This is a genomic window from Enterobacter sichuanensis (assembly GCF_002939185.1).
Classification (GTDB): Bacteria; Pseudomonadota; Gammaproteobacteria; order Enterobacterales; family Enterobacteriaceae; genus Enterobacter; species Enterobacter sichuanensis.
Window position 1 is genome coordinate 1 of record NZ_POVL01000019.1, and the last position, 57,091, is coordinate 57,091.

At 54.9% G+C, this 57,091-nt stretch carries 57 protein-coding genes and 1 other annotated feature (1 of these 58 cut by a window edge); of the genes, 26 read left to right on the top strand and 31 right to left on the bottom strand.

Annotation, left to right across the window (positions count from 1 at the left end):
* The 14 genes from C5687_RS10470 to pspA form a co-directional block, all read right to left on the bottom strand.
* A partial coding sequence (locus C5687_RS10470; RefSeq protein ID WP_104556903.1) for an ABC transporter ATP-binding protein occupies positions 1-1,074 on the bottom strand: 1,074 nt, incomplete at its 3' end.
* A 13-nt stretch (positions 1,075-1,087) separates the two neighbouring features.
* Positions 1,088-1,753, bottom strand: a complete 666-nt coding sequence (gene pgmB / locus C5687_RS10475) for a beta-phosphoglucomutase (protein ID WP_095440506.1) — start codon at positions 1,751-1,753, stop codon at positions 1,088-1,090.
* The gene (locus tag C5687_RS10480; protein ID WP_104556904.1) at positions 1,743-4,022 is read right to left on the bottom strand and encodes a glycoside hydrolase family 65 protein; all 2,280 of its coding nucleotides are present in this window, start codon (positions 4,020-4,022) and stop codon (positions 1,743-1,745) included. Before C5687_RS10480 ends, pgmB begins: the two co-directional genes overlap by 11 nt.
* A complete protein-coding gene (locus C5687_RS10485; protein WP_373467659.1) occupies positions 4,016-5,071 on the bottom strand; it encodes a D-glucoside 3-dehydrogenase in 1,056 nt (351 codons plus the stop codon). Before C5687_RS10485 ends, C5687_RS10480 begins: the two co-directional genes overlap by 7 nt.
* Positions 5,072-5,085: 14 nt before the next feature.
* On the bottom strand, positions 5,086-5,874 hold the full coding sequence (locus C5687_RS10490) for a 3-dehydro-D-guloside 4-epimerase (protein WP_104556905.1): 789 nt from the start codon (positions 5,872-5,874) through the stop codon (positions 5,086-5,088).
* A gap of 16 nt (positions 5,875-5,890) precedes the next feature.
* Positions 5,891-6,943 carry a D-guloside 3-dehydrogenase gene (locus C5687_RS10495; RefSeq protein ID WP_094917003.1) on the bottom strand — a complete coding sequence of 351 codons (1,053 nt, stop codon included), beginning with the start codon at positions 6,941-6,943 and terminating at the stop codon, positions 5,891-5,893.
* Positions 6,944-6,974: 31 nt separating this feature from the next.
* Positions 6,975-7,817 carry a carbohydrate ABC transporter permease gene (locus C5687_RS10500; RefSeq protein ID WP_104556906.1) on the bottom strand — a complete coding sequence of 281 codons (843 nt, stop codon included), beginning with the start codon at positions 7,815-7,817 and terminating at the stop codon, positions 6,975-6,977.
* A complete protein-coding gene (locus C5687_RS10505; protein ID WP_047958807.1) occupies positions 7,804-8,685 on the bottom strand; it encodes a carbohydrate ABC transporter permease in 882 nt (293 codons plus the stop codon). The genes C5687_RS10500 and C5687_RS10505 overlap by 14 nt, the downstream gene beginning before the upstream one ends.
* Before the next feature lie 22 nt (positions 8,686-8,707).
* Positions 8,708-10,000: an ABC transporter substrate-binding protein gene (locus C5687_RS10510; protein WP_104556907.1), complete on the bottom strand. Its 1,293-nt coding sequence runs from the start codon at positions 9,998-10,000 to the stop codon at positions 8,708-8,710.
* A gap of 15 nt (positions 10,001-10,015) precedes the next feature.
* The gene (locus C5687_RS10515; RefSeq protein WP_104556908.1) at positions 10,016-11,713 is read right to left on the bottom strand and encodes a sugar phosphorylase; all 1,698 of its coding nucleotides are present in this window, start codon (positions 11,711-11,713) and stop codon (positions 10,016-10,018) included.
* A gap of 194 nt (positions 11,714-11,907) precedes the next feature.
* Positions 11,908-12,132, bottom strand: coding sequence for a phage shock protein PspD (pspD, locus tag C5687_RS10520; RefSeq protein ID WP_047958810.1), 225 nt, complete (start codon positions 12,130-12,132; stop codon positions 11,908-11,910).
* A 12-nt stretch (positions 12,133-12,144) separates the two neighbouring features.
* On the bottom strand, positions 12,145-12,504 hold the full coding sequence (pspC, locus tag C5687_RS10525; RefSeq protein WP_059387029.1) for an envelope stress response membrane protein PspC: 360 nt from the start codon (positions 12,502-12,504) through the stop codon (positions 12,145-12,147).
* Positions 12,504-12,728: an envelope stress response membrane protein PspB gene (gene pspB, locus C5687_RS10530; RefSeq protein ID WP_025756611.1), complete on the bottom strand. Its 225-nt coding sequence runs from the start codon at positions 12,726-12,728 to the stop codon at positions 12,504-12,506. Before pspB ends, pspC begins: the two co-directional genes overlap by 1 nt.
* Positions 12,729-12,777: 49 nt before the next feature.
* Positions 12,778-13,446, bottom strand: coding sequence for a phage shock protein PspA (gene pspA, locus C5687_RS10535; RefSeq protein ID WP_104556909.1), 669 nt, complete (start codon positions 13,444-13,446; stop codon positions 12,778-12,780).
* 166 nt (positions 13,447-13,612) lie between these two features.
* Between pspA and pspF the strand changes: the two genes are divergently transcribed.
* From pspF to pdeR, 10 genes are all read left to right on the top strand, one after another.
* Complete coding sequence (gene pspF, locus C5687_RS10540; protein ID WP_047958812.1) at positions 13,613-14,590, top strand: phage shock protein operon transcriptional activator; 978 nt, start codon at positions 13,613-13,615, stop codon at positions 14,588-14,590.
* 88 nt (positions 14,591-14,678) lie between these two features.
* Positions 14,679-16,319 carry an ABC transporter substrate-binding protein SapA gene (sapA, locus tag C5687_RS10545; RefSeq protein ID WP_104556910.1) on the top strand — a complete coding sequence of 547 codons (1,641 nt, stop codon included), beginning with the start codon at positions 14,679-14,681 and terminating at the stop codon, positions 16,317-16,319.
* Positions 16,316-17,281, top strand: a complete 966-nt coding sequence (sapB, locus tag C5687_RS10550; protein WP_045285954.1) for a putrescine export ABC transporter permease SapB — start codon at positions 16,316-16,318, stop codon at positions 17,279-17,281. The genes sapA and sapB overlap by 4 nt, the downstream gene beginning before the upstream one ends.
* On the top strand, positions 17,268-18,158 hold the full coding sequence (gene sapC / locus C5687_RS10555; RefSeq protein ID WP_104556911.1) for a putrescine export ABC transporter permease SapC: 891 nt from the start codon (positions 17,268-17,270) through the stop codon (positions 18,156-18,158). The genes sapB and sapC overlap by 14 nt, the downstream gene beginning before the upstream one ends.
* The gene (gene sapD, locus C5687_RS10560; protein ID WP_047958816.1) at positions 18,158-19,150 is read left to right on the top strand and encodes a putrescine export ABC transporter ATP-binding protein SapD; all 993 of its coding nucleotides are present in this window, start codon (positions 18,158-18,160) and stop codon (positions 19,148-19,150) included. Before sapC ends, sapD begins: the two co-directional genes overlap by 1 nt.
* 1 nt (position 19,151) lies before the next feature.
* Complete coding sequence (sapF, locus tag C5687_RS10565) at positions 19,152-19,958, top strand: putrescine export ABC transporter ATP-binding protein SapF (RefSeq protein ID WP_104556912.1); 807 nt, start codon at positions 19,152-19,154, stop codon at positions 19,956-19,958.
* Positions 19,959-20,082: 124 nt separating this feature from the next.
* Entirely contained in the window at positions 20,083-20,871 is a 789-nt protein-coding gene (fabI, locus tag C5687_RS10570) for an enoyl-ACP reductase FabI (protein ID WP_003856831.1), read from the top strand.
* A 154-nt stretch (positions 20,872-21,025) separates the two neighbouring features.
* Positions 21,026-22,012 (top strand): CMD domain-containing protein, encoded by a 987-nt coding sequence (locus tag C5687_RS10575; protein ID WP_104556913.1) that lies wholly within the window; start codon positions 21,026-21,028, stop codon positions 22,010-22,012.
* A gap of 88 nt (positions 22,013-22,100) precedes the next feature.
* A complete protein-coding gene (locus C5687_RS10580) occupies positions 22,101-24,035 on the top strand; it encodes an exoribonuclease II (RefSeq protein WP_104556914.1) in 1,935 nt (644 codons plus the stop codon).
* Positions 24,036-24,358: 323 nt separating this feature from the next.
* Complete coding sequence (gene pdeR, locus C5687_RS10585) at positions 24,359-26,350, top strand: cyclic di-GMP phosphodiesterase (protein ID WP_104556915.1); 1,992 nt, start codon at positions 24,359-24,361, stop codon at positions 26,348-26,350.
* Here pdeR and C5687_RS10590 read toward each other — a convergent pair.
* A complete protein-coding gene (locus C5687_RS10590; RefSeq protein WP_104556916.1) occupies positions 26,347-27,216 on the bottom strand; it encodes a crotonase/enoyl-CoA hydratase family protein in 870 nt (289 codons plus the stop codon). The two genes, pdeR and C5687_RS10590, sit on opposite strands and share 4 nt — an antisense overlap.
* A gap of 193 nt (positions 27,217-27,409) precedes the next feature.
* Between C5687_RS10590 and C5687_RS10595 the strand changes: the two genes are divergently transcribed.
* The 3 genes from C5687_RS10595 to osmB all read left to right on the top strand — a co-directional run bounded on the left by C5687_RS10595 (position 27,410) and on the right by osmB (position 28,870).
* On the top strand, positions 27,410-27,592 hold the full coding sequence (locus C5687_RS10595) for a YciZ family protein (protein ID WP_025756592.1): 183 nt from the start codon (positions 27,410-27,412) through the stop codon (positions 27,590-27,592).
* A 43-nt stretch (positions 27,593-27,635) separates the two neighbouring features.
* Entirely contained in the window at positions 27,636-28,388 is a 753-nt protein-coding gene (yciT, locus tag C5687_RS10600) for a DNA-binding transcriptional regulator YciT (RefSeq protein ID WP_104556917.1), read from the top strand.
* A 263-nt stretch (positions 28,389-28,651) separates the two neighbouring features.
* A complete protein-coding gene (gene osmB, locus C5687_RS10610) occupies positions 28,652-28,870 on the top strand; it encodes an osmotically-inducible lipoprotein OsmB (protein WP_008501216.1) in 219 nt (72 codons plus the stop codon).
* A gap of 105 nt (positions 28,871-28,975) precedes the next feature.
* Here the strand turns inward: osmB and yciH are convergent, their stop codons facing one another.
* The 5 genes from yciH to pgpB all read right to left on the bottom strand — a co-directional run bounded on the left by yciH (position 28,976) and on the right by pgpB (position 32,626).
* Positions 28,976-29,302, bottom strand: coding sequence for a stress response translation initiation inhibitor YciH (gene yciH, locus C5687_RS10615; RefSeq protein WP_047958821.1), 327 nt, complete (start codon positions 29,300-29,302; stop codon positions 28,976-28,978).
* Complete coding sequence (gene pyrF / locus C5687_RS10620; RefSeq protein ID WP_104556929.1) at positions 29,299-30,039, bottom strand: orotidine-5'-phosphate decarboxylase; 741 nt, start codon at positions 30,037-30,039, stop codon at positions 29,299-29,301. The genes yciH and pyrF overlap by 4 nt, the downstream gene beginning before the upstream one ends.
* Before the next feature lie 186 nt (positions 30,040-30,225).
* Positions 30,226-31,395, bottom strand: coding sequence for a lipopolysaccharide assembly protein LapB (gene lapB, locus C5687_RS10625; RefSeq protein WP_025756588.1), 1,170 nt, complete (start codon positions 31,393-31,395; stop codon positions 30,226-30,228).
* A gap of 6 nt (positions 31,396-31,401) precedes the next feature.
* Positions 31,402-31,710, bottom strand: coding sequence for a LapA family protein (locus C5687_RS10630; RefSeq protein ID WP_025756587.1), 309 nt, complete (start codon positions 31,708-31,710; stop codon positions 31,402-31,404).
* Between the two features lie 148 nt (positions 31,711-31,858).
* Positions 31,859-32,626, bottom strand: coding sequence for a phosphatidylglycerophosphatase B (pgpB, locus tag C5687_RS10635; protein ID WP_047958822.1), 768 nt, complete (start codon positions 32,624-32,626; stop codon positions 31,859-31,861).
* Between the two features lie 197 nt (positions 32,627-32,823).
* On the opposite strand from pgpB, the gene ribA reads away from it, so the two are divergent.
* Positions 32,824-33,414: a GTP cyclohydrolase II gene (gene ribA / locus C5687_RS10640; RefSeq protein ID WP_008501210.1), complete on the top strand. Its 591-nt coding sequence runs from the start codon at positions 32,824-32,826 to the stop codon at positions 33,412-33,414.
* Between the two features lie 35 nt (positions 33,415-33,449).
* Here ribA and acnA read toward each other — a convergent pair whose 3' ends face one another.
* The 6 genes from acnA to topA all read right to left on the bottom strand — a co-directional run bounded on the left by acnA (position 33,450) and on the right by topA (position 40,933).
* Positions 33,450-36,125 (bottom strand): aconitate hydratase AcnA, encoded by a 2,676-nt coding sequence (gene acnA, locus C5687_RS10645; RefSeq protein ID WP_047958823.1) that lies wholly within the window; start codon positions 36,123-36,125, stop codon positions 33,450-33,452.
* A gap of 162 nt (positions 36,126-36,287) precedes the next feature.
* On the bottom strand, positions 36,288-36,386 hold the full coding sequence (gene ymiC / locus C5687_RS25055; protein WP_032672427.1) for a small membrane protein YmiC: 99 nt from the start codon (positions 36,384-36,386) through the stop codon (positions 36,288-36,290).
* A gap of 137 nt (positions 36,387-36,523) precedes the next feature.
* Positions 36,524-36,694 (bottom strand): hypothetical protein, encoded by a 171-nt coding sequence (locus tag C5687_RS24895; RefSeq protein ID WP_053060153.1) that lies wholly within the window; start codon positions 36,692-36,694, stop codon positions 36,524-36,526.
* Positions 36,695-36,696: 2 nt separating this feature from the next.
* Positions 36,697-36,837, bottom strand: coding sequence for a YmiA family putative membrane protein (locus tag C5687_RS10650; protein ID WP_216689425.1), 141 nt, complete (start codon positions 36,835-36,837; stop codon positions 36,697-36,699).
* Positions 36,838-37,173: 336 nt separating this feature from the next.
* The gene (gene cysB / locus C5687_RS10655) at positions 37,174-38,148 is read right to left on the bottom strand and encodes an HTH-type transcriptional regulator CysB (protein WP_006175683.1); all 975 of its coding nucleotides are present in this window, start codon (positions 38,146-38,148) and stop codon (positions 37,174-37,176) included.
* A 187-nt stretch (positions 38,149-38,335) separates the two neighbouring features.
* A complete protein-coding gene (gene topA, locus C5687_RS10660) occupies positions 38,336-40,933 on the bottom strand; it encodes a type I DNA topoisomerase (protein ID WP_094916983.1) in 2,598 nt (865 codons plus the stop codon).
* Between the two features lie 399 nt (positions 40,934-41,332).
* Between topA and C5687_RS10665 the strand changes: the two genes are divergently transcribed.
* The gene (locus tag C5687_RS10665; protein WP_003856804.1) at positions 41,333-41,584 is read left to right on the top strand and encodes a YciN family protein; all 252 of its coding nucleotides are present in this window, start codon (positions 41,333-41,335) and stop codon (positions 41,582-41,584) included.
* 34 nt (positions 41,585-41,618) lie between these two features.
* Here C5687_RS10665 and sohB read toward each other — a convergent pair whose 3' ends face one another.
* Positions 41,619-42,665, bottom strand: coding sequence for a protease SohB (sohB, locus tag C5687_RS10670; RefSeq protein WP_104556919.1), 1,047 nt, complete (start codon positions 42,663-42,665; stop codon positions 41,619-41,621).
* 251 nt (positions 42,666-42,916) lie between these two features.
* On the opposite strand from sohB, the gene C5687_RS10675 reads away from it, so the two are divergent.
* Complete coding sequence (locus tag C5687_RS10675) at positions 42,917-43,678, top strand: YciK family oxidoreductase (RefSeq protein WP_045285942.1); 762 nt, start codon at positions 42,917-42,919, stop codon at positions 43,676-43,678.
* A complete protein-coding gene (gene cobO, locus C5687_RS10680; RefSeq protein ID WP_059387019.1) occupies positions 43,675-44,265 on the top strand; it encodes a cob(I)yrinic acid a,c-diamide adenosyltransferase in 591 nt (196 codons plus the stop codon). The genes C5687_RS10675 and cobO overlap by 4 nt, the downstream gene beginning before the upstream one ends.
* 35 nt (positions 44,266-44,300) lie before the next feature.
* Here the strand turns inward: cobO and rluB are convergent, their stop codons facing one another.
* The 3 genes from rluB to rnm form a co-directional block, all read right to left on the bottom strand.
* Entirely contained in the window at positions 44,301-45,176 is an 876-nt protein-coding gene (gene rluB, locus C5687_RS10685; RefSeq protein WP_025756579.1) for a 23S rRNA pseudouridine(2605) synthase RluB, read from the bottom strand.
* 96 nt (positions 45,177-45,272) lie between these two features.
* Positions 45,273-45,893, bottom strand: a complete 621-nt coding sequence (locus tag C5687_RS10690) for an L-threonylcarbamoyladenylate synthase (RefSeq protein WP_104556920.1) — start codon at positions 45,891-45,893, stop codon at positions 45,273-45,275.
* Entirely contained in the window at positions 45,890-46,783 is an 894-nt protein-coding gene (rnm, locus tag C5687_RS10695; protein WP_071994025.1) for an RNase RNM, read from the bottom strand. The genes C5687_RS10690 and rnm overlap by 4 nt, the downstream gene beginning before the upstream one ends.
* Before the next feature lie 148 nt (positions 46,784-46,931).
* Positions 46,932-47,026: a sequence feature (Trp leader region), on the top strand.
* A gap of 23 nt (positions 47,027-47,049) precedes the next feature.
* On the opposite strand from rnm, the gene C5687_RS10700 reads away from it, so the two are divergent.
* From C5687_RS10700 to yedF, 7 genes are all read left to right on the top strand, one after another.
* Positions 47,050-48,612: an anthranilate synthase component 1 gene (locus C5687_RS10700; RefSeq protein WP_025756576.1), complete on the top strand. Its 1,563-nt coding sequence runs from the start codon at positions 47,050-47,052 to the stop codon at positions 48,610-48,612.
* On the top strand, positions 48,612-50,207 hold the full coding sequence (trpD, locus tag C5687_RS10705) for a bifunctional anthranilate synthase glutamate amidotransferase component TrpG/anthranilate phosphoribosyltransferase TrpD (RefSeq protein ID WP_104556921.1): 1,596 nt from the start codon (positions 48,612-48,614) through the stop codon (positions 50,205-50,207). The genes C5687_RS10700 and trpD overlap by 1 nt, the downstream gene beginning before the upstream one ends.
* Before the next feature lie 3 nt (positions 50,208-50,210).
* Positions 50,211-51,569, top strand: coding sequence for a bifunctional indole-3-glycerol-phosphate synthase TrpC/phosphoribosylanthranilate isomerase TrpF (trpCF, locus tag C5687_RS10710; protein WP_104556922.1), 1,359 nt, complete (start codon positions 50,211-50,213; stop codon positions 51,567-51,569).
* Positions 51,570-51,579: 10 nt separating this feature from the next.
* Positions 51,580-52,773: a tryptophan synthase subunit beta gene (trpB, locus tag C5687_RS10715; RefSeq protein ID WP_104556923.1), complete on the top strand. Its 1,194-nt coding sequence runs from the start codon at positions 51,580-51,582 to the stop codon at positions 52,771-52,773.
* Entirely contained in the window at positions 52,773-53,582 is an 810-nt protein-coding gene (gene trpA, locus C5687_RS10720) for a tryptophan synthase subunit alpha (RefSeq protein WP_095440490.1), read from the top strand. Before trpB ends, trpA begins: the two co-directional genes overlap by 1 nt.
* Before the next feature lie 181 nt (positions 53,583-53,763).
* Positions 53,764-54,975 carry a selenium metabolism membrane protein YedE/FdhT gene (gene yedE, locus C5687_RS10725; RefSeq protein ID WP_045285934.1) on the top strand — a complete coding sequence of 404 codons (1,212 nt, stop codon included), beginning with the start codon at positions 53,764-53,766 and terminating at the stop codon, positions 54,973-54,975.
* On the top strand, positions 54,972-55,205 hold the full coding sequence (gene yedF / locus C5687_RS10730; protein WP_025756570.1) for a sulfurtransferase-like selenium metabolism protein YedF: 234 nt from the start codon (positions 54,972-54,974) through the stop codon (positions 55,203-55,205). Before yedE ends, yedF begins: the two co-directional genes overlap by 4 nt.
* A 43-nt stretch (positions 55,206-55,248) precedes the next feature.
* Here the strand turns inward: yedF and ompW are convergent, their stop codons facing one another.
* Positions 55,249-55,881 (bottom strand): outer membrane protein OmpW, encoded by a 633-nt coding sequence (gene ompW / locus C5687_RS10735; protein WP_104556924.1) that lies wholly within the window; start codon positions 55,879-55,881, stop codon positions 55,249-55,251.
* A gap of 282 nt (positions 55,882-56,163) precedes the next feature.
* Between ompW and C5687_RS10740 the strand changes: the two genes are divergently transcribed.
* Together C5687_RS10740 and C5687_RS10745 are read left to right on the top strand one after the other, a co-directional pair.
* Positions 56,164-56,568 carry a YkgJ family cysteine cluster protein gene (locus C5687_RS10740; RefSeq protein WP_047958832.1) on the top strand — a complete coding sequence of 135 codons (405 nt, stop codon included), beginning with the start codon at positions 56,164-56,166 and terminating at the stop codon, positions 56,566-56,568.
* A gap of 25 nt (positions 56,569-56,593) precedes the next feature.
* A protein-coding gene (locus tag C5687_RS10745; RefSeq protein ID WP_025756567.1) for a YciC family protein crosses the window boundary here: on the top strand, positions 56,594-57,091 show its 5' portion. The gene runs 246 nt beyond the window's last position; the window shows 498 of its 744 coding nt (coding positions 1-498); its start codon is at positions 56,594-56,596; its stop codon lies beyond the right edge, outside the window.

A 57,091-nucleotide genomic window follows, 5' to 3' on the forward strand; every position in this document is an offset into this window, starting at 1 on the left:
AGCCGCTTCGGTTTCCGCGTCGAAGAAATGGCACTTATTCATATCGAACTGAATACCGATATTATCCCCTGCGGCATAATCATTCGCGGCTCCTGCGCGGACAACCAGCTCATGTCCGCCGACGGTGGCATAGAGCATAAATTCCGCGCCAGTGAGTTCAGCCACGCTGACTTTCGCCGCTATGTCGTCATCACGGTTCTGCAGGGTCAGGATATCTTCCGGGCGGATGCCAAACACCACCGCTTTACGCTGATACCCCGCGTGATTCAGAGCCGCAAGCATCTCCTGCGGGATTTCCAGGCGCAGGGTTTCCGTGACGAAATAACGATCGTCTAACGCGCCGCGAATAAAATTCATGGCAGGCGAGCCAATGAAACCTGCAACAAACATATTCGCCGGTTCGTTATAAACCTGCTTTGGTGCCCCCACCTGCTGAATAATGCCGTCCTTCAGGATGACGATGCGGGTGGCCATCGTCATCGCTTCCGTCTGATCGTGGGTCACGTAAATCATCGTGGTGTTGAGCTTCTGATGCAGCTTGCTGATTTCCGCTCGCATCTGCACGCGAAGCTTGGCATCGAGGTTGGATAACGGCTCATCCATCAGGAAGACACCCGCTTCACGCACAATCGCCCTGCCTAACGCCACGCGCTGGCGCTGTCCCCCCGACAATGCGCCTGGTTTACGCTTCAGGTATTCACGCAACCCCAATATTTGAGCCGCCCAGTTAACCCGTTCCTCAATGATCGCCGGGGCGATTTTTTGCATTTTCAGGCCAAACGCCATGTTGTCGTAGACGGTCATATGCGGATACAGCGCATAGTTCTGGAAAACCATGGCAATATCGCGGGATTTGGCCGGCACGTCGTTCATGCAAACGCCATCAATTACCAGTTCCCCGGCGGAGATCTCTTCCAGTCCCGCAATCATGCGCAGCGTCGTCGACTTGCCACAACCTGACGGACCGACGAAAACGATAAACTCTTTGTCCTCTATGTCGAGATTGAAATCCTTTACCACATGAACCTGGTTATCATAGATTTTCTGGATATGTTTCAGAGACAATTGCGCCATTGTTAATTCCTTATCAATACGTCCGGGATGCCCAGAAATCGGTCAGGCATTTCCAGGTCAGTTCCCGCGTTGAATGAAGTTGTAATCCCGCATGGTGCAGGCCCGATCCAATCCCAACCGATAGCATTCCCGCGGCGTTGATCGCCTCAACGCCTGCGGGGGCATCTTCAATACCGATGGCCGATTCAGGACGAACCCCCAGACCAGCGCAGGCGGCGAGGAAGATCTCCGGGTCAGGTTTCGAACAGACAATGAGGGAGGCATCGGCACAAAAATCAAAGGCGTCCTCAATGCCGAGCGCCGCCAGTATGCGGGGCGCATTCAGGGAAACGGAGGCGAGCCCAATTTTGACCTTCGCCGCACGTATCTCCTCCAGCACCTCGCGGATGCCCGGCAGCAGCGACGCCTCGGTCAACGACGCCAGAGACGCGACGTAGAGCGCATTTTTCTTACCCGCCAGCGCCAGGCACTGTTTGTCGTCGAATGCCCCCTCTTTTGAACCGTGTCGCAGGATCCGCTGCAGGGATTCCATGCGGCTAATTCCCTTCAACTCCTCGTTAAACACCTCGTCGATGGCAATGCCAATCTCCTGCGCTACCGCGCGCCAGGCGAGGAAGTGCAGATGCGCGGTATCGGTGATGACGCCGTCAAGATCGAAAACAACAGCTTCAGGCTTCATGGCTGGCCTCCGTGGTAGCGGTCCCATTATCAGGCGTAAGAAAATCCCTTAAGGAGAGTGCCTGCCGCTCCGTGACGCACACCGTTTTTCCCCAGAGGGTTAACGTGACGGGTGCGGTGGTATCGATTGTTAGCACGTCTTTTTCAAAGGCGAAGCGCATGCGCGCGTTCCGCCAGCGCAGCGGAAAAGCAAGTTTGCGCCAGTGAGCGGGCAGCTTCGGAGCAAGATGCAGTTCCCCTTCTACAATCTGCATACCGGCAAATCCCTGAATCACGCCGGACCAGATTGCGCCGGTGGCGGCAGCGTGAATGCCGTCGTCGCTGCTGTGGGGATCGTCTCCCAGGTCAATGGCGACACCAGCACGCCAGAAAGCATAGGCTCCTTCCGTATCGCCGCAACGGGCCGTCACAATGCCGTGAATGGCCTTGCTCAGCGAAGAGTCATGGATCGTACGAGGCTCGTAGAACGCCAGGTTGGCGGCACATTGCTGCGGCGTAAACCGTTCGGGCAACAGGTAGTTAAGCATCACAACATCGGCCTGCTTAAGGATCTGCATCTCATTCACTTCCGCGCGGGAGTAATCGAGCAGAATGGTCTGCTTCCCCGCTTTCGCTTTATAACGGCTCAAATCGATAGCCGGTTTCGCCATGAAGGTGTCATCCTGTGGGATCACTCCGTCTGCATCGGCTTCCGGTAGCCATAATCTCGCCAGAAACCGGGTGGCATTCTCCGTAAAACGCGTATCTTCACGCCCAAACATGGTCATAAACCGGCATGCACTGGCGACATTGTGCCAGGCCAGATAGTTGGTGTAGGCGTTATTGTTCACGTGTTCCGTGTATTCGTCCGGTCCGATCACGTCATGGATTTCCAGACGCCCCTTCACTTCCGTTGCACGCCCCATCCAGAACGCGGCGGTTTCCATCAGCAACGTCAGCCCTTCTTTGCGCATGAAGGCATCGTCCTGCGTTGCCTGCCAGTAGGCGACCACGGCCCAGGCAATGTCCGCCACGATATGGTGTTCAGCCAGCGCGGAGGCCACCTTCTGGCGCGTGCCCGTTCGGATGTTGATGGCGGCAAACTCCGGCGTCTCTTCCTGACCACTTGCCGCACTCTCCCAGGGGAACAGCGCGCCCGGCCAGCCGTTGCGACGGGCTTTTTCCCGGGCGCCGGCCAGGTTAAGCCATCGATAGCGCAGCAGGCTCCGGGCGATCTGCGGACGGGTAAAAAGATGGAAAGGCAGCAGGAAAATTTCCGTATCCCAGAAGACGTGGCCTTTATACCCCTCTCCCGTCAACCCTTTTGCGGCAATGCTGCTTCGCTCATTATGAGCGGGAGTCATGGCGGTCAGATGCCAGACGGCATAGTCCAGCGCCATCTGATCCTCACTTTCCGTCGAGTCCACCTCTACCCGGGCGTCGCGCCAGACCTCTTCCCAGACACACGCAGAGCTTTCCAGCAGCGCGGCATAGCCCCTCGCCGCACACACTTTGATATCCGCCAGCGCGCTGCGTGCAAACGACGCCTGCGGCAGGGCTTTATCGCTGCGGTGAGCAACCCAGACAAGTTTATCCAGCGTGACAGTGTCACCCTGAGCAACCATCAGTGAATAGTGCGCCAGCAACCGACGATTTTTGGCGGTGAAGCAGCTATCGCTGTTTGCTGACAGCTGACAAAACGCCGAGATGACAACCTCAGAGCCCCGATCCTGCGTTTCATAGATACCCTGCAGGTAATGCTGGTCAAACACCCTGACCGACATTTCATCCAGATGCTGTCTTCCGCTGTTGGTTTGCGTCGCATCAATGCCGGTGTTCAGCACGACCTGCGAGTCGGCATCAAGCGGCGTAATCGAGAATTGCATCGCCGCTAACGGCAACTGATCCAGCGAGACGAAACGGCGGCTCTCCAGACGGTAGCGTTTTCCGTTGGGCGAGCGCCAGACGACGCTGCGCCGGAGTTCGCCATTGGCAAACGCCAGCTCGCGTTGCCACGCGAGGATCTCGCCTGAAAGCAGCGTAAAATTCACCCCATCCAGTTCAATATCCATACCGGTGATATCTGGCAGGTTGATCAGTTCCGTGGTCTCGTGACGACCCGCCTGATGATAAAGTCCGGCAAGATACATGCCTCTGGTTTGCAGGGTGTACTCTTCTTCATGCGTCGCGCGGATCCCCATGTAGCCATTACCGCAGGCCATGATGGAGGCGTATTTATTCAGGCTGTGGGGACAAAAGCCCGGATCGGTTAACACAGAGACGTTTAGCATAATGAGACGCTTTCCCCTGTTTCTGCCGACTCATACAGCGCGGCGACAAGCTGCTGGATAACCAGCCCCTGTTCTGCATCTGCGATCGTTACGGGTTCCCCTAACACATGACGGACAAAGGCATCCATACTGCGTAAATGGCGCCGATCGTCCGCCTCTTCACGCTGTGTGAGGGTGTGTAAAACACCGGCGTCGTCGTGATAAATGTGGGCCGGGAAAAGCGTGGCACCCGCCTTCTCACCGCAGAATGTGACGTTCATGATCGACTGCTCACGGATATTCAGCGCAAACGAGGTGTCGAGACGCAGAATGCCGCCGTTGCAAAACTCAATGGTGCCGAACAGGGCATCTTCAACGGTAAACTGAGCGGGATCCCACGTGCCAAACTGGCCGCTGCTTTTGCGGTTTCCCAGCCTCTGGAAGCTGTGCGCTGTCACCCGTTTAACCGCCGGGAACCCCAGCACGTACATCGCGGCATCCAGCATATGGATACCAATATCAATCAGCGGTCCACCGCCCTGTAGCGATTTGTTGGTAAAGACGCCCCAGCCCGGCACCCCACAGCGCCGCAGCGCCTGCGCCGTGGTGAAATAAATTTCACCCAATGCGCCGTTCATCACGGCCTCACGCACCTGTTGCGTATCCAGCGCGAAACGATGGTGAAAATCATACGCCAGAACTTTTCCCGCCTTACGCGCGGCGATGCGCATCTGGTCGGCCTCTTGTGGCGTCATGGCTGGCGGTTTTTCGCACATCACATGGCAGCCGGCTTCCAGCGCTGCCATCACGTGCTCAAAGTGAAACCGGTTAGGCGAACAGACGCTCACCACATCCGGCTTAACCGCTTCGAGCATCTCCCGCACATCCTGCCAGGCAGAGGGGATGGCATGACGTTCCGCAAACGCCTGTGCCTGTTCAGGGTGATTATCCATCACAGCCACCATCTGAACATCACTGCGTGTGGCGTAATACGAGGCATGCACTTTTTCCGCGACCTGCCCGGCGCCAATAATGGCGACGCGCAGGCACGAAGGTGTAGAGGGACTCATCACGCTCGTCATCCTTAGCATTCACGCAAATAAGTGAGTGAGTCCTGGTACGCCTGAACCGGGTCGTCGGCACGAACACGGCATTCATACACCACATAGCCCTGATAATTATCCGCACGCAGCTGATCGAACAGGCTGGCAAAATCGAGGCTACCGCTTCCCGGCTGATAACGATGATTATCGGCAATATGGACGTGACCAAGCAGATCGCGGTTGCGATGCAGCGCCTCCGTCAGCGAATCTTCTTCGATATTCATATGGTAGAAATCGCCGATGATCTGTACGTGCTTCAGCGCGTTCTCTTCGATATAACGACGCGCGTCCGCCAGGGTATTGATCATGTGATCCTGATAGCGGTTCAGGGGTTCCAGGTAGACTGTTGTTCCGGTACGCCCCGCTACCTCATCCAGCCAGCGCAGCGAAGCACTCACCGTTTTGCGGTCGCCTTCGAGGCTGCGTGGGGAGGTCATCGGTGGCAGGCGGAAGGTAAACATTCCCCAGGCTGCAGGCACGATAATGCCCTTGCCTCCTACCTCTGCCAGGGCCTCCAGAATACGTTCAATCTGTGTTAACCCGTTCAGCCGACGCTCTTCGATGAAGTCGCCAATCCAGCCATCGTATCCCCCACATGCTGTCGTCACCGGCAGGCCAGTGGCGTTGATCGCGGCTTTTACCTCATCAAGGTTTTCTACCAGCAGTTTGCCGTCAATTTCATAGCCATCAAAACCCATCGCTTTGATGTACTTGAACTTCTCCAGAATCGGGGTTGGGAAAAAGGCCTGGTTTTGGGTTGCGATTTTCATTGGTGCTCTCCTTTGCTTAAAAAGTGACGCCCATTTTGATGCTCAGTTCAGGGTGCTGATCGACATACTGCATGTAGCTTTCAGCGCTGGTGGTAAAGGTGACAACCGGGTCGATCAGGTCCTCGCAGTTGAGATAACCGTTCATCAGCAGCTCCCAGCAGGTTTCCTCAATGCGTTTGCGGTTCCAGCGCGGGTAATCCGGATTGGGTTCGCTGCAGGCGCGCGAAAAGACGATCTTCGCGTTATTGAAATGTGCTTCGCGACCGAGGTTGAAGCCTTCTGCGAACGGTTTCGCGAAGGCGACGTAGGAGATAGTGCCGCCGTAGGCGAGTCCGCGTAGCGCAGACTGCAGTGCATCAGCAAAGCCGCTGGTTTCGATGATCACATCCGCACCCTGCTTCCCGGTCAGCTTTTTGATCTCCAGGCCGACGTCCGTACCGACTGGATTAAGGCAGTGGTCTGCCCCATGACGGCGGGCAATCTCGCAACGGTGGGCGATAGGATCGACACCGATGACGATTGACGCGCCGGCTTTTTTCGCCAGCTGGATCGCAATCTGGCCAATGGCCCCAAGCCCGACCACGACCACAAAATCCCCGACCCGTACGTTGGCATCGCGTACGCCGCTCATGGCGAACTGTGCCGGATCGTAGCAAACGGCGTTTTTCCAGGACGCGCCCTGCGGCATTTTACGCAGCTTGTAGTTATTGACCGCGTTAACAATGACCGTCTCCTGCAGCGGCCCATAGCAGCATACGCTGTCGCCTGGCTGGTATTCCGTCACGTCAGCACCACATTCAATAATGTCGCCAACAATCATATTGCCCAGCTGGAACTTACCGAATTCGATCCCGCGGGCTGCACCGGCTTCACGCGGTGTGAACATCTGCCACTCCGCGTTGAACTCTTCATCAATAAACGGGCTTGCCGCGCGGAAATCCACAACTTCGGTTCCGTGTTTCGGTGCGCCAAAGCGGGCACGAATTTTCACTTCATGGACAGCAACCGGACGATCTTCATACTCCACCAGCGCCGCCACACGAGGCGCCATTGCAACTAACTTTTTCATGACTTGCTCCTGGGAAAAAATACTAGCCGCCTCAGCCCTTAACGCCGCCGGCGGTCAAACCACTTTTAATAAAACGCTCTGACAATGCGTACATGATGACCACCGGAAGTGCCGTCACCAGCGATGCCGCCATCATGCGACCCCAGATATAATCTGGCGTGCTAAAGAGGGTGTTCAGCCCGACCGGCAGAGTGAAATTGCTGGCACTCGAGAGGAAAATGGAGGCAAACAGGTAGTCGTTCCACGCCACCATGAAGCAGTAGACAAAGACCGACACGAGACCGGAAATCGCCAGCGGCACGGTGATGCGAAAGATGATCTGCAGGCGATTCAGACCGTCCATCATCGCGGCCTCTTCTATTTCGTCCGGAATGGTGTCGAAATAGCTGCGCAGCATGAAGACGGCAGTGGGCAACGTCTGGGTCACCATGGTGACGATCAGCGCCAGGTCTGTGTCATAAATGCCGAGCGCGGTGATGATTTTGAACAACGGTACGACCAGCAAAATCCCGGAGAACATGTAGACGGTGTAGAAGCTCGCATTGATCGTCGCGCGTCCTTTAAAACGCAGTTTGGACAAAGCGTAAGCCCCGAGCGTACCGAGAAATACGGCAATCACCGATGAGATCAATGACACCACCATGCTGTTTCTGAAGTAGTCCACAAACGGGAAAATCAGCGGGTTGAAAATGTCGACGTAATGCTGCAACGTCCACTCCTGCGGCAATATGGTCGGGTGCAGGGATATCGCCTCTTTTGCGCTTTTGAACGACGTCATCAACATCACGAAAAACGGGAACAGTGTGATGACAAGAAACAGCAGCAGCCCCAGATAAAAACCAATACGGCCCAGTACGCGTTTATTTGTTGCCATTGAGGTTTACCCTTTTTCTGGTCAGCAGGATCACCGCGAAGATGATCACGAACAGCACGACAGAGATCGCGGCTGCTTTACCCAAATCATTGAAAGCGAAAGCCGTTTTGTAGAGATAGACGCCCAAAATATCGACCTTGGTCGTCAGCAGGTAGACATCCGCGAACATGTAGAACATCCAGATAGTGCGGAGCGTGACCACCGTCGCCAGCACCGGCATAATCGCGGGCAGCGTGACGATACGAAAACGCTGCCAGGCATTGGCACCGTCCATTTCCGCTGCTTCATACAGCGATTTATCAATGGTCTGTAAAATCGCGAGAAACGAAATGAACGCGTACGGGAAGTAACGCCAGATGGCGAACAACACTACCAGCACAAAACTGCTGCCTGGATTGTCGAACCACAGCGGCGCCTGGTCATACAGATGCAGCAGATCAACACCCAGATAGTTCACAATCCCGTAGCCATTGTTGAACATGTATTTCCAGGCAAACACCAGCGATATGGACGGGGTGACATAGGACAAAATCACCAGCGAACGGGCTGTTTTGCGCAAGCGAAACTCGCGGTTAAAGAAAAGGGCAACGGCCAGCCCCAGCACCGTACTCCCCATCACAACCAGTGCGGTGTACCAGAACGTCATCCACAGCGAATGCCAGAAAGCGGCATCACTGAGAATGCGAATGTAATTGTCCAGTCCGACAAACACGGCGCTGATGCGCGGGTTAAGCGGCAAACGTAAAAAGCTGATTTCAATGTTGGAAATCATCGGCCAGGCCACCAGGCCCCCCAGCAAAATCAGGCTGGGGGCCAACAGCAGCATGGCGAAAGGCATATCTGAACGACCAGAAAACAACGTCTTCATAATTTCCTTCCGCAAAGCGCTCCTATCGTTGTGACATCAGGTCAGTCAGTTGCTTCTGGCTGCTGCTCAACGTCGCGCGGAGATCGTGTTGCCCCACCGTGACGTTATGCACCATGGAACTGATAATCCCGGACCCCGTCACATCCCCCATGCGAGTGAAGTTTTTGTCCCCCACTGCGCCAAACACCTGGACATTCGGGAACTGCGCGATCAGTTCGTAAGGCAGTTGCCCAAAGGCTTTGATCACATCATTGTTTTTCCAGGTATCGGTGCCGACGACCAGTTTGTTCACCGGCAATGCCGCGCCGGGCGACATCATTACCCAGTCCGTTGCCTGTTGAGCCTGTTCCATCCAGGTGACAAACTTCTCTGCGGCTTTCGTTTCGTCTTCAGTCTGACCGGCGGTGATCGTCAGGGAGGTGACCATGCCGTAGACGGCAGACGATTTTTCTGTTGGCACAACAAAGCCGAGGTTGGCCGGGTTTCCGTCTTTAAAGACCGCCGGCAGGATGTAGGTGGAGTAAACGGCCATGGGGGCAGAACCGTTCATGAAGGCATCTTTGATCTCCATGACATCGTTTGAGCCAGGCATGGTGTTCGCGGCCAGCGCTTTATAAAACGCCAGAGCGCCCGCCATTTCAGGGGTATCGATATTAATATTCCCTTTTGCATCAAAAACGTTCGCGCCACCGGAAAGTGCAAACTGAGAGAATGCCTGCTCGGTCATCACGCTTTCTGCGGTTGGCAGCGCAATGCCGTAATGTTTCCTGGCCGGGTCGTTCAGGCGCTGGCTGGCGTTAAGCAGCTGTTTCCAGTTATGCGGCTCGTCAATACCCGCCGCGGCAAGCACATCTTTGTGGTACCAGACACCGGACAACCAGGCGCTGATCGGCACCCCCGTCCATGCAGAACCGTCTTCCGTACGAACAACGCGCAAGATGCCGTCATAGAAGGTGTTTTCACCGACCGCCTTGATGGCATCGCCGATCGCCTTGCGATCCAGCAGTTGTTCCTTGTCCATCACCTTCGCGTAGTCGTGGCTGACTTCAATCACCTCAGGCAGTGCGCCGGTTCTGGCCAGCGTAATCACTTTGGTGTTATAGGCATCTTCTTCTACCGGCACCTGTTTTACGGTAATGCCAGGGTTCTCTTGCTCGAATTTTTCGATCAGTTTCGTAATAACCGCCTGACGCTCCTGCTCAACCGACGAGTGCATAAACTCGATGGTGACAGCAGACGGTTTGTCATCCTTGCACCCTGATAACAAGGCGCACGAAACCAGTGCTGAGATCAGCACAATTCGGGGCATTTTCATGTTTAAGGTCCTTTTTTAGTTTTCTTTAATCCACAACACCTGCCATGGAGTAAGGGTTAGCGTTGTATCGGTAATAGCATTTCCGGCGATCAAATCCCTGCCAACTGAAATATCGGATTGCACCGTTTGGGTACGTTCGCTGAAATTAAATATTGCGGTTATCTTTTCACCCGACACCGCAACGCGAGTGATTTTTAAAATTGCGCTTCCTGATGTACTAAAATACGCTTCACTGTCAGGATGAAATGCTTTTTCCATCCGTCGCAGCGCAATTAACCGGCTTAACGCGGAATAGACCTGATATCGCAAACTGTTTTTATTTTCCAACGCGCCATCAATTTGTCCTGCAACATATTTCTCTCGATTAATCGCACGGTTGTATCCCAGGCGCTTAACCCCTTCATAATCATTACGCGAACCCAGAATACTCTGAATATAAACCGCAGGCACACCCGGGAAACTTAACAGCACGGCATGTGCCAGAATAAAACGGGCCACACGTTGATTATCATCACAATCACGCGTACTTAATGCATCCAGATAGGTTACGTTAATTTCATAAGGGCTTCGGGTACCATCCGGGTTATTTTTCCAGTTAACCAGCGCCCCTTCGTGCTGAAGTTTTTCAACCAGGGAGAGGATCTCTGATTCGGGTAAAATTCCCCGTAACGGATTAAGGCCAATCCCGTCATGCGAGGCCAGGAAGTTGAACCAGGTGGTGTTCGTTGAGGGCAGCGTGAGCGACGCAGCCCACTCACTGAGAACACGAACATCCTGACTATGCACCGCATGCAGTACCAGCGGAGGCAGCGAGAACTGGTAAACCATCTGCGCTTCATTTTCACCGTTGCCAAAGTAAGAGATGTTGTCTTGATGCGGAACGTTGGTCTCCGTGATGATCACCGTGCCAGGTGCAACGACGTCGGTAATGGCGCGGAAGAGCTGAATGAGGAGATGCGTTTGTTCAAGGTGGATGCAGCATGTTCCGGGCGTTTTCCACATAAACCCAACGGCATCCAGACGGATGTAACGCGCCCCTTCAATCAGGTAATGCAGCAGCACGTCAACCATCGCAATCAGCACCTGTGGCGAGGCGAAATTGAGATCGACCTGGTCGTCACTGAAGGTGGTCCACAGGTGGCGTACGCTGCCATCATGAAGCGTGAAAGGTGTAAGAAGCGGTAATGCGCGCGGACGCGTTACGGCGGAGAGGTCAGTTTGAGGATCGACAGCAATAAAGAAATCGTCGTACCCTGGGGTTTGTTTAAGATAATTAGCAAACCATTTGCTTTTGGCTGACATGTGGTTACAGACAAAATCAAACATCAAACTGGTTGACTGTTTTAATTCGGCAACGTCTCGCCATGTTCCTGTTTCAGGTGCAACTTCATGATAATCAATGACAGAAAAACCGTCGTCCGAAGACCATGGGTAAAAAGGTAAGAGATGGACGTGAGAAAAAGAAGCAGAAAGCCATTTATTATAAAAACGTGTAAAAACAGGAAGTGCCTTCTCCCCTTCTGCCGAAAACTGATCGGCATAGGTAATCAGAACAACATCATTTTCACCCCAATCCGTTTTACGCGTTTCCGTAATAACAGAAGCGGCCTTTCCGATATTTTCCAGTAGCGCATTGAGCTGGGCATCAGAAAACATTTCCCCGTAAATACGATTAATAAGTTCTTTAATTTTTGCGTTCACTTTATTTTCCATGGTAGCGGTCCCACGGATGGCAATCTACTCCCATGGAAAATATCTGTCAACGGACCGGGAGGCAGAAAAAGGCATTGCAAAGCAGCTCAACGCAGTATTGTGAGCTGCCGCAAAGAAAGAATGGGGAAAAGCGAAAATAGCGTTAACTGTCGCCAGCCCTGCTCACGAAAGAGAAAGGCCAACGCGAGGGGGCATTACCGGGTGAAATAACGGCGTGAAAGCCGTTTTGCAACGTTTTGCAACAGCGGTTCGAGTGCCACGGCCAGCACCATTCTGACCGGCTTGCGGGCAACCGATTTAATCGCCCACCCCGCTACCCCAGCCGGACCGTAACGTAACGCGGTCATCAGGACCAGCTTACCTGCGATTTTCAAGCCGGGTTTTACCTTCTGACCGGCCTGTTGCCAGTGTTGTTTCATCTCTTTTCTCTCTTAAAGCTGACGGAAACGACTTCTCAGCGTAAAGGTATCGGATGTGACATAACGTTCCATTTCCCGTAACCGCCTCTCACCGGCGGCGAGTTGCTCATCCACAGCATTGAGGAGATCGCTGCTGGTGGGAGCCCCTTCCGCAGCCAGTTCCCCTTCCGGCATCGGGTCAAGGACAAACGACAGAATGATGTACGCCACCAGGGTAATAAATGCCAGACCGAAGAAGATCGACAGCACGGTGACCACGCGGACCAGTTTTACCGGGACATCAAGATAATGGGCCAGCCCGGCACAAACGCCTCGCACCATGCCCTGCTGCGGAATACGCCACAACTTTTTGTTCAGATTCAGTCCAGACATTAACGATCCCTCCAGTTTGGGTGTTCGGCATCGAGAATGGCTTCCAGCGCCTGAATGCGTTCGCGCATTCTGTTCGCCTCCTCGGAGAGTTGTGCCAGACGCTGTTGTTCACTCTGGGAAAGTTCGCCCCGTGAAGAACGGTTGCTGTAGTGCAGCCAGAGCCATATCGGCAATACGAACAGCACGAAAATAGTCAGGGGAATGGCCAGAAAAAGCGCGCTCATGTGTACTCCTTGTCTTACGAGGCGGCACACTCAGGTGCCGCAGGCATTATTATTGGTTATCTTGCTTCACTTTGGCTTTCAGTGCCGCCAGTTGCTCGCTGATTTCATCATCGGCTTTCAGATCGGCGAACTGTTGATCCAGCGACTTCTGCTTGCCGATGCTATGGCTTTCGGCTTCCGCTTCCATCTGGTCGATACGACGTTCAAACGATTCAAAACGCGCCATCGCCTCATCCAGTTTGCCGCTGTCCAGCTGACGACGCACGTCACGGGAAGAGCTCGCCGCCTGGTGACGCAAAGTCAGCGCCTGCTGACGCGCTCGCGTTTCGCTCAGTTTGTTTTCAAGCTCACCGATCTCTTTCTTCATTCGGCTGAGCGTGTCATCCACCAGCGTCACTTCATGCTCAAGAGTCGCCACCAGCTCTGCGAGCTTCTGTTTTTCAATCAACGCCGCACGGGCCAGATCTTCTTTGTCCTTACGCAGCGCGAGCTCCGCTTTCTCCTGCCATTCGTTCATCTGAGCGGTAGCCTGCTCAATACGACGCGTAAGCTGTTTTTTCTCCGCCAGCGCACGGGCGGAGGTAGAACGCACTTCAACCAGCGTGTCTTCCATCTCCTGAATCATCAGGCGTACCAGTTTCTGCGGATCTTCCGCTTTCTCAAGCAGCGAGTTGATGTTGGCGTTCACGATGTCGGCAAAACGAGAAAAAATACCCATAATCGAATCCTCATAGTTCTGTTATCGGGCGATGCCCTGCTGTACAGATAATACAAAACCCGTGCCAACTTTTTATCTCATTGATTTTTATGAGGCTGATTGCTTTTCGGGCAACGCGCAACTATGCTTACCTGGTGAATATCGCTAAGGAGTGGTTAATTTCATCATGCCTGGATACAAAGACAATTTACTCGGTGAAGCCAACAGTTTTCTGGAAGTGCTGGAACAGGTCTCCCGCCTTGCGCCGCTCAATAAACCGGTGCTCATCATCGGTGAACGCGGAACCGGAAAGGAGCTGATAGCCAACCGTCTGCATTATTTGTCCGGGCGCTGGGATGGCCCCTTCATTTCCCTTAACTGCGCGGCGCTCAATGAAAATTTGCTCGACAGCGAGCTCTTCGGCCATGAAGCGGGCGCGTTTACCGGCGCCCAGAAGCGCCATCCCGGACGCTTTGAACGCGCCGACGGTGGCACACTGTTTCTCGACGAACTGGCCACCGCGCCGATGCTGGTGCAGGAAAAACTGCTGCGCGTGATTGAGTACGGCGAGCTGGAGCGTGTCGGCGGCAGCCAGCCGCTGCAGGTCAATGTGCGCCTGGTCTGCGCCACCAACGCCAACCTGCCGGAAAGGGTCGCGGAGGAAAAATTCCGTGCCGATCTGCTTGACCGGCTGGCTTTTGACGTCGTTCAGCTTCCCCCGTTGCGCGAGCGGCGAAGCGACATCATGCTGCTGGCAGAACAGTTTGCTATCCAGATGTGCCGTGAACTGGGTCTGCCGCTCTTCCCCGGCTTTAGCGACTATGCCCGGGAGACGCTGCTTGCTTATCACTGGCCGGGAAATATCCGCGAGCTGAAAAACGTCGTCGAGCGTTCCGTCTATCGCCACGCCAGCAGCGAGACGGAGCTGGACAACATTATTATCGATCCTTTTCAGCGTAGCGCCCCCCCGATATCCGCTCCGTCGTTGTCGGCCGATGCGCCCACCCTTCCCCTGGATTTACGTCAGTTCCAGCACGACCAAGAGCAACAGCTGCTGGAACAAAGCCTGAAGGCAGCAAAATATAACCAGAAACGGGCAGCTGAACTGCTGGGTCTGACCTACCATCAGTTAAGGGCATTGCTCAAAAAGCATCAAATGCGCTGACAATATCAGCACTTACCCGCAGACATTTTTACGAAGCAGGCGTAAGTGCGATACACTTTGCAGATCGAACCTAAAAACCTTAAAAATTATGCGTCTGGTTTTATCGTCCTTTTTTGCACTCGGTCTGTTCAGCAGCCTGGCCTTTGCTGCGCCCGGGCAAACGCCGCAGCCTGACATTCGAGACAGCGGCTTCGTCTATTGCGTCAGCGGCCAGGTGGACACCTTCAACCCGCAAAAAGCGGGCAGCGGCCTGATTGTCGATACCCTCGCCGCCCAGCTTTACGATCGGCTGCTTGATGTCGATCCTTACACCTACCGTCTGGTCCCCGAACTGGCGGAGAGCTGGGAAGTATTGGATAACGGCGCAACCTACCGTTTTCATCTTCGTGATGATGTGGCGTTTCAGCGCACGACGTGGTTTACCCCCACGCGCAAGCTGAACGCGGACGATGTGGTCTTTACGTTCCAGCGTATCTTTAACCGCAATCACCCGTGGCATAACGTCAACGGCAGCAACTTCCCCTATTTCGACAGCCTGCAGTTTGCCGACACTGTTAAGAGCGTGCGCAAGCTGGATAACCGAACGGTGGAATTTACGCTGACCCGACCGGATGCCTCTTTCCTCTGGCACCTGGCGACTCACTATGCGTCCGTTATGTCGGCCGAATACGCGGCGAAGCTGACGAAAAAAGATCGTCAGGAGCTGCTCGATCGCCAGCCGGTCGGCACCGGTCCGTTCCAGCTGGCCGAATACCGCGCCGGGCAATACATTCGTCTGCAGCGCCACGAACATTTCTGGCGCGGCACGCCGCTGATGCCGCAGGTGGTGGTCGATCTGGGTTCCGGCGGGACGGGGCGTCTGTCAAAACTGCTCACCGGTGAGTGTGATGTGCTCGCCTGGCCTGCTGCCAGCCAGCTCACCATTTTGCGCGACGACCCGCGCCTGCGTCTGACGTTACGTCCCGGCATGAACATCGCTTATCTGGCCTTTAACACCGATAAGCCGCCGTTGAATAACCCTGCCGTTCGTCATGCGCTGGCGCTGGCGATCAACAACCAGCGCCTGATGCAGTCGATCTACTACGGCACAGCGGAAACCGCCGCCTCAATTTTACCGCGCGCCTCGTGGGCCTACGACGGTGAGGCTAAAATTACGGAATACAATCCGGCAAAAGCGCGCGAACAACTGAAGGCGCTGGGCGCGGAAAACCTCACGCTGCAACTTTGGGTACCCACCAGTTCCCAGGCGTGGAACCCGAGCCCGCTCAAGACCGCCGAGCTGCTGCAGGCGGATATGGCGCAGGTCGGCGTGAAGGTGATCATCGTACCGGTAGAGGGCCGTTTCCAGGAGGCGCGCCTGATGGACATGAATCATGATTTAACCCTGACCGGCTGGGCCACCGACAGTAACGATCCGGACAGCTTCTTCCGTCCGTTGCTTAGCTGCGCGGCGATAAACTCGCAGACTAACTACGCCCACTGGTGTCACCGGGAGTTTGACGCCGTGCTGCAAAAAGCGCTGGCTTCCCAACAGCTGGCTTCCCGCATCGACGCCTATGATGAAGCACAGAAGATCCTCGCTCAGGAGCTGCCGGTGTTGCCGCTGGCCTCCTCCCTGCGTCTGCAGGCCTATCGTTATGATATTAAAGGCCTGGTGCTGAGTCCTTTCGGCAACGCCTCGTTCGCCGGTGTGTCGCGTGAAAAAGAACAAGAGGTGAAAAAACCATGATTATTTTTACCTTACGTCGGCTCCTGTTGCTGCTGGTGACGCTCTTTTTCCTGAACTTTGTCGGCTTCAGCCTGAGCTATTTTACGCCGCATGCCCCGCTCCAGGGCTCTTCCCTGTGGGATGCCTGGCTCTTCTGGTTTAACGGGCTGCTGCACTGGGATTTTGGCGTGTCCAGCATTAACGGACAGCTGATTTCCGAGCAGTTAAAAGAGGTCTTCCCGGCCACGATGGAACTGTGCATTCTGGCCTTCGGCTTTGCCCTGATGGTTGGCATTCCCGTGGGGATGTTGGCCGGCATTTATCGCAACAAATGGCAGGATAAGTTTATCAGTGCGCTGGCCCTGCTCGGCTTCTCCATCCCGGTCTTTTGGCTGGCGCTGCTGCTGACCCTTTTCTTCTCGCTGACAATGGGCTGGTTGCCGGTCTCAGGCCGTTTTGACCTGCTTTACACGGTGAAAACGGTGACGGGCTTTGCGATCGTTGACGCATGGCTCTCCGATTCCGTGTGGCGCGATGAGATGATCGTGAGCGCCCTGCGCCATATGGTATTGCCGGTGCTGACCCTGGCGGTGGCACCGACGACCGAAGTGATCCGTCTGATGCGTCTGAGTACCATCGAGGTGTTTGACCAGAACTATGTTAAAGCCGCCGCGACGCGCGGGTTGTCGCGCCTGACCATCCTGCGTCGCAACGTCCTGCATAACGCCCTGCCGCCGGTAATCCCACGTCTGGGATTACAGTTTTCCACCATGCTCACGCTGGCCATGATCACCGAGATGGTCTTTAGCTGGCCCGGGCTGGGACGGTGGCTGATTAACGCTATCCGCCAGCAGGACTACGCGGCGATTTCGGCAGGGGTGATGGTGATTGGTTCGCTGGTGATCATTGTGAACGTGTTGTCCGATATTCTGGGTGCCATGGCCAACCCATTGAAGCATAAGGAATGGTATGCCTTACGATAGCGTATACAGTGAAAAGCGCACACCCGGTGTGCTGCGTACCGTGTGGCGTAAATTCTACGGCGACACCACGGCGATGATCGGCCTTTATGGCTGCGCCGGTCTGTTAGTGCTTTGCATTTTTGGTTCGTGGTTTGCGCCTTATGGTATCGATCAGCAGTTCCTTGGCTATCAGCTGCTGCCGCCTTCCTGGTCGCGCTACGGTGAAGTTTCCTTCTTCCTGGGAACGGACGATCTCGGACGTGACGTGCTAAGCCGCCTGCTGAGCGGTGCTGCCCCTACCGTGGGCGGTGCGTTTGTGGTGACATTTGCGGCAACGATCTGTGGGCTGGCGCTGGGTATTTTTGCGGGCTCCACCCATGGTCTGCGTTCGGCGGTGCTTAACCACATTCTCGATACGCTGCTCTCGATTCCCTCTCTGCTGCTGGCGATCATTGTGGTTGCCTTTGCCGGTCCGCACCTGTCTCATGCCATGTTCGCCGTCTGGCTGGCGATTCTGCCCCGCATCGTGCGTTCAGTTTACAGCATGGTGCATGATGAGCTGGAAAAAGAGTATGTCGTCGCTGCGCGTCTGGACGGCGCGACGACCTTCAATATTCTCTGGTTTGCCGTTTTGCCTAACATTGCCGCCGGGCTGGTCACCGAGATCACCCGCGCCCTGTCGATGGCGATTCTGGACATCGCTGCGCTTGGCTTCCTCGACCTCGGCGCGCAGTTGCCCTCCCCTGAATGGGGCGCGATGCTCGGGGACGCGCTGGAATTAATCTACGTTGCGCCGTGGACGGTGATGCTGCCGGGTGCTGCCATTATGGTGAGCGTGTTGCTGATCAACCTGCTGGGCGACGGTATTCGCCGTGCAATTAACGCGGGGGTGCAATAATGCCGCTTCTTGATATTCGCAACCTCACCATCGAATTCAAAACCGGTGAAGGCTGGGTTAAAGCCGTCGATCGTATCAGTATTACCCTTGCTGAGGGTGAGATTCGCGGGCTGGTGGGTGAATCCGGCTCGGGGAAAAGCCTGATTGCCAAAGCCATTTGCGGCGTGGCAAAAGACAACTGGCGCGTGACCGCAGACCGTATGCGCTTTGATGATATCGACCTGCTGCGCCTCTCCCCGCGAGAGCGGCGTAAGCTGGTCGGGCATAACGTCTCGATGATTTTCCAGGAGCCGCAGTCCTGTCTCGACCCGTCCGAACGCGTGGGCAAACAGCTGATGCAGAACATTCCCGGCTGGACCTATAAAGGCCGCTGGTGGCAGCGTTTCGGCTGGCGAAAACGCCGCGCCATTGAGCTGCTGCACCGCGTCGGGATCAAAGATCATAAAGATGCGATGCGCAGCTTCCCCTATGAACTGACCGACGGTGAATGCCAGAAAGTGATGATTGCCATCGCGCTGGCTAATCAGCCGCGCCTGTTGATTGCGGATGAACCCACCAACGCGATGGAGCCCACCACGCAGGCGCAAATTTTCCGCCTGCTGTCGCGCCTCAACCAGAATAACAACACCACCATTTTGCTGATCAGCCATGACCTGCAAATGCTCAGCAAATGGGCGGATAAAATTGATGTCATGTACTGCGGGCAAACGGTCGAAACTGCGCCAAGTGAAGATCTGATCACCGCGCCGCATCATCCGTATACGCAGGCGCTTATCCGCGCGATTCCGGATTTTGGCAGCGCGATGCCGCACAAGAGCCGCCTGAATACCCTGCCGGGGGCGATTCCGCTGCTGGAATCCTTGCCGATAGGCTGCCGTCTGGGGCCGCGATGTCCCTACGCGCAGCGCAAGTGCATTGAAACGCCGCGTCTGACGGGGGCTAAAAACCATCTTTATGCCTGTCATTTCCCGCTGAACATGGAGAGAGAGTGAAATGGTCGAAACCTTGCTGGAAGTCCGCAACCTGAGTAAGACCTTTCGCTATCGTACGGGGCTGTTTCATCGCCAGACGGTCGAAGCGGTAAAACCCCTGAGCTTTACCCTGCGTGAAAAACAGACCCTGGCGATCATCGGTGAGAACGGTTCCGGCAAATCCACGCTGGCAAAAATGCTGGCGGGAATGGTCGAACCGACCGACGGTGAAGTGCTGATAGACGATCATCCGCTGGTGTTCGGCGATTACTCTTTCCGCAGCCAGCGCATCCGCATGATTTTCCAGGATCCGTCGACCTCGCTCAATCCACGCCAGCGCATTTCGCAGATCCTCGATTTTCCGCTGCGTCTGAACACTGACCTGGAGCCTGAGGCCCGCCGCAAGCGCATCGTTGAAACCCTGCGTATGGTTGGGCTGTTACCGGATCACGAAAGTTACTATCCCCATATGCTGGCTCCCGGCCAGAAACAGCGTCTGGGTCTGGCGCGTGCGCTGATTTTGCGACCGAAAGTGATCATTGCCGACGAAGCGCTTGCCTCGCTGGATATGTCGATGCGCTCGCAGTTGATTAACCTGATGCTGGAATTGCAGGAAAAACAGGGTATCTCTTATATCTACGTGACCCAGCATCTGGGGATGATGAAACACATCAGCGATCAGGTACTGGTCATGCACGAGGGGGAAGTTGTCGAGCGCGGCAGCACGGCGGATGTGATGGCCTCCCCACTCCATGAACTGACAAAACGACTGATTGCCGGTCATTTCGGTGAAGCATTGACAGCCGATGCGTGGCGAAAAGACCGATAAGCGCGCATTGAAAGAGTGGTCGGATTAACTAAGCACGCGACACGTGATATTATCGCCGCGTTTTAACGACGATTGTCCCGATATGATGACAATCGGCACAACAATGAATATAAGGATTAAAGCTATGGGTTTTCTTTCCGGTAAGCGCATTCTGGTGACTGGCGTTGCCAGCAAACTGTCCATCGCATACGGCATCGCACAGGCAATGCATCGCGAAGGCGCTGAGCTGGCGTTCACCTACCAGAACGACAAGCTGAAAGGCCGTGTTGAAGAGTTTGCCGCGCAGCTGGGTTCCAGCATTGTTCTGGAATGTGACGTTGCACAAGACGAAAGCATCGACGGCATGTTTGCTGAACTGGCAAAAGCATGGCCGAAATTCGACGGTTTCGTTCACTCCATCGGCTTCGCTCCTGGCGACCAGCTGGACGGCGACTACGTGAACGCGGTTACCCGTGATGGCTTCAAAATCGCGCACGACATCAGCTCCTACAGCTTCGTTGCGATGGCGAAATCCTGCCGCGCGATGCTGAACCCGGGCGCAGCCCTGCTGACCCTGTCCTACCTGGGCGCTGAACGTGCTATCCCTAACTACAACGTGATGGGTCTGGCTAAAGCGTCTCTGGAAGCCAACGTACGCTACATGGCGAATGCAATGGGTCCTGAAGGCGTGCGCGTTAACGCCATCTCTGCAGGTCCTATCCGCACCCTGGCCGCTTCCGGTATTAAAGATTTCCGTAAAATGCTGGCACACTGCGAAGCGGTTACCCCGATTCGTCGTACCGTTACCATTGAAGATGTGGGTAACTCTGCAGCATTCCTGTGCTCTGACCTTTCCGCTGGTATCTCCGGCGAAGTGGTTCACGTTGACGGCGGCTTCAACATCGCCGCAATGAACGAGCTGGAAATTAAATAAGCTATGACTCTCTTCCCGCCCGGGAAGAGAGTATTTCTCCCCGCGTCTCCCCTTCGTTATTCCGTTCTGCTATTTGTTATCACCTAACAATATTTTTCCCTTTATCAGCCTTACGCCAGGATATTGATCGCCATTTTGAGATCAAGGAACGCACATGGAACAACGCCGTTTTTCCGGCAAAGGCCACTGGTACCACGAAACCCAGTCAAACCACGCGCAGACGGATGTTTTGCCCCTGGTGCCCGAAGCCGCTAACGTCGACGATCGTTTTTTGCTCGATTTAGCCTTGCCTGATGAGATTGTCGCCGCCTGTTCTGGCTGGCTTACCCCTGCCAGAGCCTTATGTCACCTGCTGTTTCCGCTATCGATTCCCGTGAACCGCCTGCACACGCTCAGCGCCTACGACAGGCTCAGCACCGCGCTGACGGTCGCACAGGCCTGTGGCGTCCAGCGGCTTTGTAACCACTACGCCGCCCTCCTCGCCCCGCTTCCCGGCCCGGACTCCTCTCGCGAAAGCAACCGACGCCTGGCGCAAATCACGCAGTATGCCCGCCAGCTCGCCAGTTCCCCTGATGTCATTGATGATAAAGCGCAAAACCAGCTGGATGAGGTGGGCCTGTCAATATATGACATTGTGGTGATTAACCAGATTATTGGCTTTATCGGTTTTCAGGCGCGTGTAGTCGCGGTGTTTCAGGCGCTGTTGGGACACCCTGTTCGCTGGTTGCCGGGTCATCATATTCAGCCGCACACCCTGCCCGCGATCCACAGCGCGTGGGTGCCGCTGTTACCGGTCGTCGAACTGCGCTATGCGAGTGCGCATCAGCTTGAGTCGTTGTCCCGCTGGCAGGCAGAGCCCGCGCTTGAAGCGCTGACCCCGGTCCTTTGCCATGAGCCGTCGTTGCTCGACCTGACGGGAGAAATCCTGATACATAGCCGGGAAACGATTGCCCTGACCTCTCCTGCGCTATCCGCCGCGGTTGAGTTGCTGACACGTTCACCGGACCGCTTCAGTGCCGCACAGTTTACCCCGCTCACGGATCAAGGACTTTCAGCCGAACACGCCATCGCGCTGCTGACTCAAAGTGCGTTTGAGGGCTGGCTTACGCGTCTGAAAGTCGCGTTGGGTAAAGAGGAATAACCATACTAATTACCCAAAGACCGCTTGCTGAGACAGTGAGAATCGCGTAAAACTGTCAGCCGCTCAATGGCTACGAAAATAGAACATTATGTTTCAGGACAACCCGCTGCTAGCGCAGCTTAAACAGCAACTGCATTCCCAGACGCCGCGTGCAGAAGGGGTCGTAAAAGCCACGGAAAAGGGCTTTGGCTTCCTTGAAGTTGACGCGCAGAAAAGCTACTTCATTCCGCCTCCGCAGATGAAGAAAGTGATGCATGGCGATCGCGTCATGGCCGTCATTCATACCGAGAAGGAACGTGAGTCCGCCGAGCCGGAAGAACTGATTGAACCGTTCCTGACCCGTTTTGTGGGCAAGGTGCAGAGAAAAGACGATCGTCTCTCTGTCGTACCGGATCATCCCCTGCTGAAAGATGCCATTCCGTGCCGTGCTGCCCGTGGTGTTGAGCATGATTTTAAAGACGGTGACTGGGCCGTGGCCGAAATGCGCCGTCATCCGCTGAAAGGCGATCGCGGTTTCTATGCCGAGTTAACCCAGTTCATCACCTTTGGCGCTGACCATTTCGTGCCATGGTGGGTCACCCTCGCGCGCCACAATCTTGAAAAAGAAGCGCCAAATGGCGTGGCGACCGAGATGCAGGACGAAGGTTTGACGCGTCGCGATCTCACCGCCCTGACGTTTGTCACCATCGACAGCGCCAGCACAGAAGATATGGATGACGCGCTCTACGCTGAAGAGAGCGATGACGGCAAACTGCATTTGACGGTTGCCATTGCCGATCCGACAGCCTGGATTGCCGAAGGCAGCAAGCTGGATGACGCGGCGAAGATCCGTGCCTTCACCAACTACCTGCCAGGCTTCAATATTCCGATGCTGCCGCGCGAATTGTCAGACGATCTCTGCTCGCTGCGTCCGGATGAAGTACGTCCGGTCCTTGCCTGCCGCATGACCATCGCAGCGGATGGTACCATTGAAGACGATATTGAGTTCTTTGCCGCCACCATCGAATCGAAAGCCAAGCTGGTCTACGATAACGTCTCCGACTGGCTTGAAAATACGGGCACCTGGAAACCGGAATCCGCCGCGATTGCCGAGCAGATCCGTCTGCTGCATCGTATCTGCCTGAACCGCGGCGAGTGGCGTCAAACCCATGCGCTGGTGTTCAAAGATCGCCCGGATTATCGCTTTGTGCTGGGTGAAAAAGGTGAAGTGCTGGATATCGTGGCTGAGCCGCGTCGCATTGCCAACCGTATCGTAGAAGAAGCGATGATTGCCGCTAACATTTGCGCCGCACGCGTGCTGCGCGACAAACTGGGCTTTGGTATTTACAACGTCCATACCGGGTTTGACCCGGCGAATACCGAAGCGCTGGCGGCCCTGCTGAAAAATCACGATGTGCATGTGGATCCGGAAGAGGTACTCACGCTGCCGGGGTTCTGCAAGCTTCGTCGCGAGCTGGATGCACAGCCATCCGGTTTCCTGGACAGCCGTATTCGTCGCTTCCAGTCCTTCGCAGAAATCAGCACAGAGCCAGGCCCGCACTTTGGCCTCGGCCTGGAAGCGTACGCCACCTGGACGTCGCCCATCCGTAAATACGGCGATATGGTGAACCACCGTCTGCTGAAAGCCATCATCAAAGGCGAAACGATTGCCCGTCCTCAGGAGGAGACCACGCTGCAGATGGCCGAACGTCGCCGCCTGAACCGCATGGCGGAGCGTGACGTGGGAGACTGGCTGTACGCGCGCTTCCTGCAGGATAAAGCCGGCACGGATACCCGTTTTGCGGCAGAGATCATTGATATCAGCCGCGGGGGTATGCGCGTACGTCTGGTCGATAACGGCGCGGTGGCCTTTATTCCTGCTCCGTTCCTGCACGCTGTCCGTGACGAAATGGTCTGCAGCCAGGAAAACGGAACGGTGCAAATTAAAGGTGAAACAGTTTACAAAGTCACCGACGTGATCGACGTAACTATCGCCGAAGTCCGCATGGAAACCCGCAGCATTATCGCACGCCCTGTCGCCTGATAAGCTGTTCAATTGTCGGTCATTTCCTCTCAGGAGTGGCCGACAATCTCTCTTTTTACCCTCGCCACAAAATCATCACGTTTTCTCACAAATTCCCCTCTCCCTTCGCCCAAAATCGCCATAATTATCTACAGTAAAAGGGGGTTGTTATATTCGGTTACCTGAATTTTTATACGCTCGGTATTTTTTTCTGCCTGACTCGTTTTATTATAAGAAAACAGGGAAAAACAATAAGTTCACTTCGGTTTTGCCGCTGTTTCAAAACGGAAAAGTCGACTGCAAATGAATAATTTGTGCGCTAATGAACAGCTGCGGGAGAAAACATGATGGACGATCTGGAGCAGAATTTGCTGTTTCGTTACATGGGGACGCACAGCCCCTGGTGGCGCTTGTCAGCTGACAGCAATGCTCTGCACCTGGCCACCAGCGAAAATGCCGACGTTACGCAGGTGGTGGCGCTGGACGACGAGCAGGCCGATCTTATCCGTCAGTTAACCGTGATTACCTCCAGTATTTCCATGTCGCTCTCTCTGTACGGGGAAGAGGTGCCGGTCCATCTGGTGGGGCGCAAAATCACCCGCAACGAGTGGGCAGGCACCGCGTCGGCCTGGAACGATACCCCTTCCGTGGCCCGCGATCTGGCTCAGGGACTCTCTTTTGCGGAACAGGTTGTTTCAGAGGCCAACTCCGTCATCGTTATTCTCGATCAGAACGGCAATATTCAGCGTTTTAACCGGCTGAGCGAAGAGTACACCGGGCTCAAAGAACATGAAGTGATTGGCCAGAACGTGTTTAAGTTGTTTATGAGCCGCAGCGAAGCGGCAGCCTCAAAACGGAATATTACCGGTTTCTTTCGCAACGGCAGCTCCTACGAAGTGGAACGCTGGATCAAAACGCGTAAGGGGCAACGGTTGTTTCTGTTCAGAAACAAATTTGTTCATAGCGGCAGCGGTAAAAATGAAATTTTCCTCATCTGTTCCGGTACCGACATTACCGAGGAACGCCGCGCGCAGGAGCGGCTGCGCGTGCTGGCCAATACCGATACCATCACCGGTTTGCCAAACCGCAATGCCATTCACGAACTGATTTCTGACGCCATCGCCACCCGCGGCGATACGCAGGTTGGCGTGGTGTATCTCGATCTGGATAACTTTAAAAAGGTCAACGATGCCTACGGGCATATGTTTGGCGATCAGCTGTTACAGGCTGTCGCGCTCGCCATTTTGAGTTGCCTGGAAGAGGGCCAGGTGCTGGCCCGGCTTGGCGGTGATGAGTTTATCGTCATGGCCACCCATACCTCTCAGGGGTCTCTGGAGGCGATGGCGTCCCGTATTTTGACTCGCCTGCGCCAGCCGTTCAGAATCGGTCTGATTGAGGTTTACACCGGCTGCTCGCTGGGGATTGCCCTCGCCCCGCAGCACGGTAACGACCGGGAAAGCGTCATTCGTAACGCCGATACCGCCATGTATACCGCGAAAGAGAACGGCCGCGGCAAGTTCTGCGTCTTCTCTCCCGAGATGAACCAGCGCGTGTTCGAGTATCTCTGGCTTGATACCAACCTGCGTAAAGCGCTGGATAACGATCAACTGCTGATCCACTACCAGCCTAAAATAACCTGGCGCGGAGAAATCAGAAGTCTGGAAGCGCTGGTCCGCTGGCAATCGCCGGAGCGCGGGCTGATCCCGCCGCTGGAGTTTATCTCTTATGCCGAGGAGTCGGGCCTGATCGTGCCGCTGGGCCGTTGGGTCATGCTGGATGTGGTTCGCCAGGTGGCGAAATGGCGCGACAAGGGGATTAACCTGCGCGTGGCCGTGAACGTCTCTGCGCGCCAGCTGGCCGACCAGACAATTTTCAGTGACCTGAAACAGGCGCTGAAGGATCTGAACTTTGAATACTGCCCTGTCGACGTTGAATTAACAGAAAGCTGTCTGATTGAGAACGAAGAGCTGGCGCTTTCGGTGATCCAGCAGTTCAGCCGGCTCGGGGCACAAATTCACCTCGACGATTTTGGTACCGGCTACTCGTCCCTTTCCCAACTGGCCCGCTTCCCCATTGATGCCATAAAACTCGATCAATCTTTTGTCAGGGACATTCATAAGCAATCCATCTCCCAGTCTCTGGTGCGCGCCATCGTCGCGGTGGCGCAGGCGCTGAACCTGCAGGTGATTGCCGAAGGGGTGGAAAATGCGAAAGAAGACGCCTTTCTGACCAAGAACGGCGTCAACGAACGGCAGGGTTTTCTGTTTGCTAAGCCGATGCCCGCTGCCGCATTCGAGCGATGGCTAAAACGATATCAAGCGCGTAAACAACGTTAACTGGCTTTACGCAAACCCGCCGCGTGATGGCGGTTTTGCAGCATCACCAGACGCTCCATGTAGGCGATATCTTTGGGCTCCAGGCAGAACGCCGCGTCAACCCAGTCTTCCGTGATGTCCATCAGTTCACTGCGAGGCAACTGCAGAACGCGCGTACGGGCGCGCAACATCGCCCTTACGCCATTCAATTTTGGCGCCAGCGTATCGATGAAGGTTCTGGCAGAGACATAGCTTTGTCCGGGTTCAAACAGCACATCCACCAGCCCGTGCTGTTCGTACCATTCCGCCGTATGGGACTCTCCTTTGTAGATGAGTTCCTCCGCCAGCTTCATGCCTGACCGGCGTGCCACCAGAGAGTATCCGCCCATCCCCGGGAACAAATTAAAGGCGATTTCAGGGAAACCTAAACGGGCATCGCGCTGCGCCAGGACAAAATGGTGCGCCAGCGCGGCCTCAAAGCCACCACCCAGAGCACTGCCTTCGACCATTGCCAGCGTAATGGCTCCTGTATCAAACCCCCGTGACGCGGCATGGACGCAATCAACGCAGGCGCGGGCATACGCCCGTAATGCTTCACGACGCCCGTTCTGCAGGCATTCGACGAAGAATTGTAAATCGCCGCCCACGTTGTACATTTCAGGTACCAGCGAACCGGTAACCCAAAAATCAACCGTAAAGCCGGACTGGCGAACCAGCCACGAAAAGTTCATGATCTCCTCGATTAACGCATGGTTGAAGCAAGGACGTGGCTGGGCTCGCAGCATCATCCAGACTGTGTGTCGTTCCGCCTCGTAATAGCCTGACAACTGGGTGAACCGTTCAGTATCGGTAAACAGTGTGCAGGTTGGCTGATTGATAACTGTCATAGTCTTATACCTCTTATAAAAAAGCGCCTTGCGCGCAGTTTTAGACTAATCCACTCACCCAACCTGCTTTATGAGGGGGAATAAATTTATCACTTCCGTTTATGTGATTTCGTTATTGCATTTTTTCCCTTCTCTTTTGATCCTAATTTCTGCATCATTGAAAATATTAACTTTTCGCGCCTGGGGTGAGATTATGTCTACTATTGATGCACAAGCTGTAGCACAACGTATTGATACCGTGCTGGATATCCTGGTGGCGGGCGATTATCACTCTGCTATTCGTAATCTGGAGATCCTGAAGTCTGAACTTCTTGCTCAGAATGGCGCTGACGTTGCGCCCGAAAACAGCCAGCCCAAAGCGCCGTGGGAAGTTTAAACCCACCGTTTCCGACTTCGTTTCGCTTTATTAAATGGATGCTATGAATTCCCGACAACAACTCATTTTGCAGATGGTCATTGACCAGGGGCGCGTCAGCGTAGTCGATCTCGCCAAAACCACTGGCGTTTCTGAAGTCACCATCCGTCAGGATCTTAATCTGCTGGAAAAACAGAGCTACCTGCGTCGCGCACACGGGTATGCTGTCCCGCTGGACAGCGATGACGTTGAGACGCGTATGATGAATAACTACGCGCTGAAACGTGAGCTGGCGGAATTTGCCGCATCGTTAGTGAACAATGGCGAGACTGTCTTTATTGAAAACGGCAGCAGTAATGCCCTTCTGGCGCGCACGCTTGCCGATCAGAAAGACGTGACCATTATCACTGTCAGTAGCTATATCGCGCATTTGCTTAAAGAGACGCGGTGCGAGGTGATTCTGCTGGGCGGTATTTACCAGAAAAAAAGTGAAAGCATGGTCGGCCCGCTGACCCGCCAGTACGTCCAGCAGGTCCATTTCAGTAAGGCCTTTATCGGCATTGATGGCTGGCAACCGGAAACGGGCTTTACCGGCCGGGATATGATGCGCTCTGACGTCGTGAACGCGGTACTGGAAAAAGAGTGTGAAGCCATTGTGCTCACGGATAGCTCAAAATTTGGCGCCGTTCACCCTTACACCATGGGGCCCGTTTCCCGCTTTAGCCGCGTTATTACTGACGATCGTTTAAGCGAAGCGCACCGGAATAAAATGGAAGATGACGGTCTCATCGTCAATATTATTAAAACCACAGCCTGATTTCCCTCCGCGCCCAAATTTCGGGCGCGCATGTTGTTCTTTCTCTGAGAAGATTCTTAACCCTGCTTTAAGAGTTTTTACCTGTTTAACCTGACGTAAAGTCGTAAAATTACTGTTAGCGATATAACAGGAAGTGACTATCACCTGCGTGATGACGTAACACCTGCGCGACCAGCTTTCACGGATAACAGTATTAAGTATTCGATTCGTCTATACTTAACGTGTACATCTTTCCGTGAATCGATAATTCAGGAGAAAGTATTATGACCTTAACCAGCAAAAAATTAGCCGCCGCTGTTCTGGCAATCACTGTAGCAATGTCCCTGAGCGCATGCTCTAACTGGTCTAAACGTGACCGTAACACCGCGATTGGTGCCGGTGCTGGTGCTCTCGGTGGTGCAGTATTAACAGATGGTAGTACGCTGGGTACATTAGGTGGCGCTGCTGTCGGTGGTATTATCGGTCACCAGGTTGGCAAATAATTACTCTATAAGCCTTCCCCGATATTGCGATATTTGAACGCATTTCAGGTCTGACTTACGCACGTATATAAACCGAGCCACGGCAATTGCCGTGGCTCATTTATTTTAACCGCCCGCCAGTTTGACTTTCATGCCTTTGGCTTCGAGCAGAGACTTTATTAGATCGCGCTTATCGCCCTGGATTTCAATAATGCCGTCTTTCACTGCGCCACCGCAGCCACATTTCTTTTTCAACTCGGCCGCCAGCGTTGTCAGTGCAGCATCATCCAGGTCAATACCCGTGATAAGGCAGACCCCTTTACCTTTTCGTCCGCTGGTTTGACGCTGGATGCGAACGATGCCGTCCCCCTTCGGACGCTCCACTTTCGTTTTCGGTTCGTCTATGCGTCCGCTCTCGGTTGAGTAGACCAGACGACTGTTGGAATCGGTCATTGTGCCCCCTTCTTCAACGATGCGTTGATGGCCTTCAGCGCCTCAGCCGGATTTGCAGACTGAGTTACCGGACGCCCGATGACCATGTAGTCTACGCCTGCTGCCAGCGCCTGCTCAGGGGTCATAATGCGGCGCTGATCGCCAACGTCGCTGCCTGCGGGACGGATCCCTGGGGTGACGAGTTTGAAATCCTGACCCAGTGCAGACTTGAAACGTACAGCTTCCTGCGCCGAGCAGACGACACCGTCAAGACCGCACTGTTGCGTCAGACGCGCAAGACGCTCAGCCTGTTCCGCAGGTGACAACGTCACACCGAGATCGCGTAAATCACTTTCGTCCATACTGGTCAGCACAGTCACCGCAATCAGTAATGGCGCATCGTTGCCGAACGGCACGAGCGCTTCACGGGCGGCCGTCATCATTCTTGCCCCACCCGACGCATGAACGTTGACCATCCAGACGCCCAGATCTGCAGCTGCAGCGACGGCATGCGCCGTGGTATTCGGGATATCGTGGAATTTAAGGTCAAGGAAAACGTCAAAGCCGCGCTGTTGCAGATCGCGGACTATTTGCGGTCCAAACAGCGTGAACATCTCTTTGCCAACTTTCAGGCGGCAATCGCGAGGGTCGATACCGTCGACAAACGCCAGTGCGGCGTCACGCTTATTGTAGTCAAGCGCAACAACAACAGGAGAATCGGTAATTACGCGGGAAGTGGAGGATGTAACAGACGTCATGACCAGCCCTTTTCGTCTATGGGCGCGCAGCGGCGCGGAACAGATAAACGGCGAGCATTCTACCTGCCGGCGCTGCAAATTGACAGGATCCATTTGCGCCCTCTGCTAAGCCGACAAACCGCACGGAGCCAGAAGAGGTGTTAAAGCCATTAGTATGTTGTAACTAAAATAATGCGTTTTAAAAAATTACTGCCCGTCGAGGCCACGAATAGGCTTAATGGTGGACCAGGCACGGCATGATGGACAATGCCAGTAGAGCGTATAGGCGGTGAAACCACATTTCTGGCAACGATAGCGCGGCTTACTGCGCACCTGCTCGCCGACCATGTCGCGCAGGACCATCAGGCTCTCTTTCGCGCGCCCTTCTTCAGCATCGTTCAGGTGGTAATCCATCAGCTTGTGGAAAACCCGCATGGTCGGATGACGCTGCAGCTGACGGGTAATATAGACCTGGGCAGTATCACTCCCCTCATACTGCTCAACCACGTCGGAAAGCATCAGTTCCGCGGTCGCGCCGGTATTCTCTTCCACACAGCGACGCAGGAAGGCCACCCACTCCTCCTGCTTGCCCAGCTGTTGGTAGCAGGTTTGCAGCATCTCCAGCGTTTCACTGACCAGCTCTTTGTCCTGGTCGATCACCCGCAGCAGGCTTTCAACGGCTTTGGCGTAGTCACCTTTCGCCATAAAGACACGCCCCATCATGATGGAGATGCGCGCGCTGTTGCGGTCTGCGGCGGCCCCTTTCTTCAGCAACGCCATGGCTTTGTCCATGTCGTCATTGCCCATCTGCTGAAGGGCAAGCTCGCAGTAGAAATGGGCTATCTCAACGCGCTGCTTGTCTTTACCCAGCTTCACCAGACGTTCGGCCGTATCAATGGCTTTCTGCCAGTCGCTGGTGGCCTGATATATTTGCAACAGCTGCTGCAGCGCGCCGATGCGGAAATCCGTTTCATCCACCAGTTGCGAGAACATATCTTCAGCGCGATCGTAGAGCCCTGCGGCCATATAATCCCGCCCCAGTTGTTGTACGGCGAGGAGGCGTTGCTCGTAGGTCAGGGAGGCGCTTTCCATCAGGGTCTGGTGGATACGAATGGCGCGATCGACCTCGCCGCGCGAGCGGAACAGGTTGCCTAAGGTGAGATGCGCTTCAACGGTCCCGGTATCCTCTTTCAGCATGTCGAGGAACAGGTCTACCGCTTTGTCCTGTTGATTACTCAGAAGGAAGTTCACCCCCGCCACGTAGTCGCGGGAGAGACGATTGGCCTCATCCTGTTTTGTTTGTTGCGCACTTCTGCGGCCCATGTACCAGCCATAGGCTGCGGCGACAGGCAGAAGCAGAAACAACAACTCCAGCATCGTCGATTATTCCTTCACGACCGGCACACCAGAGCTTTCCGGCACGTCGGACGCAGGCGCAATGTTATTTTCGAGTCGTTTAATTTTACGTTCAGCGCGCGCAAGAGAGACACGGACTTTCAACCAGAACAGACCGCAAACCAGCCAGCCGATGGCAAAGCCCGCAGCAAATAAGACCGCCAGCAGGCTGGACACGCGATACTCGCCCTGAGCCAGCAGATAGTTAAACGTCACCTGTTGATCGTTTTGTGCACCCAATGTGACTGAAATGACAAAAATCGCCAAGACCAGTAAGAAAATGAGTAAATATTTCACATTACTTCCCGTTATGTGGTTCAAGCGAATAAAGTGTGTTCAACTCACCGCAATCAGCCTTATAAACTACCATTTTAGTGACGGGCGCGAAACGGAAAAAGTGACGCGCCAGTCATGGATTTATGGGCATAATACGGAATATCAACCGTCAGGCGTCGTTTTGCTCCCGTTCAGCTATTTCTTGTTTCTCTTCTGGCGGTGGCGTAAGCGGCCCGCAGAAGCGTTCAGCAAGCCAGGTCGCCAGCGTCACCAGCATCCATGAGAGAAGCGTAGCGACGACCAGGTCCCGTGGCCAGTGCATCCCCAGCAGTAAGCGGCTCCCCATCACCCCTGTTGCCCAGACCAGCAGAATCGCGATGGTGACCGTCCGGCGTCGTGGCCAAAGCAGCCCGACCCCCAGTAATGCCCAGCTGGCCGCAAACATGGTGTGACCGGAAGGAAACGCGAACCCGGTCTCTTTTTGCCAGTGTTTACGCAAGAACCTTGGGATATCCTGCTGTTCCGAAAGCTGTTCCTTTACCAGCGCCCCGCGATCTTTACGCTTTAAAGTGTAGAACTCATCGACAGGAATATGATGTGCTTTTTCCAGCCAGACGACAAAAGGTCGCGGCTCCTGAACGCGATCTTTTACCCAGGACTTAACGCCCTGACCAATAACGATCGCTCCCGCGAGGATCGCAAACAGCATCAGCGCCGCGCGCAGACGAAAGCGCAGGCACCACAGGAACCAGGCACAGAGAAGCACATGAGTAATAATTCCCCACGGCTGGGTCACCGTCTCCGTAATCCAGTATAACGTTTTCAGCCACGCGGTATTGTGCCCGGGCTGCCACATCCAGCCTGAAACCCATACGGCCAGAGGCATAATCAGTAAAATGGCCGCACCTGCTGCCGTACGTCTGGCGATTGAAAGCATGTCTTCTCCTTTTTCGCTAAGCGTCACAATCATAACTGAAATTTATCCGCCGGGTGGAGATGTCGGATCGTGCGTTTAACGTTCATATAGCGTGGCGCCCATTAGGCGAACATGCCGGGCTTGTGGCAAAATGAACAGATACAGAAAGTAAAACAGGGCCAGGACACGAAACGTGTCAGCCTACTCTGGAGAATCACATGCAGCTTAAACGTGTGGCAGAAGCCAAACTGCCAACCCCATGGGGCGATTTCCTGATGGTCGGATTTGAAGAACTGGCAACCGGACAGGATCATGTCGCACTGGTTTATGGCGACATTTCAGGGCAGACGCCGGTGCTGTCCCGTGTACATTCGGAGTGTCTTACCGGCGATGCACTGTTCAGCCTGCGCTGTGATTGTGGTTTCCAGTTGGAAGCGGCCCTCTCTCATATTGCTGAAGAAGGCCGTGGTGTGCTGCTTTATCACCGTCAGGAAGGCCGCAATATTGGTCTGTTGAATAAAATCCGCGCTTACGCGCTTCAGGACCAGGGCTACGATACGGTTGAAGCGAATCATCAACTCGGTTTCGCCGCTGATGAGCGTGATTTCACCCTGTGTGCCGATATGTTCAAACTGCTGGGCGTGGATGAAGTTCGGCTGCTGACCAACAACCCCAAAAAAGTGGAGATCCTGACCGAAGCGGGGATCAACATTGTCGAGCGTGTTCCGCTGATTGTCGGCCGTAACCCGAAAAACGCCCACTATCTCGATACCAAAGCCGCCAAGATGGGCCATCTTCTGAAAGAGTGATGTAAAAAAGCCCGGCACAGGCCGGGCTCATTTCATCAGTCCAGCATCTTACGAATCACATAATGTAAAATGCCGTCGTTCTGGTAATAGGTCAACTCGGTGGCCGTATCAATACGACACCGGCATTCTACCACCTCGGTTTTCCCGTCTGCCCGCGTTAATTTCACCGGCACCGTTTTCCCCGGCGCCAGGTTTTGCAGCCCGCTGATGTCAATCTGCTCTTCCCCCGTCAGGCCCAGGGTTTTGCGCGTCACGCCCTGCGGGAACTCAAGCGGCAGGATCCCCATGCCAATCAGATTCGACCGGTGAATACGTTCGAACGATTCCGCGATAACCACGCGCACGCCAAGCAGGCGCGGACCTTTCGCTGCCCAGTCACGGCTTGAGCCAGAACCGTACTCTTTCCCGGCGATCACCGCCAGCGGCGTACCTTGCTGCTGATATTTGACGGCCGCGTCATAAATCGAAACGACTTCCGTTCCCGGCAGAAGACGCGTCATGCCCCCTTCCACACCCGGTACCATTTCATTACGAATACGGATGTTAGCAAACGTGCCGCGCATCATGATTTCATGGTTACCACGGCGCGAACCGTAGGAGTTAAAATCACGGCGCTCTACGCCACGGCTTTGCAGATAGCGGCCTGCAGGGCTATCGGCTTTGATACTCCCCGCCGGAGAGATATGGTCAGTCGTGACAGAATCCCCCAGCATCGCCAGGATGCGCGCGCCGTGAATATCCTTGAGCGGCGCCGGCTCGGCCAGCATCTCATCAAAGAATGGCGACAGACGAATATAGGTCGAGTCATCCTGCCAGTCATAGGTATCCGAACCTGCAACGTTAATGGCTTTCCATTCCGGCGTGCCTTCAAAGACTTCCGCATACTCCTTGCGGAACATCTCGGTGGAGACCTTTTCAACGGCCAGCGCGATTTCCCGCGAAGACGGCCAGATATCTTTCAGATAAACAGGGTCATTCTTGCGATCGTGACCAATCGGATCGGTCACGAGATTGATATTCATATTCCCTGCCAGCGCATAAGCCACCACCAGCGGCGGCGAGGCAAGCCAGTTGGTTTTTACCAGCGGATGAATGCGCCCTTCAAAGTTACGGTTCCCGGAAAGCACAGCGCCAACCGTCAGGTCGCCCTGCTTAATCGCCGTTTCAATCGGCTCAGGCAGCGGACCGGAGTTACCAATACAGGTCGTACAGCCGTAGCCCACGAGGTTAAAGCCCAGCTCGTCAAGATACGGCGTCAGTTTGGCCTGGGCGAGGTAATCCGACACCACTTTGGAACCCGGTGCCAGCGAGGCCTTGACCCACGGCTGGGGTTTGAGCCCAAGCTCGACCGCTTTTTTTGCCAGCAAACCGGCAGCCATCAATACGCTGGGGTTCGACGTGTTGGTGCAGGAGGTAATGGCGGCAATCACCACCGCGCCGTCCGGAAGCTGATACTGATGACCGTTCAGAACATAGTCGACTGGACGATGGTCTTTCTTCGCCACGTTCACTTCCAGCTCATTGCTGGCGGTAAACGCTTTCGGCACATCGGTCAGTGCGACGCGATCCTGGGGACGTTTAGGCCCGGCGAGGCTCGCCTCTACCGTTCCCATGTCCAGCTCCAGCGTACTCGTAAATACTGGCTCATCACCAGGATTTCGCCACATACCCTGAGCTTTGGTATATGCCTCTACCAGCGCCACCTGCTCTTCACTGCGGCCACTGAGGCGCATATATTCCAGCGTGACGTCATCGATAGGGAAAAAGCCGCAGGTCGCGCCATATTCCGGCGCCATATTGGCGATGGTGGCGCGGTCAGCCAGCGGCAGCGAATCCAGTCCGTCTCCGTAGAACTCAACAAACTTGCCCACCACGCCGTGTTTACGCAGCATCTGAGTGACGGTGAGCACCAGATCGGTGGCGGTAATGCCTTCGGACAACTTGCCGGTCAGCTTGAAGCCCACCACATCAGGGATGAGCATTGAGACCGGCTGGCCGAGCATAGCGGCTTCCGCTTCAATACCGCCTACGCCCCAGCCCAGCACACCCAGACCGTTGATCATGGTGGTATGCGAGTCCGTGCCTACCAGCGTGTCCGGGTAAGCCACCCACTCTTTATCCTGTAATTCACTCCAGACGGCTTTACCCAGATATTCAAGGTTCACCTGGTGACAAATACCGGTTCCAGGCGGGACCACGCTAAACCGGCTGAACGCCTGCTGTCCCCACTTCAGAAAGACGTAGCGCTCGTGGTTACGCTCCATCTCCAGACGGACGTTCTCGCCAAAGGCATCGTCATCGCCGAAGTGATCTACGGTGACGGAGTGGTCAATGACAAGATCAACCGGGGAGAGTGGATTCACTTTTGCCGTGTCACCCCCGAGGCGCTTAACGGCCTCGCGCATGGCGGCTAAATCAACCACCGCAGGAACGCCGGTAAAGTCCTGCATCAGGACCCTTGCTGGGCGGTAGGCGATTTCTCTGTCGGCATGGGCATTCTTGAGCCACCCTGCCAGTGCCTGGATATCTTCGAGGGTAACGGAGTCACCATCCTGCCAGCGCAGGAGGTTTTCAAGTAAAACTTTCAATGACTTGGGTAAACGCGAAATGTCCCCAAGCGTTCTGGCAGCCAGCGGCAGGCTGTAGTAATGCCAGGTTTTATTTTCTGCCTGTAATGTGTCCTTACTGGCTTCGCGTAGGGTTAACGACATAAGCTCCTCCTTAATCACAGAGATGTCCCGACAATCATCAGGGCTGTAATTAAAGATAACACAAAGATGTCGTAACGTTTTGATAACAACCCAAATTGATAAATTTCGGACTGGTCCAGAAGGGAGGAAACAAAAAACCCCGCCGTAGCGAGGTTTTACAATTTAGCTTAGGGCCAGCCAGATGAGTTGGCTCCAGAACAGAATCGACACGGTAAAAACGCCGATCCATGACCAGTATTTGTGAGACGTCATGTTATTCATCATAGGGACACCAGGCATTATTTATAAAAAGTTCCGAGGTTTGTCCTCAGCGCTATATTGCTGATGTGTATTTATTAAAGAGTACAAAGGTGCAGAGTCTTATTCAGACTATTTGCATCGTTACGCAATAAACTAAATTATTGTTTTTTGGGTTCGTCTTCTGCGAACACATCAATAAACGCTTGCTGCTGCGGCGTCAGTTTCCAGGACGCGGGGACAACCGTCACCGGTGCTTTACGCCCTCTGTGGCCATTGTCACGATGCTGACACATCTGTTTCACCGAAGCTGTACGAACCGTCACTGCCATATTTAACCCCAATATTTCCAGGCCAGGAGAGCAACAGCCACCCAAAACAGGGCGGAGACGAGAAAGACCGCCAGCCAGGCTTTACGCTTGAGCGCAGGATCCCTTTGCGGTTCTTCACTTCCTGAAGGCATTGCTAACCTCATACAATCGACATCGCTTATCATTTAGGACCAAACAATTGGTACAATTAATCATCTGTTGAGATAAATCCTAAAGAAACTTTAGCCGAAAAGCCAGTGAATTTACGCATCGGGAGGTATGAAATATTCAATCTTTTGACCAGAAATAAATAATTGAAAAGAAAAATTTGCGAAGCCGTAAAATAGTTTCTACTTTTGTCGCCAATTCACGACATTAAAACCACACAAAATAAAAGGCTAATGACATTATATGGCAGGGAGGGTAGATGATGATAATTCTAATTTAGCTTTGAGGGGTTATTTCGGTATCTTTCCGCAGGGGAAAGATACCGGGAGTGATTATTTTGCCGGGAGTTTGATATCTTTAAACATCTCTTCAATATCTTCATTTGAGCGTAATGCAACGGCGGTATCCACCACATCACGCGTTAAATGCGGGGCAAAGCGCTGAATAAAATCATACATATAGCTACGCAGGAAAGTGCTGCGACGGAACCCAATTTTTGTGGTGCTATGGCTGAAAATATCGTGCGCATCAAGGCGTACCAGGTCAGGGTCTGACACCGGATCGACCGCCATGCTGGCGATAACGCCTACCCCCAGCCCCAGCCGGACATAGGTCTTAATCACGTCGGCATCGGTGGCGGTAAAGACAATACGCGGCGTTAATCCTGCCCGGTTAAACGCCGTATCAAGCTCCGAGCGCCCGGTAAAACCAAACGTGTAGGTCACTAAAGGATATTGCGCCAGCTCTTCGATCGTCACCGACCCTTTCCCCGCCAGCGGGTGATCAGGGGTGACCACAATGGAACGGTTCCAGTGGTAGCATGGAAGCATTACCAGATCGTCATACAGGTGCAGCGCCTCCGTTGCGATAGCAAAGTCCGCATTGCCCTTCGATACCGCCTCCGCAATTTGCGTTGGCGAGCCCTGATGCATATGCAGCGAGACGCGTGGATAACGCTCGATAAAGCCCTTAATCACCCCCGGAAGCGCATAGCGAGCCTGGGTATGCGTCGTGGCGATATACAGCGAGCCTTTATCCGGCCAGGTATGTTCCCCGGCCACAGACTTAATCGCATCGACTTTGGAGAGGACTTCCCGCGCAATACGGATGATTTCCTGCCCTGCAGGCGTCACCTGTGTCAGGTGCTTACCGCTGCGGGCAAATATCTGGATACCTAACTCGTCCTCCAGCATACGAACTTGTTTGCTGATACCCGGTTGCGAGGTATACAAACCCTCGGCGGTAGAAGAGACGTTAAGGTTGTGATTCACCACCTCAACGATATAACGAAGCTGCTGTAATTTCATGCCAGACCATCCGATTTAGCGCATGCGGTCAATCGCTTAAGACGATTTAATAATAAGAAACAGGTTAACTATAACCACTATATCATTTATAGCCTGACTGTATAGTACGGAACAAAAAATAATAACAAGGCAATAAAAAAGGGCCGGAAAGCCGGCCCTTTTGCAGGTAAGTTACGGTAAGGGAAGATTATTTCTTGCCTTCAACCCATTTGCCATCGACAAAGAAGGCTGACCATCCGGTCGCTTTACCCTCTTTCTCTGCCGCCACATACTGCTGCTTCGTTTTACGGCTAAAACGTACCACGGTTTTGTTGCCTTCCGGATCCTGCTGAGGCGCATCGGCCAGGTAACGCAGTTTCTCAGGCAGACGATCGCGGAAACGGTGTAACTCTTCCACCAGCGGCGCGCGAGTTTCGCGCGATTTCGGGAACGTGTTGGCTGCAAGGAAAACCCCTGCAGCGCCATCACGCAGCACGAAATAGGCATCGGATTTCTCACACGGTAACTCTGGCAGCGGAACCGGGTCTTCCTTCGGCGGAGCCACTTCACCGTTACGCAGAATTTTGCGCGTGTTTTTACACTCGTCGTTGGTGCAGGCCATGTACTTCCCGAAACGCCCCATTTTCAGGTGCATTTCAGAACCACACTTCTCGCACTCTACAATCGGACCGTCATAGCCTTTAATGCGGAACTCACCCTCTTCGATCTCATAGCCGTCACACGTTGGGTTATTACCGCAGACGTGCAATTTACGTTTTGGATCGATCAGGTAGCTGTCCATTGCCGTGCCGCATTTTTTGCAGCGGCGTTTGGCTCGCAGGGCGTTGGTTTCTGCATCATCACCTTCCAGCACGTTGAGAACTTCATTCTCAGGCACCAGGTTGATGGTGGTTTTGCAGCGCTCTTTGGGCGACAGCGCATAGCCGGAGCAGCCGAGGAATACACCTGTTGTTGCGGTGCGGATCCCCATCTTGCGGCCACAGGTTGGGCAGTCGATGCTGGTCAGGACCATCTGGTTAGGCAGCATGCCGCCCTCTTCCGGATCCTTCTCCGCTTTTTCAAGCTGGTCGGTGAAGTCACTGAAGAAGCTATCGAGTACTTTTTTCCACTCTGCCTGATGGCTGGCAACCTGGTCGAGGCTGTCTTCCATTTGCGCGGTGAAATCGTAGTTCATCAACTCGCGGAAGTTGGCTTCCAGGCGGTCGGTGACGATCTCCCCCATTTTTTCCGCATAGAAACGACGGTTTTCAACACGTACGTAACCACGGTCCTGAATCGTCGAGATGATGGACGCGTAGGTTGACGGACGGCCAATACCGCGTTTTTCCAGCTCTTTTACCAGCGAGGCTTCGCTAAAGCGCGCAGGTGGTTTGGTGAAGTGCTGAGCCGGGATCAGCTCGACCAGAGACAGTTCGTCCCCTTTGTTCACCGCAGGCAGCGTCCGGTCTTCATCACCTTTACGCAGCGCGGGCATCACTTTCGTCCAGCCGTCGAAGCGCAGGATGCGACCGCGCGCCTTGAGACGGAAATCCCCCGCGCCGACGGTCAGCGTGGTGGAATCGTACTGCGCTGGCGTCATCTGACACGCCACGAACTGACGCCAGATCAGCTGATACAGCTTCTGCGCGTCCGCTTCCATATCCTTCAGCGATTCGGCTAACACAGAGACATCAGAAGGACGAATTGCTTCGTGCGCTTCCTGGGAATTTTCTTTGCTGGCGAACTGGTTGGCTGTTTCCGGCAGGTATTTCTTGCCGAAATTGTCACTGATATAGCCACGCACCATGTTAACCGCATCCTGGCTCAGGTTAGTTGAGTCAGTACGCATATAGGTGATGTAACCCGCTTCATACAGGCGCTGGGCCATCATCATGGTTTTCTTCACGCCGTAACCCAGACGGGTACTTGCCGCCTGTTGCAGCGTGGAGGTAATAAACGGCGCCCCAGGCTTACTGCTGGTCGGTTTATCTTCTCGTTCCAGTACCTGATAGCGTGCTTTTTCCAGCAGCGCGACAGCGGCCATGGTCTGGTCGCGGTTTTCAGGACGGAAAGGCTTGTCGTTCTGATGGCTGACCTGCAGCGGCAGTGCATCACCGCCCGGCGTGGTCACATTGGCATCGACTTCCCAGAACTCTTCTGGCACGAAGGCTTTAATTTCGCGTTCACGCTCAACGACCAGACGCACGGCGACGGATTGCACGCGACCGGCGGACAGGCCACGGGCAATCTTCTTCCACAGCAGCGGAGAGACCATATAACCCACAACGCGGTCCATAAAGCGACGCGCCTGCTGCGCGTTGACACGGTCGATATTCAGCTCGCCCGGCTTTTCAAACGCCTGACGAATCGCATTCTTTGTAATTTCGTTAAACACTACACGGCTGTAGCGTTTGTCATCACCCCCGATCACTTCCCGCAGGTGCCATGCAATGGCCTCCCCTTCGCGGTCAAGGTCGGTTGCGAGATAGATATGGTCTGCTTTTTCAGCAAGCTGCTTCAGTTCGTTAACGACTTTTTCTTTTCCTGGCAGCACTTCATAGTGTGCATCCCAGTTATGCCATGGGTTAACACCCATGCGGTTGACAAGCGCGCTACGTTCATCCTTTTTAGGCTTTTTAGCCCCTTTGGTGGAGGTAGAGTCTGCGCTCTTTTTGCTGGCTGAGCCACTGGTCGGCAAATCGCGGATATGACCGACGCTGGACTTAACCACGTAGTCATTACCCAGATACTTATTGATCGTTTTGGCTTTTGCCGGGGACTCAACGATGACGAGAGCTTTACCCATATTCACCTTTACCTAATTTAATTCTTCCAGGAATACGCCGCACGTTGATTTCCCTTCCGCTGACGACGAGCCAATGATATTGCGACTGCGTCAGGAGATATCAACCCCTTTGTCTTACCGGGCATCAAAGAAAACACGCCCAGGTGATTGAGTTCTCGGGTATTTTTCTCACATCTCGTGTAATTCGTGACGAATTCCCGGTCGAATGTCAAGCAATTCTGTTGCCAGAATGACGAAAGCGCACACTCTACCTGATAAAATTCGTTACGCAACTTTATTAGCATGCAAAAGCAAATCCTGCCAGCCACGCCCCCGCACCTTATCCCCTCACAATACAGGGAAAATTTGCCCCCAAAGCGCCCCCGGCGTAGACTATTGTCACTGTTTAAGGAGTGGATTATGCAGAATACGACCCAACCCATTGACCGAGCCTCTCTGCTTATCGAAGCAAACAAGCTTATCCGTGACCATGAAGACACGCTGGCGGGCATTGAAGCCACCGGCGTAGAGCAGCGTAATGGCGTGCTGGTGTTCAGCGGTGAATACTTCCTTGACGAACAGGGGTTACCGACCCCGAAAAGCACCGCCGTGTTTAACATGTTTAAATACCTGGCGCATACGCTTTCAGAGAAATATCACCTGGTCGATTAACGCAAAACGCGAGGCACAAGCCTCGCGTTTTTGTTTACAGCAGCGGTTTCTGCCCGCGTTGTAGCCAGCGGAGCAACAGGCGGTCCGCACTCTCTGCCGCGCTGTTGGTAAAGCGGTCAAGCAGTCGCTTACGCTGGGTAAAGCGCACCCCAACCAGCTCACGGCCGTCCATCAGGTTGAGCAGCAGATCGTCACTGGTGCCAACGGCATCCACCAGCCCTTTCTCCAGCGCCTGGACGCCATACCAGTGCTCACCCGTTGCCACCTGTTCGATATCCAGCGTTGGGCGCATACGGTGCACAAAATCTTTAAACAGGTGATGCGTTTCATTGAGATCCTCACGGAATTTTTGACGCCCTTCTTCCGTGTTTTCCCCGAGCAGCGTCAGGGTACGTTTGTACTGACCCGCCGTGTGAAGTTCGATATCAATCTCTTTATTTTTCAGGAAGCGGTTAAAGTTCGGGATTTGCGCGACCACGCCGATCGAGCCAATAATGGCGAACGGCGCGGCAACAATGTTATCCGCCACGCAGGCCATCATATAGCCACCGCTCGCCGCCACTTTATCCACGGCCACGGTCAATGGGATCTGTTTTTCACGCAAACGCTGCAGCTGCGACGCCGCCAGCCCGTAACCGTGAACCACGCCACCCGGGCTTTCAAGACGCACGACAACCTGATCCTGCGGTGTCGCCACGGCCAGCACGGCAGTGACCTCTTCGCGCAAAGACGCGACTTCATGCGCATCCATGCTGCCTTTAAAATCGAGCACATAAACCCGTGGAATGACCTTATCCTGCAGTGCATTGAGCTTAGCTTTTGCCTTCGCCGCTTTGGCTTCCTGTTTATGCTTTTTCTTCTGCGCTTTATGCCACAGTTTCTGTTGATGCGTATCCAGCAGCGCCAGAGACATCTCTTCCTGCATCTCTTGATACTGCTCGCTCAGGCGGGTGATGCGTAACTCCCCACGCTGACGCTTGCGCTGCGTCAGGTTAACAATCAGAACGGCAACCACCGCAATGGCAATCACCACCGTTGCGATTTTGGCCAAAAACAACCCATATTGAGAAAGTAATTCCACGCGTTCCACCTTGATTTAACCACGAATCTTTCACGGCAGTGTACAACAGCCCTGCCCATGCGTCTCGCTCGTGACATTACCTCTGCGAGCCGCCTTCAGGAATCCCCGGTCTGGAGTTTAAATATTTGCAAATTGTTAATTTTACAGTAATGCGTCCTGTAGACTGATTGAATTCTCATGCTAATTCGGGCATAAAGCCGAAAAGTCATAAAAGAAGGCGTCTTTGAATCACTGTGCGCCGAGGAGTCACCGTGCATTATCAACCGCAAAAAAATCTGCTGCAGAACCGCATCATCCTTGTCACCGGGGCCAGCGATGGGATTGGCCGTGAAGCGGCGCTGACCTACGCTGAGTATGGCGCGAGCGTCATCCTGACCGGCCGTAACGAAGAAAAACTGAAAGGGGTGGCGCAGGAGATTGAAGCCGCAGGTGGCCTTCCTGCCCGCTGGTACACGCTGGATCTGCTCACCTGTACCCCCGCCACATGTCAGGAGCTGGCTCACCGCATCAGCACGCACTACCCGCGACTGGACGGCGTACTGCACAATGCCGGTTTGCTTGGAGAGGTTCGCCCGATGGATGAACAGGATCCCGCAATCTGGCAGGAGGTCATGCAGGTCAACGTCAACGGGACGTTTTTCCTGACCCAGGCACTGCTTCCTTTATTACTCAAATCGGATTCTGGCTCACTGGTGTTCACCTCTTCCAGCGTTGGCCGGGAGGGGCGCGCGAACTGGGGCGCCTATGCCGTATCAAAATTCGCGACCGAAGGCATGATGCAGGTACTGGCGGAGGAGTATCAGAGCCGTCATCTGCGCGTAAACTGCATTAATCCGGGTGGAACGCGCACCAAAATGCGCGCCAGCGCCTTCCCGAGTGAAGATCCGCAGAAGCTGAAAACCCCGGCCGATATCATGCCGCTTTATCTCTGGCTGATGGGTGACGACAGTCGCCGCAAAACCGGGATGACCTTTGACGCCCAGCCGGGCCGTAAGCCGGGAATTTCGCAATGAGTGAAGAACGCCATCAGCAACGCCAGCAGCGGCTGAAAGAACAGGTTGACGCTCGCATCGCGGCCGCGCAGGACGAGCGCGGGATCGTCATCGTTTTTACCGGCAACGGTAAAGGAAAAACCACCGCCGCGTTTGGTACCGCCACCCGTGCGGTCGGACACGGGCAGAAAGTCGGCGTTATCCAGTTTATTAAAGGCGAGTGGCCCAACGGTGAGCGCAACTTGCTTGAGCCTCACGGCGTAGAGTTTCAGGTAATGGCGACCGGGTTTACATGGAACACCCAGAACCGGGAAACCGATACCGCAGCCTGTCTCGCCGTCTGGGAGCACGCGAAAAGAATGCTGGCCGATCCCACACTGAATATGGTTCTGCTGGATGAGATCACCTACATGGTCGCCTACGACTATCTGCCGCTGGACGCCGTACTGACGGCCCTCAAGAACCGGCCTGTCCATCAGACGGTCATCATCACGGGGCGCGGCTGTCATCGGGATATTCTGGAGCTGGCCGATACCGTCAGCGAACTGCGTCCGGTAAAGCATGCCTTTGACGCAGGTATCAAAGCGCAAATAGGGATTGATTACTAAAAAAAAGCCCGGTCACTGTGACCGGGCTTCTGTTTTTAACCGTTGTTATTGCGGCTGCCGGCGCGGCGATTACTGTTCACCTGGCTATGACGTTTCACCGCACGACGGATCTGATTCGCCTTCATGCGACGACGATCTTTCTCCACCGCCACCTTCGAGGTGGTTTCTGGCGTCAGGCCGACCAGCTCACGAAGATAGTTCGTTTGCGTCAGATCCAGTTCAGTATACCCCCCACGAGGCAGACCTTTTGGCAGCAGAATATCACCGTAGCGAACGCGGATCAGACGGCTAACCTGGACGCCGACCGCTTCCCAAAGACGACGCACCTCGCGGTTACGGCCTTCGGTCAGGGTTACGTTGTACCACTGGTTAATGCCTTCCCCACCGGTAAATTTGATGGTTTTGAACGCCGCAGGACCGTCTTCCAGCTGAACGCCACGCGACAGATCGCGTAGTTTATTTTCATCAACCTGGCCAAAGACACGCACGGCGTATTCACGTTCCACTTCACGGCTTGGGTGCATCAGACGGTTTGCCAGCTCACCGTCGGTGGTAAACAGCAGCAGACCGCAGGTGTTCACGTCCAGACGACCGACGGCAATCCAGCGAGCGCCACGCAGTTTTGGCAGACGGTCAAACACCGTCGGGCGACCTTCCGGGTCGTTGCGGGTGCACAGCTCGCCTTCCGGCTTATAGTAAGCCAGCACACGGCAGATCTGCTCAGCGGACTCTTTCACGGAGATAAGATGACCGTCGATACGGATCTTCAGCCCCGGTACGATTTCTACGCGGTCACCCAGCGTGGCGATTTTACCGTCCACACTCACGCGGCCCGCTTCAATAATGGCTTCGATTTCACGGCGCGAGCCGTGGCCGGCACGCGCCAGCACTTTCTGTAACTTCTCGCTCATTGAGCTTCCTCAGGTGTCGCCTTCACAGGCGTCGAATCAGGTCAAAAAAGGGCCGCGCCCTGCTTTGATGGCCGCGTAGTATATCTGCTTATACCATTACAAGAAAGGCTTTACGTCGCCCACGCCTTCACGAATCACTTCCGGCGTGTCTTCGGTTAAGTCGACCACGGTGGTTGGCTGTTGTCCGAGATAGCCACCGTGAATAATCAGCTCAACGATCTTCTCCAGACGATCTTTAATCTCTTCCGGATCCGACTCGGTAAACTCACTTCCCGGCAGCATCAGTGAGGTCGAAAGCATCGGCTCGCCGAGGGTTTCCAGCAGCGCCTGCGCAATCGGGTTCGACGGCACGCGCATGCCGATGGTTTTACGTTTTTCCTGCAACAGACGACGCGGTACTTCTTTGGTCCCTTTCAGGATGAAGGTGTAATTACCCGGCGTGTTGTTCTTGATCAGGCGAAACGCCACGTTATCGACATAAGCATAGGTCGACAACTCAGAGAGATCGCGACACATAAGGGTAAAGTTATGGCCGTCCGGCAGCTGGCGAATACGGCAAATACGCTCCATCGCCCCTTTATCTTCAATTTTGCAGCCCAGCGCATAGCCTGAATCGGTTGGGTAGACAATCACGCCGCCTTTGCGGACGATCTCCACGGCCTGATTAATCAGGCGCGGCTGCGGGTTATCCGGATGGATATAGAAAAACTGACTCATACTTCCCTCTCTTCAATTTGCTGCGGCTGTTCCCAGAGCTGCCAGACCGGCTCAACGCCTGCGGGCAACCAGAGCTTGCGCCCCAGTTCAATCCAGGCGCAGGGCTGATGGAAATCAGACCCCTGCGACCCAAGCAGGCCGAACTGACGCGCATAGGTCGCGAGCTGCGCACGCTCATTGGGCGCCTGCTGACACTGGGCGACTTCCATCGCTTCCCCACCGCATTCGGCAAAGTGCGCCAGCAGCCTTTTCAGCCATTTAGCAGAAAGATTATACCGCCCCGGATGGGCCAGCACGGCCTTACCGCCAGAATGATGAATCACATCAATAGCTTGTTTTATTGTACACCACTGCGGCGGAACGTATCCGGTTTTCCCCCGTGCAAGATACTTTTTAAAGACATCCGCCATCGTCGTGGCCTTGCCTGCTTCAACCAGAAAACGGGCGAAATGGCCGCGCGTGACCGCCCCGCCGTTCGCCAGTTTCTGCGCGCCTTCCAGCGCGCCCGGAATATGCGCCTTTTCCAGCCGCTCGCCGATCATCTCAGCACGCTGATGACGGCGTGCTTTTTGTTCTTGCAAAAAGGCCCGAAGTGCCGGATGGTCTATATCGATGTTCAGGCCAACTATATGAATTTCGTGGTTTTCCCAGACCGTCGAGATCTCGACGCCAGGCACCAGATTCAGCGCCAGTCCGCTGCGGGCAATCTCGGCGCGCGCGGCCGGGATGGCATCTGTCGTATCGTGATCGGTTATCGCCAGCGTGCCGACGCGCATTTCAACGGCACGATGAACCAGATCTTCGGGTGTCAGCAGGCCATCAGAGGCCTGAGTATGGCTGTGTAAATCATAAATAATCGCGTAGGTGGTATCGCTCAAAGCACTTCCCATAACAGGTTGGAGACATCCGAAACCACCATGATACCGACTTAAAACGAAATTCTGAAATCAAGGGTTGACAACACGCCATCGAACTAGTTAACTAGTACGCAAGTTCACACGAGAAAGGTATCTGAAAATGACAGCACATTGCACTCTGCACGGTTGGTGGCGTACTTCCTGATTATCGGGCAGTGTCACGCGTCTGCGAAATGCAAACAGATACCCAGCCCGCGACTAAGCGGGCTTTTTTTTGAACAGAAAATGAGAACACAATAATGCAAACAGCCAAACCACACCTCGAACTGCTGACCTGCGAGGCGGTCTATCGTCACAACCCTACCGCGCTGTTTCATCAGGTTTGCGGTGCCCGTCCGGCAACACTGCTGCTGGAGTCAGCGGATATCGACAGCAAGGACGATCTGAAGAGTCTGCTGCTGGTCGACAGCGCGCTGCGTATTACGGCGTTAGATAGCACCGTAACCATCAAAGCGCTGTCTGAGAATGGTGCGTCATTGCTGCCATTGCTGGATGCCACTCTGCCTGCCGGCATTGAAAATGAACGTCATCCAGAAATGCGTATTTTGCACTTCCCGCCAGTCAGCCAGCTGCTGGATGAAGACGCGCGCCTCTGTTCCCTGTCCGTCTTTGATGCCTTCCGCCTGCTACAGAATCTGGTCACGGTACCGGAAGATGAACGCGAGGCGATGTTCTTCGGTGGACTGTTTGCTTACGACCTGGTCGCCGGTTTTGAAGATTTGCCTGAAACCGAACAGGGTAACCGCTGCCCGGATTACTGCTTCTATCTGGCTGAAACCTTGCTGGTGATCGATCATCAGAAAAAATATACCCGCATTCAGGCAAGCCTGTTCACGCCGTCTTCCTCAGAGAAGCAGCGTCTCGAACACCGCATCACGCAGCTGCAGCAGCAGATGACCGAAGCACCGCCTGCGCTGCCCGTGCAGCGCGTGGAGAAAATGACCTGCGAAGTTAACCAGACCGATGATCAGTACGGTGCCGTGGTTCGCCAGATGCAAAAAGCGATTCGCGCCGGGGAAATTTTCCAGGTGGTGCCTTCCCGTCGCTTTTCTCTGCCCTGCCCGTCGCCGCTGGCGGCCTATGATGTGCTGAAAAAGAGCAACCCAAGCCCGTACATGTTCTTTATGCAGGATAACGATTTCACCCTGTTTGGCGCGTCGCCGGAAAGTTCGCTGAAGTACGACGCCACCAGCCGCCAGATTGAAATCTACCCGATCGCGGGTACCCGTCCACGCGGACGTCGCGCAGACGGTTCACTGGATCGCGATCTCGACAGCCGCATCGAACTGGAAATGCGAACCGACCACAAAGAGCTCTCCGAGCACCTGATGCTGGTTGACCTGGCGCGTAACGATCTGGCCCGCATTTGCACCCCTGGCAGCCGTTACGTGGCGGACCTGACCAAAGTTGACCGTTACTCCTTCGTCATGCATCTGGTCTCCCGCGTGGTCGGTGAGTTACGCCATGACCTCGACGTGCTGCATGCCTATCGCGCCTGCATGAACATGGGCACCCTGAGCGGTGCGCCGAAAGTGCGCGCCATGCAGCTGATTGCCGCCGCCGAAGGACGTCGTCGCGGCAGCTATGGCGGCGCGGTGGGCTATTTCACCGCCCATGGCGATCTGGATACCTGCATCGTTATCCGCTCCGCTTACGTCGAAGACGGTATCGCCACCGTACAGGCGGGTGCCGGGATTGTTCTTGATTCTGTTCCGCAGTCTGAAGCTGACGAAACACGCAGTAAAGCGCGTGCGGTCCTTCGCGCCATTGCTACCGCACACCATGCACAGGAGATTTTCTGATGGCTGACATTCTGCTGCTCGATAACATCGACTCATTTACCTATAACCTGGCAGATCAGCTGCGTGCGAATGGACATAACGTTGTTATCTATCGTAACCACGTCCCGGCACAGACTCTGATTGACCGTCTGGCTACCATGCAAAACCCGGTGCTGATGCTCTCCCCGGGCCCTGGCGCACCGAGTGAAGCGGGCTGTATGCCGGAGCTGCTGACCCGCATGCGCGGCAAGCTGCCGATTATCGGCATCTGCCTCGGTCATCAGGCGATTGTGGAAGCCTATGGCGGCTACGTCGGTCAGGCGGGTGAAATCCTGCACGGTAAAGCGTCCAGCATCGAACATGACGGCCAGTCCATGTTTGCCGGGCTGCCGAATCCGCTCCCGGTCGCACGCTACCACTCGCTAGTCGGAAGCAACATTCCTGCCGGGCTGACCATTAACGCCTCGTTTGAAGGGATGGTGATGGCGGTGCGTCATGATGCCGACCGCGTCTGTGGTATGCAGTTCCATCCGGAATCGATCCTGACCTCACACGGTGCCCGTCTGCTGGAACAGACCCTGGACTGGGCGTTGCAAAAACTGGAGCAGACTAACACCCTGCAACCGATTCTGGAAAAACTGTACCAGGCACAAACCCTGAGCCAGCAGGAGAGCCACCAGCTTTTCTCTGCCGTGGTTCGCGGTGAGCTGAAGCCTGAACAGCTGGCGGCTGCGCTGGTGAGCATGAAAGTGCGTGGCGAAAGCCCGCAGGAGATCGCGGGCGCCGCCACGGCTCTGCTGGAGAATGCCGCCCCGTTCCCGCGCCCCGACTATCCGTTTGCAGATATCGTCGGTACCGGGGGTGATGGCAGTAACAGTATCAATATCTCTACCGCCAGCGCCTTCGTGGCGGCGGCGTGTGGTTTAAAAGTGGCGAAACACGGTAACCGCAGCGTTTCCAGCCGCTCCGGATCGTCGGATTTGCTCGCTGCATTCGGCATTAATCTCGATATGAACGCCGAACGTTCCCGTGAAGCGCTGGATGACCTGGGCGTTTGCTTCCTGTTTGCGCCGAAATACCACACCGGTTTCCGCCACGCGATGCCGGTTCGTCAGCAGCTCAAAACCCGCACGCTGTTTAACGTGCTCGGTCCACTTATCAACCCGGCGCACCCGCCACTGGCGCTGATTGGCGTCTACAGCCCGGAGCTGGTTCTGCCGATTGCTGAGACGCTGCGCGTGCTCGGTTATCAACGGGCTGCCGTAGTACACAGCGGCGGGATGGATGAAGTGTCGCTGCATGCCCCTACGCTGGTGGCCGAACTGCGTGACGGCGAAATCCTGAGCTACCAGCTGGAAGCCGCTGACTTTGGTTTAACCCCGTATCACCAGGAGGCGCTGGCAGGCGGTACGCCGGAAGAAAACCGTGACATTCTGACGCGCTTATTACAAGGTAAAGGAGAGGTCGCCCATGAGGCCGCCGTTGCTGCCAACGTCGCCATGCTGATGCGTTTGCACGGCGAGGAAGACCTGAAGGCCAACGTTCAAAAAGTTCTGGATGTACTGCGCTCCGGTGCAGCTTACGATCGCGTTACCGCACTTGCGGCAAGAGGGTAAAGAATGCAGACCGTTTTAGCGAAAATCGTTGCCGATAAGGCCATCTGGGTGGAAGCCCGCAAGCAACAGCAGCCGCTTGCCAGTTTTCAGAATGACGTCGTTCCGAGCAGCCGTCGTTTCTATGACGCCCTGCAGGGTGCGCGCACCGCATTTATTCTTGAGTGCAAAAAAGCGTCCCCGTCTAAAGGCGTTATCCGTGACGATTTCGACCCGGCACGTATTGCCGGTATTTATAAGCATCATGCGTCCGCTATCTCCGTGCTGACGGATGAGAAATATTTCCAGGGCAGCTTCGATTTTCTGCCGATCGTCAGCGGCATCGCGCCGCAGCCGATCCTGTGCAAAGACTTTATTATTGACCCGTATCAGATCTGGCTGGCGCGTTTCTATCAGGCGGATGCCTGCCTGCTGATGCTCTCGGTTCTGGATGACGAACAGTATCGCCAGCTTGCTGCCGTGGCCCACAGCCTGAACATGGGCGTGCTGACCGAAGTAAGCAACGAAGAGGAGCTGGAACGCGCCATCGCGCTCGGGGCCAAAGTGGTCGGGATTAACAACCGCGACCTGCGCGATCTGTCCATCGATCTCAACCGCACGCGCCAGCTGGCGCCGCGTCTGGGTTCCGGCGTAACCGTTATCAGCGAGTCTGGCATTAACAGCTACGCTCAGGTGCGCGAGCTGAGCCACTTTGCCAACGGTTTTCTGATTGGCTCCGCCCTGATGGCGCATGACGATCTCAATGCGGCAGTGCGTCGGGTGCTGCTCGGTGAAAACAAAGTGTGCGGCTTAACCCGCGATCAGGACGCCCAGGCCGCCTATGAAGCGGGCGCCATTTACGGCGGACTGATTTTTGTGGAGACCTCCCCGCGCGCGATAAGCGAAGAGCAGGCGCGTAAGGTGATCGCCGCAGCCCCACTCAGCTATGTCGGCGTCTTCCGTAATGCGGACATCGCCGAGGTTGCGGCGAAAACCGACGCGTTATCGCTGAGCGCGGTACAGCTCCACGGTGATGAGGATCAGGCGTATATCAATGACCTGCGCGCCGCGCTGGCACCGCAGGTGCAAATCTGGAAAGCACAACGCGTCGATAAGACGTTACCCGCGCGAAACCTGAGCCATGTGGACAAATACGTCCTCGACAACGGCCAGGGCGGCACGGGCCAGCGATTTGACTGGTCACTGCTGAACGGTGAAAAGCTGGACAACGTCCTGCTGGCGGGGGGTTTAAGCCCGGATAACTGCGTGGAAGCTGCCAAAATGGGCTGCGCGGGCCTCGATTTCAATTCAGGCGTAGAGTCCCAGCCCGGCATAAAAGATGCCAGCAAACTGGCCTCCGTATATAAAACTCTGCGTGCATATTAAGGAAGAGAAGATGACGACATTACTTAACCCGTATTTTGGTGAGTTTGGTGGGATGTACGTCCCGCAAATCCTGATGCCCGCACTGCGCCAGCTGGAAGAAGCCTTTGTCAGCGCGCAGAAAGATCCGGCATTTCAGGCTGAATTTACCGATCTGCTGAAAAACTATGCAGGCCGTCCAACGGCGCTGACCAAATGCCGCAATCTGACCGAAGGCACCAAAACCACGCTGTATCTCAAGCGTGAAGACCTGCTGCACGGCGGCGCCCATAAAACCAACCAGGTGCTGGGTCAGGCGCTGCTCGCGAAGCGGATGGGCAAAACCGAAATCATCGCAGAAACCGGCGCAGGTCAGCATGGCGTAGCCTCTGCGCTCGCCAGCGCCCTGCTCGGCCTGAAATGCCGCATCTACATGGGTGCGAAAGACGTTGAGCGTCAGTCGCCGAACGTTTTCCGTATGCGTTTGATGGGTGCTGAAGTGATCGCGGTGCACAGCGGCTCCGCCACGCTGAAAGATGCCTGTAACGAAGCGCTGCGCGACTGGTCTGGCAGTTATGAGACCGCACATTACATGCTGGGTACCGCTGCGGGTCCGCATCCGTTCCCGACGATTGTCCGCGAATTCCAGCGTATGATCGGCGAAGAGACCAAAGCGCAGATCCTCGAAAAAGAGGGTCGCCTGCCGGATGCCGTTATCGCCTGTGTGGGTGGCGGCTCTAATGCTATCGGCATGTTCGCTGATTTTATCGACGAAACGAACGTCGGCCTGATTGGTGTGGAGCCTGCTGGCCACGGCATCGAAACCGGCGAGCACGGAGCGCCGCTGAAGCATGGCCGCGTGGGCATCTACTTCGGCATGAAAGCGCCGATGATGCAGACCGATGAAGGCCAGATTGAAGAGTCGTACTCCATTTCTGCCGGTCTGGACTTCCCGTCCGTCGGGCCCCAGCATGCATTCCTGAACAGCACCGGTCGTGCGGATTACGTTTCCATTACCGATGACGAAGCCCTTGAAGCGTTCAAAACGCTGTGTCGCAGCGAAGGGATCATCCCGGCGCTGGAGTCTTCGCATGCCCTGGCGCATGCGCTGAAAATGATGAAAGAAAACCCGGAAAAAGAACAATTGCTGGTGGTAAACCTTTCCGGTCGCGGTGACAAAGATATCTTCACCGTTCACGATATTCTGAAAGCACGAGGGGAAATCTGATGGAACGCTACGATAACGTATTTGCAGAGCTGAAATCCCGCCAGGAAGGCGCGTTCGTTCCCTTCGTCACCCTGGGCGATCCGGGCCCTGAGCAGTCGCTGAAGATTATCGACACCCTGATTGAAGCCGGTGCCGATGCGCTGGAGCTGGGGATCCCGTTCTCTGACCCACTGGCGGATGGCCCGACCATTCAGAACGCGACGCTGCGCGCCTTTGCCGCAGGCGTGACGCCAACCCAGTGCTTCGAGATGCTGGCCGCGATCCGCCAGAAGCACCCGAGCATTCCGATTGGTCTGCTGATGTACGCCAACCTGGTATTCAACCGCGGAATCGACGAATTTTATGCCGAGTGCGCGCGGGTGGGCGTCGACTCGGTGCTGGTAGCCGACGTGCCGGTTGAAGAGTCCGCGCCGTTCCGCCAGGCGGCGATGCGCCATAATGTGGCCCCGATCTTCATCTGCCCGCCGAATGCGGATGACACACTGCTGCGCCAGATTGCCTCCTACGGACGCGGTTATACCTACCTGCTCTCCCGCGCGGGTGTGACCGGTGCGGAGAACAAAGCGGCGCTGCCTCTGCATCATCTGGTGGAAAAGCTGGCTGAATATCACGCCGCACCACCGCTGCAGGGCTTCGGCATTTCATCTCCGGATCAGGTCACCGCGGCGATTGACGCGAAGGCGGCAGGTGCCATTTCCGGCTCCGCGATTGTGAAGATCATCGAGAAGAACGTGGACAAGCCAGAGCAGATGCTGGCCGAGCTGAAAACGTTCGTCAGCGCCATGAAGGCCGCGACGCGTAAATCCTGACCCATCCACCGTCTGGCATCCCTGCCAGACGGTTACCCTTCCTTCCGCACTATCTACAAAGGATTACATCAAAATTGATCCTGTCGATATTTTCGGTGTGAATGGCTTTTCAAACGGTCATGTAAGCGTATGATCTGGACTCTTTTTTATCTTTAATCCTTCTGAGTTCAGAGGCTTATTCATGTCATGGCAATCTTTCAAACAGACTTACCTGGTTAAGTTCTGGTCACCTGTTCCAGCCGTTATCGCAGCTGGCATTCTCTCTACTTATTATTTCGGCATCACCGGTACCTTCTGGGCCGTGACCGGCGAGTTTACCCGCTGGGGTGGGCAACTGCTGCAACTCGCTGGCGTGCATACCGAAGCGTGGGGTTACTTCAAACTCATCCATCTCGACGGCACGCCGCTAACCCGCATTGACGGGATGATGATCATCGGTATGTTCGGGGGCTGTTTTGCCGCCGCGCTGTGGGCAAACAACGTAAAGCTCAGGCTGCCTAAAAGCCGGATCCGTATTTTGCAGGCAATTGTCGGCGGCATGATTGCCGGATTCGGCGCGCGCCTGGCGATGGGCTGCAACCTTGCCGCCTTCTTTACCGGGATCCCGCAATTTTCGCTCCATGCCTGGTTCTTTGCTGTTGCTACAGCGATCGGCTCTTACTTTGGCGCAAAATTTACCCTTCTTCCGCTGTTCCGTATTCCCGTCAAAATGGTCAAAGTGAGCGCCGCGTCGCCGCTTACGCAAAAGCCCTCGCAGGCGCGTCGCCGTTTCCGCCTCGGAATGCTGGTCTTTTTTGCGATGGTGGCATGGGCGCTCTGCACGGCCCTGAACCAGCCCAAACTCGGTCTGGCGATGCTGTTCGGTGTGGGTTTTGGTCTGCTGATTGAACGCGCGCAGATCTGCTTTACCTCCGCGTTTCGCGATATGTGGATCACCGGGCGCACGATGATGGCAAAAGCGATAATCGCCGGGATGGCGGTCAGCGCCATCGGCATCTTCAGCTATGTGCAGTTAGGCGTCGAACCCAAAATCATGTGGGCCGGTCCTAACGCGGTGATTGGCGGCCTGCTGTTTGGCTTCGGGATTGTGCTGGCTGGCGGGTGTGAAACCGGCTGGATGTACCGCGCCGTTGAAGGTCAGGTGCATTACTGGTGGGTGGGGCTGGGAAATGTTATCGGCTCGACGCTCCTGGCGTACTTCTGGGACGACCTGTCCCCGGCGCTCGCCACCAACTGGGACAAGGTCAACCTGCTGAACACCTTCGGCCCTCTCGGCGGCCTGCTGGTCACCTATGCCCTGCTGCTGGTCGCGTTTTTACTGGTTATCGCGCAGGAGAAACGTTTCTTCCGCCGTGGGAGTGTCAAAACAGAAACGCAGGAGAACGCTGCATGAAACAGATTGTGCCTGATTACCGTCTTGATATGGTCGGCGAACCCTGCCCTTATCCGGCGGTTGCTACGCTTGAAGCGTTACCGCAGCTTAAGAAAGGCGAAATTCTGGAGGTGGTCAGCGACTGCCCGCAGTCCATCAACAATATACCGCTGGATGCCAAAAACCATGGGTACACGGTGCTGGATATCCAGCAGGATGGCCCGACCATTCGCTATTTGATTCAAAAGTAAGAAAAGATATGCGCCCCGCCGGGGGCGCATTGAACAGAAGGGACTAGAAGCGATAACCCGCAGAGAACATAAATACCCACGGATCCAGACGCGTGCTGATGCTTTGCTGCTGACCGCCCGCTTTGAAGCGTACATCGGTATCGATATCCATATACCAGACGGAGGCGTTAATTAACCAGTCGCGGTTAATCAGATAATCCAGCCCGACCTGTCCCGCCATCCCCCACGAATCTTTCAGGCTAAGATCAGTCAGACCGGCGTCTTTTCCGGTATCGTTAAATTTCTCATCAAAGAACGTGGTGTAGTTCACACCCGCACCAATATATGGACGCACCTTGCTGCTGGCATCACCAAAGTACCACTGCGCCATCAGCGTTGGCGGCAGATGGTGCACCGTAGCGATATCACCGGTTAGCCCAAGGCCCACGCGATGACGGAAAGGCGTTGCCGCAAGAAGCTCTACACCAATGTTATCCGTCGCCATATAGGTGAAGGTTAACCCCAGCTGGGTGTTATTACTGACGTTAAAACCGCCCATCCCCAGCACGTTATCCGAACCTTCAGTTGGACGAACCGTGGCCGAACCGGCACGAATAAAGAATTCGCCTGCTTCATGCGCGTACGCGACACCAGAGAGACTGCTTAATACAAGGGCTGCCACCGCTAATTTTTTCATATCCGCTCCATCGTTGTGGTTTTAATCGCGGATGAGAATATACTCACAAAAGAGTAATAAGTGATCTGCCCCAGATCACATTAAAACCAGTAACTTAACATTCATTGATCTGGATTAATTTTTTGTTACGCACTAAAAACCGATAAGTTGTTTCCATGTCAATTTTTGGCATTTCACGGTTACAAAATTTTCTCTTTTCCCCCTCTTGCTCTTCCTCTGGCGGCTGGATAATTTAGCGCTCTCACAAATTGATTTGATGCGTTCTTCTTTTGCAGGTGTGCCATGAGTGATATCAACCCGTGCATGACGTGCGGAGCCTGTTGTGCGTATTTTCGAGTCTCTTTCTACTGGGCCGAAGCCAGCGATGGCGGCGGTACCGTTCCGGTTCATCTCACTGAGCCGTTAACCCCCTTTCTGCGCTGCATGAGCGGCACCAATCAAAAGCAGGCACGCTGTGTGGCGCTGGAGGGTGAACCTGGGGTCTCGACCCGATGTTCCATCTATGAAAATCGCCCCAGCCCGTGCCGCGAGTTTGCGATGTCGGGTGAAGAGGGTCAGGTTAACGAAGCCTGTAATCGCGCCCGGGCCCGCGTGGGATTACCGCCGCTTTACAAAGATATGCTTTTCCATACAAGCCTTGATGCTGCCACAGCAGGCGCATCCGGTGTACAATTGCCGGCTAATTAACACCTGCAATACTCAAGGAGAGTGCATGTCTATCACGGCGAAGTCTGTCTACCGTGACACGGGAAACTTTTTCCGCAATCAGTTCATAACCTTTTTACTGATCGCGTTGTTATGCGCCTTTATCACGGTGGTGCTGGGTCATGCGTTCTCACCGAGTGACGAACAGATTGCCAGCCTGAGCCAGGGCGACCATCTGGCGGGAAGCGTAGGCTTGTTTGAACTGGTGCAAAACATGACGCCGGAGCAGCAACAAATTCTGCTGCGCGCGTCTGCCGCATCCACGTTCTCCGGACTGATTGGTAACGCCATTCTGGCCGGCGGCGTGTTGCTATTGATTCAGCTGGTGTCGGCGGGTCATCGGGTTAGCGCCTTACGGGCGATTGGTGCCAGCGCCCCGGTCTTACCTAAACTGTTTATCCTGATCTTTTTAACCACCCTGCTGGTGCAAATGGGGATCATGCTGGTGGTGGTGCCGGGTGTGTTACTGGCTATCGTGCTCTCCTTTGCGCCTGTGATGATTGTG

Coding starts and splice junctions, on each gene's coding strand:
- C5687_RS10590 (WP_104556916.1), bottom strand. CDS start 27,216: ATGACAGTTATCAATCAGCCAACCTGCACACTGTTTACCGATACTGAA.
- C5687_RS10690 (WP_104556920.1), bottom strand. CDS start 45,893: ATGAGTCAGTTTTTCTATATCCATCCGGATAACCCGCAGCCGCGCCTG.
- sapC (WP_104556911.1), top strand. CDS start 17,268: ATGCCTTACGATAGCGTATACAGTGAAAAGCGCACACCCGGTGTGCTG.
- C5687_RS10490 (WP_104556905.1), bottom strand. CDS start 5,874: ATGAAAATCGCAACCCAAAACCAGGCCTTTTTCCCAACCCCGATTCTG.
- C5687_RS10700 (WP_025756576.1), top strand. CDS start 47,050: ATGCAAACAGCCAAACCACACCTCGAACTGCTGACCTGCGAGGCGGTC.
- C5687_RS10500 (WP_104556906.1), bottom strand. CDS start 7,817: ATGGCAACAAATAAACGCGTACTGGGCCGTATTGGTTTTTATCTGGGG.
- sapD (WP_047958816.1), top strand. CDS start 18,158: ATGCCGCTTCTTGATATTCGCAACCTCACCATCGAATTCAAAACCGGT.
- yedF (WP_025756570.1), top strand. CDS start 54,972: ATGAAACAGATTGTGCCTGATTACCGTCTTGATATGGTCGGCGAACCC.
- yciH (WP_047958821.1), bottom strand. CDS start 29,302: ATGACCGATTCCAACAGTCGTCTGGTCTACTCAACCGAGAGCGGACGC.
- trpD (WP_104556921.1), top strand. CDS start 48,612: ATGGCTGACATTCTGCTGCTCGATAACATCGACTCATTTACCTATAAC.
- pyrF (WP_104556929.1), bottom strand. CDS start 30,039: ATGACGTCTGTTACATCCTCCACTTCCCGCGTAATTACCGATTCTCCT.
- ymiC (WP_032672427.1), bottom strand. CDS start 36,386: ATGAATAACATGACGTCTCACAAATACTGGTCATGGATCGGCGTTTTT.
- C5687_RS10665 (WP_003856804.1), top strand. CDS start 41,333: ATGCAGAATACGACCCAACCCATTGACCGAGCCTCTCTGCTTATCGAA.
- yedE (WP_045285934.1), top strand. CDS start 53,764: ATGTCATGGCAATCTTTCAAACAGACTTACCTGGTTAAGTTCTGGTCA.
- ribA (WP_008501210.1), top strand. CDS start 32,824: ATGCAGCTTAAACGTGTGGCAGAAGCCAAACTGCCAACCCCATGGGGC.
- C5687_RS10650 (WP_216689425.1), bottom strand. CDS start 36,837: ATGAGGTTAGCAATGCCTTCAGGAAGTGAAGAACCGCAAAGGGATCCT.
- C5687_RS10510 (WP_104556907.1), bottom strand. CDS start 10,000: ATGAAAATGCCCCGAATTGTGCTGATCTCAGCACTGGTTTCGTGCGCC.
- C5687_RS10580 (WP_104556914.1), top strand. CDS start 22,101: ATGTTTCAGGACAACCCGCTGCTAGCGCAGCTTAAACAGCAACTGCAT.
- trpA (WP_095440490.1), top strand. CDS start 52,773: ATGGAACGCTACGATAACGTATTTGCAGAGCTGAAATCCCGCCAGGAA.
- C5687_RS24895 (WP_053060153.1), bottom strand. CDS start 36,694: ATGGCAGTGACGGTTCGTACAGCTTCGGTGAAACAGATGTGTCAGCAT.
- rluB (WP_025756579.1), bottom strand. CDS start 45,176: ATGAGCGAGAAGTTACAGAAAGTGCTGGCGCGTGCCGGCCACGGCTCG.
- sapA (WP_104556910.1), top strand. CDS start 14,679: ATGCGTCTGGTTTTATCGTCCTTTTTTGCACTCGGTCTGTTCAGCAGC.
- lapB (WP_025756588.1), bottom strand. CDS start 31,395: ATGCTGGAGTTGTTGTTTCTGCTTCTGCCTGTCGCCGCAGCCTATGGC.
- fabI (WP_003856831.1), top strand. CDS start 20,083: ATGGGTTTTCTTTCCGGTAAGCGCATTCTGGTGACTGGCGTTGCCAGC.
- sapB (WP_045285954.1), top strand. CDS start 16,316: ATGATTATTTTTACCTTACGTCGGCTCCTGTTGCTGCTGGTGACGCTC.
- C5687_RS10505 (WP_047958807.1), bottom strand. CDS start 8,685: ATGAAGACGTTGTTTTCTGGTCGTTCAGATATGCCTTTCGCCATGCTG.
- C5687_RS10575 (WP_104556913.1), top strand. CDS start 21,026: ATGGAACAACGCCGTTTTTCCGGCAAAGGCCACTGGTACCACGAAACC.
- cysB (WP_006175683.1), bottom strand. CDS start 38,148: ATGAAATTACAGCAGCTTCGTTATATCGTTGAGGTGGTGAATCACAAC.
- C5687_RS10740 (WP_047958832.1), top strand. CDS start 56,164: ATGAGTGATATCAACCCGTGCATGACGTGCGGAGCCTGTTGTGCGTAT.
- pspF (WP_047958812.1), top strand. CDS start 13,613: ATGCCTGGATACAAAGACAATTTACTCGGTGAAGCCAACAGTTTTCTG.
- sapF (WP_104556912.1), top strand. CDS start 19,152: ATGGTCGAAACCTTGCTGGAAGTCCGCAACCTGAGTAAGACCTTTCGC.
- C5687_RS10480 (WP_104556904.1), bottom strand. CDS start 4,022: ATGCTAAACGTCTCTGTGTTAACCGATCCGGGCTTTTGTCCCCACAGC.
- pdeR (WP_104556915.1), top strand. CDS start 24,359: ATGATGGACGATCTGGAGCAGAATTTGCTGTTTCGTTACATGGGGACG.
- C5687_RS10515 (WP_104556908.1), bottom strand. CDS start 11,713: ATGGAAAATAAAGTGAACGCAAAAATTAAAGAACTTATTAATCGTATT.
- trpB (WP_104556923.1), top strand. CDS start 51,580: ATGACGACATTACTTAACCCGTATTTTGGTGAGTTTGGTGGGATGTAC.
- pspA (WP_104556909.1), bottom strand. CDS start 13,446: ATGGGTATTTTTTCTCGTTTTGCCGACATCGTGAACGCCAACATCAAC.
- C5687_RS10595 (WP_025756592.1), top strand. CDS start 27,410: ATGTCTACTATTGATGCACAAGCTGTAGCACAACGTATTGATACCGTG.
- C5687_RS10485 (WP_373467659.1), bottom strand. CDS start 5,071: ATGAGTCCCTCTACACCTTCGTGCCTGCGCGTCGCCATTATTGGCGCC.
- ompW (WP_104556924.1), bottom strand. CDS start 55,881: ATGAAAAAATTAGCGGTGGCAGCCCTTGTATTAAGCAGTCTCTCTGGT.
- cobO (WP_059387019.1), top strand. CDS start 43,675: ATGAGTGAAGAACGCCATCAGCAACGCCAGCAGCGGCTGAAAGAACAG.
- trpCF (WP_104556922.1), top strand. CDS start 50,211: ATGCAGACCGTTTTAGCGAAAATCGTTGCCGATAAGGCCATCTGGGTG.
- topA (WP_094916983.1), bottom strand. CDS start 40,933: ATGGGTAAAGCTCTCGTCATCGTTGAGTCCCCGGCAAAAGCCAAAACG.
- C5687_RS10495 (WP_094917003.1), bottom strand. CDS start 6,943: ATGAAAAAGTTAGTTGCAATGGCGCCTCGTGTGGCGGCGCTGGTGGAG.
- pspD (WP_047958810.1), bottom strand. CDS start 12,132: ATGAAACAACACTGGCAACAGGCCGGTCAGAAGGTAAAACCCGGCTTG.
- pgpB (WP_047958822.1), bottom strand. CDS start 32,626: ATGCTTTCAATCGCCAGACGTACGGCAGCAGGTGCGGCCATTTTACTG.
- acnA (WP_047958823.1), bottom strand. CDS start 36,125: ATGTCGTTAACCCTACGCGAAGCCAGTAAGGACACATTACAGGCAGAA.
- rnm (WP_071994025.1), bottom strand. CDS start 46,783: ATGGGAAGTGCTTTGAGCGATACCACCTACGCGATTATTTATGATTTA.
- pgmB (WP_095440506.1), bottom strand. CDS start 1,753: ATGAAGCCTGAAGCTGTTGTTTTCGATCTTGACGGCGTCATCACCGAT.
- pspC (WP_059387029.1), bottom strand. CDS start 12,504: ATGTCTGGACTGAATCTGAACAAAAAGTTGTGGCGTATTCCGCAGCAG.
- pspB (WP_025756611.1), bottom strand. CDS start 12,728: ATGAGCGCGCTTTTTCTGGCCATTCCCCTGACTATTTTCGTGCTGTTC.
- yciT (WP_104556917.1), top strand. CDS start 27,636: ATGAATTCCCGACAACAACTCATTTTGCAGATGGTCATTGACCAGGGG.
- osmB (WP_008501216.1), top strand. CDS start 28,652: ATGACCTTAACCAGCAAAAAATTAGCCGCCGCTGTTCTGGCAATCACT.